The organism is Burkholderia sp. 10_S31 (genome assembly GCF_056930375.1).
Map to the genome: position 1 here is coordinate 686,055 of NZ_JBXOWK010000002.1, position 57,671 is coordinate 743,725.

At 63.8% G+C, this 57,671-nt stretch carries 41 protein-coding genes and 2 pseudogenes (2 of these 43 cut by a window edge); 17 read left to right on the forward strand and 26 right to left on the reverse strand.

Annotated features, from left to right (window positions below):
• The 4 genes from AC1Z3W_RS17745 to AC1Z3W_RS17760 all read left to right on the forward strand — a co-directional run.
• Nucleotides 1-2,850: the end of a Tc toxin subunit A-related protein gene (locus AC1Z3W_RS17745; protein WP_483508125.1), read on the forward strand. Its footprint begins 7,572 nt before the window's first position; only the last 2,850 of its 10,422 coding nucleotides appear in the window; its start codon lies beyond the left edge, outside the window; it ends in the stop codon at nucleotides 2,848-2,850.
• Complete coding sequence (locus AC1Z3W_RS17750; protein ID WP_124835554.1) at nucleotides 2,837-3,076, forward strand: hypothetical protein; 240 nt, start codon at nucleotides 2,837-2,839, stop codon at nucleotides 3,074-3,076. Before AC1Z3W_RS17745 ends, AC1Z3W_RS17750 begins: the two co-directional genes overlap by 14 nt.
• A gap of 542 nt (nucleotides 3,077-3,618) precedes the next feature.
• Nucleotides 3,619-3,933 carry a hypothetical protein gene (locus AC1Z3W_RS17755; protein ID WP_057926895.1) on the forward strand — a complete coding sequence of 105 codons (315 nt, stop codon included), beginning with the start codon at nucleotides 3,619-3,621 and terminating at the stop codon, nucleotides 3,931-3,933.
• Between the two features lie 660 nt (nucleotides 3,934-4,593).
• Nucleotides 4,594-5,964, forward strand: a complete 1,371-nt coding sequence (locus AC1Z3W_RS17760) for an MFS transporter (RefSeq protein WP_483508126.1) — start codon at nucleotides 4,594-4,596, stop codon at nucleotides 5,962-5,964.
• 382 nt (nucleotides 5,965-6,346) lie between these two features.
• On the opposite strand, the gene rpoD is transcribed toward AC1Z3W_RS17760, so the two are convergent.
• On the reverse strand, nucleotides 6,347-8,380 hold the full coding sequence (gene rpoD, locus AC1Z3W_RS17765; RefSeq protein WP_242431850.1) for an RNA polymerase sigma factor RpoD: 2,034 nt from the start codon (nucleotides 8,378-8,380) through the stop codon (nucleotides 6,347-6,349).
• 595 nt (nucleotides 8,381-8,975) lie between these two features.
• Here rpoD and AC1Z3W_RS17770 point away from each other — a divergent pair.
• Nucleotides 8,976-9,707: pseudogene (locus AC1Z3W_RS17770) on the forward strand (HipA domain-containing protein); the annotation flags it as partial.
• A 627-nt stretch (nucleotides 9,708-10,334) separates the two neighbouring features.
• Nucleotides 10,335-12,254 (forward strand): sensor histidine kinase, encoded by a 1,920-nt coding sequence (locus AC1Z3W_RS17775; RefSeq protein WP_483508127.1) that lies wholly within the window; start codon nucleotides 10,335-10,337, stop codon nucleotides 12,252-12,254.
• Here the strand turns inward: AC1Z3W_RS17775 and AC1Z3W_RS17780 are convergent.
• On the reverse strand, nucleotides 12,247-13,143 hold the full coding sequence (locus AC1Z3W_RS17780) for a GlxA family transcriptional regulator (protein WP_311771998.1): 897 nt from the start codon (nucleotides 13,141-13,143) through the stop codon (nucleotides 12,247-12,249). The genes AC1Z3W_RS17775 and AC1Z3W_RS17780 overlap by 8 nt on opposite strands.
• A 759-nt stretch (nucleotides 13,144-13,902) precedes the next feature.
• On the opposite strand from AC1Z3W_RS17780, the gene AC1Z3W_RS17785 reads away from it, so the two are divergent.
• Entirely contained in the window at nucleotides 13,903-14,979 is a 1,077-nt protein-coding gene (locus AC1Z3W_RS17785) for a helix-turn-helix domain-containing protein (RefSeq protein WP_483508128.1), read from the forward strand.
• A gap of 214 nt (nucleotides 14,980-15,193) precedes the next feature.
• Here AC1Z3W_RS17785 and AC1Z3W_RS17790 read toward each other — a convergent pair whose 3' ends face one another.
• Nucleotides 15,194-17,680: an AsmA family protein gene (locus tag AC1Z3W_RS17790; RefSeq protein ID WP_483508129.1), complete on the reverse strand. Its 2,487-nt coding sequence runs from the start codon at nucleotides 17,678-17,680 to the stop codon at nucleotides 15,194-15,196.
• A 395-nt stretch (nucleotides 17,681-18,075) separates the two neighbouring features.
• Between AC1Z3W_RS17790 and AC1Z3W_RS17795 the strand changes: the two genes are divergently transcribed.
• A complete protein-coding gene (locus tag AC1Z3W_RS17795) occupies nucleotides 18,076-19,878 on the forward strand; it encodes an alkaline phosphatase D family protein (protein WP_483508130.1) in 1,803 nt (600 codons plus the stop codon).
• A gap of 96 nt (nucleotides 19,879-19,974) precedes the next feature.
• On the opposite strand, the gene AC1Z3W_RS17800 is transcribed toward AC1Z3W_RS17795, so the two are convergent.
• The 5 genes from AC1Z3W_RS17800 to AC1Z3W_RS17820 all read right to left on the reverse strand — a co-directional run bounded on the left by AC1Z3W_RS17800 (nucleotide 19,975) and on the right by AC1Z3W_RS17820 (nucleotide 25,626).
• Nucleotides 19,975-20,121, reverse strand: a complete 147-nt coding sequence (locus tag AC1Z3W_RS17800; protein WP_082664756.1) for a DUF3096 domain-containing protein — start codon at nucleotides 20,119-20,121, stop codon at nucleotides 19,975-19,977.
• Between the two features lie 566 nt (nucleotides 20,122-20,687).
• Nucleotides 20,688-21,200, reverse strand: a complete 513-nt coding sequence (locus tag AC1Z3W_RS17805; RefSeq protein ID WP_057927302.1) for a low affinity iron permease family protein — start codon at nucleotides 21,198-21,200, stop codon at nucleotides 20,688-20,690.
• A gap of 945 nt (nucleotides 21,201-22,145) precedes the next feature.
• On the reverse strand, nucleotides 22,146-22,445 hold the full coding sequence (locus tag AC1Z3W_RS17810) for an H-NS histone family protein (protein ID WP_483508132.1): 300 nt from the start codon (nucleotides 22,443-22,445) through the stop codon (nucleotides 22,146-22,148).
• Nucleotides 22,446-22,873: 428 nt separating this feature from the next.
• The gene (locus tag AC1Z3W_RS17815) at nucleotides 22,874-23,887 is read right to left on the reverse strand and encodes a hypothetical protein (protein WP_057927306.1); all 1,014 of its coding nucleotides are present in this window, start codon (nucleotides 23,885-23,887) and stop codon (nucleotides 22,874-22,876) included.
• 137 nt (nucleotides 23,888-24,024) lie between these two features.
• The gene (locus tag AC1Z3W_RS17820) at nucleotides 24,025-25,626 is read right to left on the reverse strand and encodes a GMC oxidoreductase (RefSeq protein WP_483508133.1); all 1,602 of its coding nucleotides are present in this window, start codon (nucleotides 25,624-25,626) and stop codon (nucleotides 24,025-24,027) included.
• Between the two features lie 369 nt (nucleotides 25,627-25,995).
• Between AC1Z3W_RS17820 and AC1Z3W_RS17825 the strand changes: the two genes are divergently transcribed.
• Together AC1Z3W_RS17825 and AC1Z3W_RS17830 are read left to right on the forward strand one after the other, a co-directional pair.
• Complete coding sequence (locus tag AC1Z3W_RS17825; RefSeq protein WP_057927307.1) at nucleotides 25,996-26,256, forward strand: hypothetical protein; 261 nt, start codon at nucleotides 25,996-25,998, stop codon at nucleotides 26,254-26,256.
• A gap of 835 nt (nucleotides 26,257-27,091) precedes the next feature.
• On the forward strand, nucleotides 27,092-27,352 hold the full coding sequence (locus tag AC1Z3W_RS17830) for a hypothetical protein (RefSeq protein ID WP_057927308.1): 261 nt from the start codon (nucleotides 27,092-27,094) through the stop codon (nucleotides 27,350-27,352).
• Between the two features lie 171 nt (nucleotides 27,353-27,523).
• Here the strand turns inward: AC1Z3W_RS17830 and AC1Z3W_RS17835 are convergent, their stop codons facing one another.
• Both AC1Z3W_RS17835 and AC1Z3W_RS17840 read right to left on the reverse strand, forming a co-directional pair.
• Nucleotides 27,524-28,486 (reverse strand): NAD(P)/FAD-dependent oxidoreductase, encoded by a 963-nt coding sequence (locus AC1Z3W_RS17835; RefSeq protein WP_483508134.1) that lies wholly within the window; start codon nucleotides 28,484-28,486, stop codon nucleotides 27,524-27,526.
• A gap of 24 nt (nucleotides 28,487-28,510) precedes the next feature.
• The gene (locus tag AC1Z3W_RS17840) at nucleotides 28,511-30,859 is read right to left on the reverse strand and encodes a hypothetical protein (RefSeq protein WP_483508135.1); all 2,349 of its coding nucleotides are present in this window, start codon (nucleotides 30,857-30,859) and stop codon (nucleotides 28,511-28,513) included.
• Between the two features lie 281 nt (nucleotides 30,860-31,140).
• Between AC1Z3W_RS17840 and AC1Z3W_RS17845 the strand changes: the two genes are divergently transcribed.
• Complete coding sequence (locus tag AC1Z3W_RS17845; protein ID WP_057927311.1) at nucleotides 31,141-33,525, forward strand: molybdopterin cofactor-binding domain-containing protein; 2,385 nt, start codon at nucleotides 31,141-31,143, stop codon at nucleotides 33,523-33,525.
• Nucleotides 33,453-33,911: a (2Fe-2S)-binding protein gene (locus AC1Z3W_RS17850; protein WP_057927312.1), complete on the forward strand. Its 459-nt coding sequence runs from the start codon at nucleotides 33,453-33,455 to the stop codon at nucleotides 33,909-33,911. Before AC1Z3W_RS17845 ends, AC1Z3W_RS17850 begins: the two co-directional genes overlap by 73 nt.
• Nucleotides 33,912-33,937: 26 nt before the next feature.
• Here AC1Z3W_RS17850 and AC1Z3W_RS17855 read toward each other — a convergent pair whose 3' ends face one another.
• The gene (locus tag AC1Z3W_RS17855) at nucleotides 33,938-36,055 is read right to left on the reverse strand and encodes a serine/threonine protein kinase (RefSeq protein ID WP_483508136.1); all 2,118 of its coding nucleotides are present in this window, start codon (nucleotides 36,053-36,055) and stop codon (nucleotides 33,938-33,940) included.
• A gap of 448 nt (nucleotides 36,056-36,503) precedes the next feature.
• Between AC1Z3W_RS17855 and AC1Z3W_RS17860 the strand changes: the two genes are divergently transcribed.
• Entirely contained in the window at nucleotides 36,504-36,722 is a 219-nt protein-coding gene (locus AC1Z3W_RS17860) for a hypothetical protein (protein ID WP_057927314.1), read from the forward strand.
• Between the two features lie 30 nt (nucleotides 36,723-36,752).
• Here the strand turns inward: AC1Z3W_RS17860 and AC1Z3W_RS17865 are convergent, their stop codons facing one another.
• Both AC1Z3W_RS17865 and AC1Z3W_RS17870 read right to left on the reverse strand, forming a co-directional pair.
• Nucleotides 36,753-36,995 carry a hypothetical protein gene (locus tag AC1Z3W_RS17865; protein WP_057927315.1) on the reverse strand — a complete coding sequence of 81 codons (243 nt, stop codon included), beginning with the start codon at nucleotides 36,993-36,995 and terminating at the stop codon, nucleotides 36,753-36,755.
• Nucleotides 36,996-37,037: 42 nt separating this feature from the next.
• The gene (locus tag AC1Z3W_RS17870; protein ID WP_483508137.1) at nucleotides 37,038-37,583 is read right to left on the reverse strand and encodes a lecithin retinol acyltransferase family protein; all 546 of its coding nucleotides are present in this window, start codon (nucleotides 37,581-37,583) and stop codon (nucleotides 37,038-37,040) included.
• A gap of 481 nt (nucleotides 37,584-38,064) precedes the next feature.
• Between AC1Z3W_RS17870 and AC1Z3W_RS17875 the strand changes: the two genes are divergently transcribed.
• On the forward strand, nucleotides 38,065-38,349 hold the full coding sequence (locus AC1Z3W_RS17875) for a hypothetical protein (protein ID WP_057927317.1): 285 nt from the start codon (nucleotides 38,065-38,067) through the stop codon (nucleotides 38,347-38,349).
• 82 nt (nucleotides 38,350-38,431) lie between these two features.
• Nucleotides 38,432-39,202, forward strand: coding sequence for a PP2C family protein-serine/threonine phosphatase (locus tag AC1Z3W_RS17880; protein WP_483508138.1), 771 nt, complete (start codon nucleotides 38,432-38,434; stop codon nucleotides 39,200-39,202).
• 25 nt (nucleotides 39,203-39,227) lie between these two features.
• Here AC1Z3W_RS17880 and AC1Z3W_RS17885 read toward each other — a convergent pair whose 3' ends face one another.
• The 8 genes from AC1Z3W_RS17885 to AC1Z3W_RS17920 all read right to left on the reverse strand — a co-directional run bounded on the left by AC1Z3W_RS17885 (nucleotide 39,228) and on the right by AC1Z3W_RS17920 (nucleotide 50,665).
• On the reverse strand, nucleotides 39,228-40,556 hold the full coding sequence (locus AC1Z3W_RS17885; RefSeq protein WP_057927319.1) for a sigma-54 interaction domain-containing protein: 1,329 nt from the start codon (nucleotides 40,554-40,556) through the stop codon (nucleotides 39,228-39,230).
• Complete coding sequence (locus tag AC1Z3W_RS17890) at nucleotides 40,553-43,624, reverse strand: peptidase domain-containing ABC transporter (RefSeq protein WP_483508139.1); 3,072 nt, start codon at nucleotides 43,622-43,624, stop codon at nucleotides 40,553-40,555. Before AC1Z3W_RS17890 ends, AC1Z3W_RS17885 begins: the two co-directional genes overlap by 4 nt.
• A gap of 18 nt (nucleotides 43,625-43,642) precedes the next feature.
• Nucleotides 43,643-44,395: a peptidylprolyl isomerase gene (locus AC1Z3W_RS17895; RefSeq protein WP_175826340.1), complete on the reverse strand. Its 753-nt coding sequence runs from the start codon at nucleotides 44,393-44,395 to the stop codon at nucleotides 43,643-43,645.
• A gap of 100 nt (nucleotides 44,396-44,495) precedes the next feature.
• Entirely contained in the window at nucleotides 44,496-45,905 is a 1,410-nt protein-coding gene (locus tag AC1Z3W_RS17900; protein WP_057927322.1) for a beta-barrel domain-containing protein, read from the reverse strand.
• Nucleotides 45,883-47,751: an FHA domain-containing protein gene (locus tag AC1Z3W_RS17905; RefSeq protein WP_483508141.1), complete on the reverse strand. Its 1,869-nt coding sequence runs from the start codon at nucleotides 47,749-47,751 to the stop codon at nucleotides 45,883-45,885. Before AC1Z3W_RS17905 ends, AC1Z3W_RS17900 begins: the two co-directional genes overlap by 23 nt.
• A 191-nt stretch (nucleotides 47,752-47,942) precedes the next feature.
• The gene (locus AC1Z3W_RS17910; RefSeq protein ID WP_409364324.1) at nucleotides 47,943-49,508 is read right to left on the reverse strand and encodes an efflux transporter outer membrane subunit; all 1,566 of its coding nucleotides are present in this window, start codon (nucleotides 49,506-49,508) and stop codon (nucleotides 47,943-47,945) included.
• A 260-nt stretch (nucleotides 49,509-49,768) separates the two neighbouring features.
• Nucleotides 49,769-50,194 carry a DUF4399 domain-containing protein gene (locus tag AC1Z3W_RS17915; RefSeq protein ID WP_057927431.1) on the reverse strand — a complete coding sequence of 142 codons (426 nt, stop codon included), beginning with the start codon at nucleotides 50,192-50,194 and terminating at the stop codon, nucleotides 49,769-49,771.
• A 42-nt stretch (nucleotides 50,195-50,236) separates the two neighbouring features.
• Nucleotides 50,237-50,665, reverse strand: a complete 429-nt coding sequence (locus AC1Z3W_RS17920; protein WP_057927324.1) for a DUF4399 domain-containing protein — start codon at nucleotides 50,663-50,665, stop codon at nucleotides 50,237-50,239.
• Nucleotides 50,666-51,059: 394 nt separating this feature from the next.
• Here AC1Z3W_RS17920 and AC1Z3W_RS17925 point away from each other — a divergent pair.
• Together AC1Z3W_RS17925 and AC1Z3W_RS17930 are read left to right on the forward strand one after the other, a co-directional pair.
• Nucleotides 51,060-51,686: pseudogene (locus AC1Z3W_RS17925) on the forward strand (caspase family protein); the annotation flags it as partial.
• Complete coding sequence (locus AC1Z3W_RS17930) at nucleotides 51,687-52,922, forward strand: formylglycine-generating enzyme family protein (protein ID WP_483508332.1); 1,236 nt, start codon at nucleotides 51,687-51,689, stop codon at nucleotides 52,920-52,922. It abuts the pseudogene before it with no gap.
• A 299-nt stretch (nucleotides 52,923-53,221) separates the two neighbouring features.
• Here AC1Z3W_RS17930 and AC1Z3W_RS17935 read toward each other — a convergent pair whose 3' ends face one another.
• The 5 genes from AC1Z3W_RS17935 to AC1Z3W_RS17955 form a co-directional block, all read right to left on the reverse strand.
• Complete coding sequence (locus AC1Z3W_RS17935) at nucleotides 53,222-54,682, reverse strand: NAD-dependent succinate-semialdehyde dehydrogenase (protein WP_057927326.1); 1,461 nt, start codon at nucleotides 54,680-54,682, stop codon at nucleotides 53,222-53,224.
• A 194-nt stretch (nucleotides 54,683-54,876) separates the two neighbouring features.
• Nucleotides 54,877-55,584: a GntR family transcriptional regulator gene (locus AC1Z3W_RS17940; RefSeq protein ID WP_057927327.1), complete on the reverse strand. Its 708-nt coding sequence runs from the start codon at nucleotides 55,582-55,584 to the stop codon at nucleotides 54,877-54,879.
• Nucleotides 55,585-55,595: 11 nt separating this feature from the next.
• Nucleotides 55,596-56,702, reverse strand: a complete 1,107-nt coding sequence (locus AC1Z3W_RS17945) for an ABC transporter ATP-binding protein (RefSeq protein ID WP_057927328.1) — start codon at nucleotides 56,700-56,702, stop codon at nucleotides 55,596-55,598.
• A gap of 11 nt (nucleotides 56,703-56,713) precedes the next feature.
• Complete coding sequence (locus tag AC1Z3W_RS17950) at nucleotides 56,714-57,514, reverse strand: ABC transporter permease (RefSeq protein ID WP_057927329.1); 801 nt, start codon at nucleotides 57,512-57,514, stop codon at nucleotides 56,714-56,716.
• A gap of 1 nt (nucleotide 57,515) precedes the next feature.
• Nucleotides 57,516-57,671, reverse strand: the 3' portion of a protein-coding gene (locus tag AC1Z3W_RS17955) for an ABC transporter permease (RefSeq protein WP_057927330.1). The gene runs 729 nt beyond the window's last position; 156 of the gene's 885 nt are visible here — the last part of the coding sequence; the start codon falls outside the window, past its right edge; it ends in the stop codon at nucleotides 57,516-57,518.

Sequence of the window (57,671 nt, forward strand, 5' to 3'; positions counted from 1 at the left end):
TGGTACGAGTTCGTGCGTAATCCGCTGCAATCCGACAATATGTGGGTGCATTGCGGCACGGACAGCCGGCTGGGCGACGGCACCCTCGGAACGGTAGACGTGGCCGAGCGATCGGCCGACGTTGCGGTGGCGGAGCAGCCGCCGGCGACGCATTTGCCCTCGACCGACAGCGTGGATGTGCCCGGCCATGGACGTGCGCCACTCGACATGTGCTGCGACAGCACGAAGATCTCGGCACAGACGGCGCGCGATCGTGCGATCGTGCTCGCTTATGCGGAAACGCTCGTCGAATGGGCGCGCGCGCTGCTGCGGAAGAATTTGCGTGAGTCGGCGCAAGAGGCCAGGCTGATTCTCGACACCGCTTCGGCCATTCTCGGCCCCTGTCCACCGACCGTGCGCAATCCGTCAAGGCCAAACAAGGGGACCGTGGCGACGTTCGTGCCATTGAACCCGCCGCTCAATCCGCGGCTGATGCAGTTGTATTGCCATGTGCGGGACGGTCTTTCGCTCGTGCATCGTTGCCTGAGCGACAAGCGGCTGCACAACCCGGATGTGGCGGGCATGTGCGGTTCGCCGTACGGGGGACAGGATCCATGCTGCTGCGATCCGGCTCCCCACCGGCCGTGCGACGAACCCGTTTGTTGCGAGGACGGCGCCTGGTGTCACCCGCTCACGCAGTATCGCTTCGTCGTGTTGATGCAGAAAGCGCGAGAATGCGTGGGTCGTCTGCGCGAAATGGGCACGGCACTCCTGGGCGCATTCGAACGCGGCGACGGCGAGTATTTAGCGCAGATGCACGCGCGGCACGAGACAGAGCTGGCCGATATGACGGTCGATATCCGGCAGCAGCAATGGCGCGAGGCGGACTGGCAGGTGCAGGCGCTGCGCAAGGGCAAGGAAGTGCAGGAGACGAACCGCCGGTACACCAAGCGACTGATCGATGTCGGCTTGATCAATGGGGAGCTCGACTATCAGGACAATATGAACAACGAGATCGGGCTGCGCAGCACGGCAACCGAAATCGAGGCCGTGGCGGAGGCAATGGAGCTGATTCCAGACCTTTTCGTCGGCTTCCCATGCGAAGAAACCTGGCTTCCGCTCGGCACCAAGCTCGCCGGCATGTTCAAGACGATCGCTCGCATTACATACGAGATCGGCGAGATCGCCGGCCTCAATGCGCAGCTCGATCTGACGCAAGCAGGCTGGCAGCGCAGGCTTGACGAGTGGGTGCATCAGGTCGAGGTCCTCGATCTGGAAATCGAACAGATGGAAATCCAGATCCTCGCCGCGGAGAGAAAGGCCCACGAAACCTTGCTCGAATTGAATCTACACCAGCAGTCGCTCGAGCAATCGCGCGAAAGACTGAACCTCTTGCGCGACAAATTTACGAGTCACGAGCTATGGCTATACCTGCAGAAGGAAGGCATGGCCATGTACTGGCAAATGTATGAGCTGGCGCAGCATGTCGTGCGGCAGGCACAGCGGGCGTTCAATTTCGAGCTCGGTTTTACCGACCGCAATTACCTACCGTGCGAAAGCTGGAACGGCCTGCACGAAGGCTTGCTCGCGGGAGACAAACTGCAACTCGCGCTCGACCGGATGGAAAAGGAATATCTGCAATGCCATCAGCGCGAGTACGAGCTCACCAAGCACGTGTCGCTCGCGTTGCATTTTCCATTGCAGCTCTTGCAACTCAGACTGACCGGCTCCTGCGAAATCGAAATACCCGAGTGGATGTTCGACATGGACTATCCGGGGCAGTATATGCGGCGCCTCAAAAGTGTCAGCGTGACGATACCGTGTGTAACCGGACCCTATACGGGCGTGCATTGCAAGCTGACGCTCCTGCATAGCTGGACGCGTATCGACCCGTGTCTACCCTGCCCCGTGACGCATTGCTGTAATGACAAGCCGAAGGGCGCCTGCGGTTGCCGTCATCCGTTGCACGAGCATTACGAGGCGGGATGCTGCGATCCACGTGGCGCGAAGCTGTATGGTGCGCGCGAGGCGATTGCGACGTCGAGTGGCCGCAACGATGCGGGGTTGTTCGAATTGAATTTCCATGACGATCGGCATTTGCCATTCGAATATGCCGGCGCCGTCAGCTGCTGGCGCATCGAACTGCCGCAAGAAAGCAACTACTTCGATCTCGATACGGTAGCCGACACGATACTGCACCTGAACTATACGTCACGCGAGGGCGGCACGGCATTGCGCGATGCGGCTCGCGCGGCCATGCGGGAGAGGCTGCCCGGCAATGGATGGATCTATCTGGACGTGCATCGCGACTTTCCCGATGTGTGGGAGCAGTTGCGTCGCTCGCGCAGCGCGATGCAGGACGGCGTGCGGAGGAGCAGAGTTGCCGAGGAGCATCCGGGAGGCGTCATGACGCTGCCTATCTCGAGGAGGCTGTTTCCGTATCTGCCAGGCGATCCGTCGATCAAAGTCACCAAGGTCGCCTTGCTCTTCGACAGCAGTCATTGCTGCGAGCAGGAATGTCCGTGCATCAACGAGTGCCCCTGCGCGCATGAGGTGAAGCGCGGCAGCCACCTCGTCGAAGTGACCGTCGACCACCCAGACAGCGAATGTTCGCCGGACGAGCTCGAAATCGAATGCAAGAGCAGCGTCGATTGGCCGGGGCTGTACCACGGCAGCGGGGAGATTCGTATCGCTCCGCTGGACAACCGCAATCCGGGCCATACGATGACGTTAAACTTTGCCGATCGAATTTGCGGGCTGGAGCGGGTTTTCGTGCTGTGCCGTTACGAAGTCATCGAACGTTGTTGCGAGACCGTGCGGCCGAGTTCGTCTTTCGACGTTCATGAGGGAGGCTGCCATGACTGCGCGTAAGCCGACTGTGAAAATCCGAGAGGGGAAGGTAGAGCACCCCGCCCACGACGCCGCCGAAACGGACCGCCAGAAGAAAGGGAAGTACCAATTTGTCACGGGCGCGACGTTGGTGGCGCTTGAGGACCGGGTCAATCAGTTGATTGACGAACATCCAGATTTGACGCTGAAGCAAGTATTGTTTGCGCAGGGAACCGGGTTCGTGGCCGTGCTCGAGCGGCCGGCGTGAGACTCGCGTCATACCGCTCCTGTACGCCGCAATCGGTCGAAACAACCGAGCGTCCGATCGGCCTGTGAGCTGTCGCCTTACCCATTCGCGTTGTATCGCGCGTACCGATGAAGTTTTCGATCGGCTGTGGCCAGCCCGATTGGACAAAGATTCATGACTTAATTTCACATAATTATCATGAACAATCAAATGGGGTCGGTGTCGCAATTAGCTTCGCGGCAGCCGCGCATGCCGGTTTCCGGCTGCGTCGAGATAATTTGCCGTTGGGTGCAACCGCTTTCCGCGGCCGGAATTTGTGCAGCAGCCCGTTGCACAATTACCGTGGTCGCGCGGCAAGCTTGACGACACCCCGCAGCTGCCTTGGTGTGCGGGAAAGCCGCTCGAGCCTGGCTTTGGACGCGCGATCGGCGGCTCGCGCAGTTGGCGGAACAATTCGGGGTTCTCTACTTATCGCCTGATCTGCATTGAGCGAAGTCAGTGCCTATTCCAACTCACGTTCCGTAGCAGCGTTAGAATAGCGCCCCTTCTCATGGGAGACAAAAATGTCCTGGTTCGTTTATGAAGTGCCCGAATATCACGAAGACGCTGCGCGCATCGAGCCCTTTAGCGACCTGCGTAGCCGCGTGCTGAAAGTCGGTGACCCGGCCATGGCCGACGAACTGGAAAGCGTTCGCGAGAACGCCGCGGCGGCAGCGGACACGCCCGAGCGTCCCCTGCGCACTCCGGAAAATCCGCATGTCTTTCCGATTCCTTACGCCGAGTCGATGATTCTGGTCGGATTCATCTTCGATCTGAAACGCGAATTCCGGCAACTGGTCGTGTCACCCGTGGAAATGCCCTGGCTGAAAGACGCGTAAAAGGTGGTCGGAACGTAAGGTAGCCACCCTCACCTGCACGAGGCGGACGCCGGTCGACTGCACTGCTCAACTGCTCAACGCGATAACGCAATCTGCCGATCTGAGCTTGGTATCGCAGTCACACCATTGTGACAAGAAAGATTACATCCTGCCGATGATCGCTTTTTCGTTGCAAGAGCAAAGTTGAAATTATGCCGTAGTCCTATGGTTTGAGCGCATGCTGGCGGCGACTTGGGCCGCCTGAGCGCACCATGGGCCATCCTGGAACGATCATCATGAGCATGCGGGAGCTGGATCGTCCGAAGGTCGTGGAAGCTGCAATCGGCGTAGCGAGCAGATCGCACGTCGTGTTGCGCATGCAGATTGGCGAGTCCGACCTCGTGCACTGACGGGCGCACAGTGCGAGCCGGAACGGCGTCAGGTGCGGTCATCGGACGTTCCGCGATAGTCCAGTTCGCCATATGCGTGGTTCGGTTCGAACATCACGCCAACCTCATCGCTTCCGCGGCGAATAGCAATCAAATATCATATTATGATACATAAGGATCGCTGACTGAAAGACCCGGACGCCGTGGAAGCCATTCGCAGCTCGCGCTTGCCGGAACCTGTCGCGGGGCGTAAGGTTGATTTCTCTATCGCCCTTTTCCGGGAGATATCAAAATGGCTGCCATGCAATCCGCGGCCACGCCCCTCTCCGACGAGGAAGCCCGGCGCCAGTTGCACCGCGCCGTCATCGCCAGCACGATTGGCACCACGATCGAATGGTATGACTTCTTCCTCTACAGCACGGTCACCGGCCTGGTCTTCGCAAAGCTGTATTTCCCGCAATCCCACCCACTCGTCGGCACGCTGCAAGCGTTCCTGATCTATGCCGTCGGCTTTGTCGCACGGCCGGTCGGCGCGGCGATCTTCGGCCATTACGGCGACCGCATCGGACGCAAGGCCACACTGATCGTGACCCTGTTGCTGATGGGGCTCGCCACGTTCGCCGTGGCCTTCGTTCCGACCTACGCCGCGATCGGCATCTGGGGCGCCGTTATCCTCACGGTACTGCGCTTCATCCAGGGCGTCGGCGTGGGTGGCGAATGGGGCGGCTCGGTCCTGATGTCGATGGAGTGGGCGCGCACCAATACGCATCGCGGTTTCGTCGCGTCGTGGCCGCAGTTCGGCGTGCCTGCGGGATTGTTCCTCGCCAACCTTGCCGTGCTCGCCATGAGCTGGTTTTCCGGCAGCGCTTTCCTCGCGTGGGGCTGGCGCGTGCCGTTTTTCCTCAGCATCGTGCTGGTTGCGATCGGACTCTATATCCGCCTGAATATTCTCGAGACGCCGATCTTCGCGAAGCTGCTGGCCGAGCGTCGGATCGAGAAGACGCCGATGCTCGAGGTGCTGCGCAAGCAGCCGAAGGATATCGTGCTGTCGGCGTTTGCGCGGATGGCCGAACAGGCGCCGTTCTATATCTATACGGCGTTCGTGTTCACTTACGGGATCACGGCGCTGGGCGTCACGCGCGAACTGCTACTGGCGGCGGTGCTGTTCGCATCGGTGGTCGAGTTCTTCACCATTCCGCTATTCGGGCACGTGTCGGATCTGATCGGGCGGCGGAAGATGTACATGATCGGTGCGGCTGCCGCCGGCGTGTTCGGATTCGTGTACTTCGCGATGGTCGATAGCCGGAATCCGGTATGGATCTTCGCGGCCATCGTGTTGTCGCTGGTCCCGCATTCGATGATGTATGGACCGCAGGCTGCATTGATTGCCGAGTCATTCACAGGGCGGTTGCGGTATAGCGGCGCGTCGATGGGTTATCAGCTCGCTTCGGTCATTGCCGGTGGCCCGGCGCCGCTGATCGCAACGGCACTCTTCGCCTACTACCACTCGGGGTATGCGATCGCGGCGTACGTGCTGGTGTGTGCGGTGCTGAGCGTGGTCGCCGCATCGAAGCTCGGGGACTATACGAACAAGGATATTTCGCGGGAATACGACGACGCTCGGGGTTTGGGGGATCATGGGCACGCGCCGCCGGTGACTTGACGAATTCGCCAGCTCAGGCAGGCGATGACGACCGCAGCCGCGATCCCATAACGTCCCGGGCGCAAGACGGACGTTGCTTGCGGGAGCATCGGGGCTCCTTTGGCGGACCATCATGCGTGGCCGTCTACGGCCCGCGCTAGCGGGTCAGCGAATCGACGCTCAATACGATCCGGGCCGCGCACGGCACCGGCTCCGAGATACGGTCGATGGCCGCGGGCGGCGAAATTGCCGCGGCCATCGGGCCGCCGATGTCGATTCCAGTTGTGTGCGGGAGAACGGTTGAAAACCAGACAGCCGCTTGTGACAGGACAACGATCAGGCCGACGTGTGATCGCTGCAAGTCTGGAGCCGGGCGTCGAAGGGTTACCACGCCCGGCTTGCCTCAGCGCTCAAGAAAGGGCCTGAGCTTGTCCGCACGGCTGGGATGCATCAGCTTGCGCATCGCCTTGCTCTCGATCTGACGGATCCGCTCGCGAGTCACGTCGAACTGCTTGCCGACCTCTTCAAGCGTGTGATCGGAGTTGGTGTCGAGCCCGAATCGCATCCGCAAAACCTTGGCCTCGCGCGGCGACAACCCGTTGAGTGCCTCGTCGATCGCCGCGCGCATGTTCGCGTGAATCGCCGCCTCAGCCGGTGAACTCGCCGAGACATCCTCGATCATGTCGCCGAGCGTTGCATCGGCATCGTCACCCACCGGAGTTTCGAGCGAGACAGGTTGCTTGGCGATCTTGAGGATACCGAGCACCTTCTCCTCGGACATCTCCATGCGCTTTGCCAGCACTGCGGGATGCGCTTCCTGCCCTGTCTGTTGCAAGATTTCGCGCGATATCCGGTTCAGCTTGTTGATCGTCTCGATCATGTGGACCGGCACGCGAATGGTCCGCGCTTGGTCGGCGAGCGCACGCGTGACAGCCTGCCGGACCCACCAGGTCGCGTAGGTCGAGAACTTCCAGCCGCGCCGGTATTCGAACTTGTCCACGGCCTTCATCAGGCCGATATTGCCCTCCTGGATCAAATCCAGGAACTGCATGCCGCGGTTCACGTATTTCTTGGCGATTGAAATGACAAGACGAAGGTTCGCCTCGATCATCTCGCGCTTGGCCTGCCGCATCTTCAGTTCCGCGGCACTCATCTTGCGGTTGATCTGCTTGAGCTGCTGGAGCGGCAACGAGACTCGCGATTCGATGTCGACGAGTTTCTGCTGCGCCGCCTGAATCGCCGGCTGATGTCGCTCGAGCGCCGCGCCAAACTGCTGCGAGGTCGCCGCCGTGCGGTTCGTCCATTCAAGATCGGTCTCGTGGCCCGGGAACGATTCGACAAACGCGTCGCGCGGCATGCCGCAACGGTCGACAGCAATCGACAGGATGCTGCGCTCGATCGCGCGAACCTCAGTCACTTGCCCATGCACGATGGCGCACAGGCGGTCGATGGTCTTGGCCGTAAAGCGGATCGGCGCGAGTTCACGCTGGATCGCCGTGCGCACTTGCACAGCCGCTGCGGAACGGGCATCGCCAGTGACAGACACATCCGGCAACTGTTCGAACAGTGCACGCACTCGCGCGAAAATCACGAGACTGTCGTTCGTGAGTTCTTCGAGGCGTGCCGCGTTCACCTTCTCCGAATCCCCGGCGTCCGTTTCGACGTCGTCTTCGTCCGAATCATCGTCGGCGGCGAGTGCTTCCACCTCCTCTTCCTGGGACTCCGGCGTCATTTCGCTTTCATCGGCGTCGACACTGATGCCATCGACCAGTTCGTCGATGCGCAGTTCGCCGGCAACGATGCGGTCGACATCGGCAAGAATCGTGGACACGATCGACGGACACGCGGCAATCGCTTGAATCATGTCCTGCAGACCATCTTCGATCCGTTTCGCGACCTCGATTTCACCGGCGCGGGTCAGCAGTTCGCTGGCCCCCATCTCACGCATGTACATCCGAACCGGATCCGTGGTGCGGCCGAATTCGGAATCGACGGTCGATAACGCAGCTTCCGCCTCCTCGTCCGCCTGATCGTCGGATGCCACGGCCGGCGCAGCGTCGGTGAGCAGCAGCGCTTCGGCATCCGGCGCTTGTTCGTACACGGCAACGCCCATGTCGCTGAACGTGCTGACGATGGTGTCCATCGCCGCCGTTTGGGCAAAGTTGTCGGGCAGGTGATCGTTGATGTCCGCGTGGGTGAGATAGCCGCGCTCGCGACCGAGCGCGATCAACGCGCGCATCTGGTGCTGGCGCTCCTCATTCTGGCGTGCCAGGGACGCGGTGTCCGTCGGTGTCAGGGCCTGGGCCTGGGCCTTTCCCTTCGACACACGGCGGCCGGCTTTTGCCGTAGCTGTGATTTCAGGGGATGTGGAATCGTTCCGATCAGGAATTGCCAATACATGCTCCTCGACAGATGAGCCGACGATCGTCGCGAGCATGACGCCAGAATGGGTTGCCTGCCGGGATGCGAACGGAATCGTGTACGCACAGGTAGTCGAGGCCGGGACGCCTCGCGCGAAATCCGTATGCGCAGCTTGTGGGGGCGTGAATGATACCGGAATATCTTGTGCAGCACAACACGGGGTTCCTTGGATTTCCATAGACTTTACCGGTGTAGCCCGCGCTAGCTGCGACATGGGGGGTAGCAGTCGGCTCCATAACAATGCACATATAAATCAAGAGTTTGCTGATTGCCTCGCAGGAGGTGTATCGCGGAGAGCGGCAAGCACGCCATTTGTCCGCGGATGGCGGGCAGCATGGGCCCGACCCTGCCTCGTAGTACCGCCCGTCATGCCGCCCACCCCGGGGGTCGCATTGCGCTTGAGCGCAAAGAACGACTCCCGAAGGGCGTAATCGTCCGAATCGTGCAAAAAATAGCGCTTTGGCCGAGAAGACTCTTATCTATCAATGAGTTGCACGATTCCCGTTGTGCGTCGAACGATGTACCGTTGCGGAGCCTTTCGGGTGTGGCGCTGGGGGCTGTCACCGCCAGCGTTCGCACGATTCGGACGATTACCCCATGAAACTCGCGAGAAGATGGCGCTCGACGTGCCCGACGTGCATTTCCTGCGCGCGCCGTCGGCATGCTACGTGATCGACCGGCTCGACCGCGACGTCGCGTCGACGCCGGCCGGGCGCGTGCATACGATCGACGCGATGCAGCTGCTCAACTACGACCGCGGCTTCAAGTACCAGCGGGCGAACGCGCAGGAGCTCGCCCGCGCGATCGAGCGCACCAGTACGCGCGCGCTGGCGCGCTTGTCGGTGTTCCGCTGGACCGTGTTCAACGTGGTGGTCGGCAACGCCGACGCGCACCTGAAGAACCTGTCGTTCTTCGTCGACGCGCGCGGCTACCGGCTCGCGCCGTTCTACGACATCGTCAGCACGGTTGTGTATCACACGCCAACGCACCGGCCCGACCATCGCGGCGATCACTGGCCGCACTGCGAACTGACGATGCCGCTCGGCACCGCGACGCGGTTTGTCGATATCGATGTGGCTGCGCTGGTCGCGTTCGGCCAGGCGCTCGGACTCAGGGAAAAGGCGGCCGCGAGCAAGCTGCAGCGCTTTCTCGAGCTGCTCGATCGCCACGTCGCGCAGACGCTCGATGAAGTGAGGACAATCGCGCCCCCGGACGCCGGGGAGATGCGGCGGCTGAATTCGATCGCGGCAATGCCGGTCAGCGCGCGCCTCGAGAAGGATGCGGGCGAGGTACGGCGCATTCCACGGTGCATCAGTGCGGGGGATTTTCCGATGATGCAATAATGTTTGATTTATTTTGTTTTAGATTCGCAATACTGTGTTGCGATTCACTCTGATATACACGGAATCCCAATGAATTGAAATTTTTCTGCTCTAGCTGTTTCCGACGAGACCGTCGCCGAACATCGCGAAACGCATCGGCACGTGGCATTTCAGGGGACGACAGCCCACATTCCGTGCCCTTCGGCACGTGCGGTAGCGTAACGCGCTTGTCGTCGCTCCGATACCCTCCGGCCGAATCCTGGTCGAGCGCACCTGAGAGAACGATGCCGAACGGTCAGTGCCGTCATCCCGAGATCCCCCACCCGTGGCACACCCGAACCGAATGCCCCGATCTCCCGGACCCTCTCCAGTCGACGCTCGACAGTGAGGCGAGCATTCTTGTAGATGTTCGCCCGCACATCGTATTCAATATCATCCACAGTTAATTACACGCCCCGAATCGCCATTATGCGAACTTTATAACTCAATCTCCCCAGCATCACGATCTCCGCATCCTCACCCGGCACCGACATGAAAAATACAATATGCATTATTACTATGCAGTCCATAGTGCATTCCATGCATTGATGCCTTGCTTTATATCTGACATTCTCGAAGCCTGTCGACGGCGCATGGGATGTAATTGAAATGAATGGATTTCGCTTTAAAAATGAAAAAGGCCGCGCATGCAATACAGTCGACCCGGATCTTGCGGCTCCTGGCGGTTCGAAAACGGGAGCTTCGGTTGTTTCATCAGACAAAAACCGCCCCACTAGCCCGGACGGGCTTGAGATCATCAGCCTGATTGATGCTCTTCAGACGCCCGCATGCTATTTCGACGGGAACGGGGAAGTCGTGAGCATCAACGACGCATGGCTTGCGTACGCGGATCACCCGGTCGGAACCATGCATCGAGTCCAATGGGTAGAGTTGATCCACGCAGAGCACCGATACACTGCTCTATCGACACTTCGGGCGGCACACCCGGACTCGGACCATACAGCGCTGGAGTGTCGACTGGTGGGTTCCCGCGGCATCAACCAATGGTTCATCGTCAATCTTCATCGTGTTGGCGCCGGGTGGCTTTGCACGTGTACGAACATCCATGACCTGAAGGTCAAGGAAGGCGAACTGAAGAATCGCGCATCGATACAATCAGACATGCTTAATGTCAGCATAGATTGCATCAAACTGATTTCGCCAACAGGAAATTTGCTGCATATGAATCGCTCCGGATGCCTGGCATTAGGCGTCGATGAAGACTCTGGATTCGGTATGCCGTGGCTGCCGTTGTTACCCGAAGACGTCTGGCACGAGGGAAATATCGCGCTGGATTCCGCCAGGAGCGGCGTATTCGGCAGATTTTCCGGGCGAAGCGAGCTCCCGGGACGCGACATTCAATATTGGGACAATATGCTGACGCCAATATTGGACGCCGACGGAAAGACAACCGCCATTCTATGTGTTTCGAGAGACGTCACGCGCGAGCGCCTCGCGCTCGATCTACTTCGGCGTAACGAGGAGAGGCTCGCCATCGCGACTCGTGTCGGAGGACTGGGAATCTGGGACTACGACATCGCGTCGGACACACTGCAATGCGACGAGAACTGGTATCGAATCATGGGGCGTGCTCCGGACAATCCGATTACCTCGATTGACCAGTTTCGCCCCTTTATTCACCAGGACGACGTCGACAAGGTCGTTCAAGTCACACAGACCGCGAAAGAGTTCATTTCATCCGGCAAAGACTATCGGTTCGAGTATCGCATCGTTCAGCCCAATGGTGAAATCCGGTGGATTCAGTCCACGGTCTATCCGCAGAATGAAAAGGGAATCACCAAACGAACCATCGGGTTCGTGCTCGACGTAACGGAGATTCGTGTGGCGGAGCGTCGCCGAGAGGCATGGCTGCACTTCGTTTCCCACGACATGCGTTCGCCTCAATCGTCGATTCTTGCGTTGATCGAGCTTCATCGAACCGCCGAACCACACACCGCCACACGGAACCTGCTCGATCGTATTGCCACGTATGCGCACCGAACGCTGGCGTTGGCCGACGACTTCGTTCTGCTGGCACGCGCCGAGGCGCCGACCTGGTCCCTGGTGGAAACGGATGTCGGCAGCGTGGTGCTCGATGCGATAGACGAATTGTGGGCACTGGCCCAGACGCGAAGCGTCCGGCTCGACGCGGACATCGGGGACGAGGTCTGCGTCGCGCATGTGGAACCCTTCCTGCTGGTACGTGCGGTTGTCAATCTCGTCAACAATGCGATCAAATTCAGTCCGACGAACGCCACGGTAACCGTACGTCTGTCCTGCGTTGAACACGGCTATGCCATCTCGGTTTCCGACCACGGCCCCGGCATTTCTGCCGACGCTCAGCAACGCCTGTTCGAACCATTTCAACGCTTTCAGGCCGGGCCTTCTCGTTGCCCGCCGGGCGCGGGCCTCGGGCTGGCTTTTGTGAAGACGATTGCCAAGCGATATGGCGGCAGCATCGAGTTGCACACTCACCCGGGTAAAGGCTGTACATTCATTTTGACGTTGCCAAAAACGTCGCTCACGTGATGCTAGTGGTCGCTTCGTTACGCGCGCGGTATTCGGTCGGCGTTGTCGACAGGTATTTCCGGAACAGCCTCGCCAGTTGCGCGCCACTGTCGATGCCACAGCGACGCGCGACCTTGTCGACAGGCAAACTCGACTCCACCAGCATCTTGCAACTCATGTTCAGGCGCGCGCGCTGCAGATAGTCGGATGGCGTCATGCCGATCTCGCTCTTGAACCTTCTCAGGAAATTGCGCTCGCTCATGGCTGCGACTTGTGCCGCGTCGTCGATCAAGACAGGCCTGTCGACGTTCGCCTCCAGCCAACGCGCGGATGCCGTGATCTGCTCGCTCACGTGTGGCGCCATGCTCACCGCAATGGGCAAACCGAACGGTGTAGGCGCCGGTGCCGCCAGAGATCCGGACACATGCCTCGGGAGGACTTCACCCAAGTCGTTTTCGACAACTCGCAACGCCATGCGCACGGCGTCAGGCTCGTCGCTCGGCGACCCGGTAGCGTATATGTTTGGAGATTCGTTGGCCGCACGAAATCTGCTCGAAAGACCCGCCGCATCCAGAAGATGCTTTCCTTCAGCGATCGGATAAACGCCTTCGCAATACGGATGGTTGAGGCGCAGCCAATCGATCAGCCGCTTGTCCCGACAAGCCAGATGTGCGGCTGCTCCGCCGGCGATGAACACGATGTGCTTGCCGTCCACGCGCCGCCGCGAATCGATCCTTTCCGTCCAGACGAAGACCAATGAAGAGGTGGCAATGCGGCCGCCAGCGGCGGAGACCAACGCTACCTCGTAGCGCGCCTCGCCGGAAGGACAAGATGCAGTCAGCGCACTTGCCTGATGAAAAATCTCGATGATCGCCGCGACATCGTGCAGCGCAAATCCATTGGATAGCACAATGTCAACTCGCGTCGGTGCCCGCGCAGCGGGCTTCCGCGAGCAGGGCAGTATGGCGTGCTCTAATTTCACGGTTATTCCCAAGGATGTCGTTGACCGGCAGAGGCCCGCGCCGGGTTCTGCAACTCGGACCCGTTGACGCAAGCTATCCGGGCGACCCTCGGCAACGATCAAGTGGCAGAATGGAGCAGCCCGTGGCCGCCTGAAACGGGCAAACACCCATGTACGGACGGCCCCGAGAATTCTAGGAGGGACGGTCGGGGCGGCTTGACACTCCGTCTCAAAAATGCGGAACATCACGCGTGTTCGAAAATTTGTGCATAAAGACGTCCCGATCGATGTATGGCTTACTTCGGCATAAATGCATCGATCATCGGCACGGATACGCACGCTGAATTGAAATCTTGAAAGTCGTGCCGTTCCAGGCGGAATGGGCGGTCAGCCAGACACAGTGCGATCCGCACTTTCAGCCGAGCAGGGCCTCGTCGAATTGTCGGCAAAACGAGCGATTCGGCCCGGCATGGCGCATGAGGTGGAACCGCAATTCGCAAACGATTGCTGTCACGAGTCGACCTGTTCGAGAGCGCGTGGAGTGTCCAGGTACTGAAACGATCGAGTTGGCTGAAGCCGTCCTCGGTGCGCTACGGCAAAGTACGTACTGTATGCTTGACATGCCACACTAGCGCGTTCTGAGCGGGCCATTGGCTCAATACAAAGTTCGGCCGCGCGGGACGGATCAAAACCGGATGAAAATCAGCAATGAGCGCTGCATTGAACGACGACCCGCTACACACTGCGATACCGCTAGGCCGCTTGTTGTTGCCGCCGGAGCCGCCGACCCTCGCGCCTGGCATCGCGCACAGCAATTTCAGCGTTCAAGGCGACGCCCGTCGAAGCTTCCTGGCCTGGCAGGAGCGCATGAGTCCTGTCTACGACATTTGGCCTTCGTCAAAGCAAGCTGAGGAGACGTTCGATGCATCGCTGTCCCGTTACACAATCGACAATCTGAGCATCTTCGACTTTCGCACGGGGCCGAACCTGGCCGTGCGATCATTGGGTCGGGTTTCGACCGAGAGCGTTCGCGACATCACGTTCAGCATATTCCTTGAAGGGCCATCGGCCGAGTTCCTGGGCGGCAAACCACGGTCCGACGTGCCGCAATTTCCAAGTATCCTCGCGCTGGACATGGATCAGCCGTGCACAATCCGGAGTTTTCAAGGTCGGATACTTCTCCTATTTGTGCCGCGCGCTTTGGTGGAAAGGTCATTCCCTGATGCAGCCTCCCTGCATGGCCGCTGGATTCACGCCATCACCCCTCTCACGCGCATACTGATCGAGCATGTGGTGGCGCTCAGGAGAGAAATCGTCGGCCTGAGCAAGAAGGAGGCGCATCAGTCCTTTCTCACCGCTGTAGAGCTGATCGTTGCAGCTTTCAGCCGTCAAGCGGGCCTTGCCGGTAACGCTCGCGCAGCGGTACGCGCTGCTATTTGTGGGCAAGTACGGCGGCATGTAGAGACAAATCTGCATGATCCGAATTTATCGCCTGACAGCGTGCTGGCGTCGCTCCATCTCTCACGCGCCAGCGTATATCGCATATTTGAGCATGAAGGTGGCCTGGCCGCCTATATCCGCAACCGCAGGCTGAGAATGGCGGCCGATGAGCTGGTGCGCTTTCCGCATATGGAGGTGCAGGACGTAGCCTCGGGGTTGGGTTTCAATGATGCGTCGAGCTTTACGCGCGCATTTCGTCGCGCTTTCGACATCGCGCCACGAGAATTGCACGAGTACGCACCGTTGCTCCAGCGCGGAAGTACAAAACGGGAGCGCTTCACATAGGGGCAGTGGTGAACCGGTTGGATCGCGGGCTGCGATCGGGGCCTCGACATCATGGGGCCGTGTCATACACATGTGTTCCGGCACACTCATGAACACGCCTCAAGGTGGCAACGGATTTTCTGAATGACCAAGCGACGCCATACTTTCTTCGAAAGTAACGAAGAATCGGGGGATGCCGAATGAAAGCACGGATCGCCCCTTGTACAAAACAGCGTTAGCGATCATGAGAAGAGGCCTGGTTCGCTCGCTCCGGGTGCTTGTGCTCAGCACCAGTCGGCGCGGAAGCTGCCGAAGCTGCAGAATCAACCGACAGCTTGTTCATATACGCCGGCGCAGCCTTCGTCTTCTGTCGAACGCCCGGCGGCGGCGCCGTCGGGCGCTGCTCCATGCTGGCCAGCATCTGCTGGCACGGCAACGGGCGATTGCGGCCCGGCTGCAGCAACGCGAGCAGACTCGCGAGCGGATTCAGCAAGCCCAGCCCGATCGCCGCCCCGCCACGCGCGATCAGTGCCCCGGCCTTGACCCCGACGTGCGGTTGCTTGAAGGATCCGGTGACATACAATGGCGAGCGTAGCGATATCACCCGGAATCCCTTGGTATGCGGATGGATCGTCAGATTCATGGTCTCGTCCCGCAGGTTCACGTTACCGTCCATTCCGATCACCGCGTCATCGGTGTCGAGCGCGAACACGCGCGAGTCGAGCACGCCATTGGTGGCCACGAAGTCGGCCACTCCGCAGTTGATCTTTACGTCACGTGTGCCGAACAATTTCTCGTACACCACGTTTGCCACGTTCAGCCCGGCGGCTTCCATCAGCAGGAGACTCACCGTGCCGTCGGTGACCAATGTCTTCACTTCCCCGTTGGAAGTCGCTGCGAGTGCCGCCGGCGAATTGCCGGTGGCCGATAACGCGGCATCGCCGTTGACCTCGCCGAGCGCTGTTTGCATCACCGAGAATGTCGGGAACAGTTGCCTGAGTTTCAGATGTCGCGCCTGCAGCGAGAACCGCCCCTTGAGCGGCATGCCGCTGCCGTCCAGGTGGATGTTCGAAGCAAGCGTACCGCCCGCGACACCAAAGTTCAGCGGGTTGAGCGTCAGCACACCGTCATGCATGACGACGTGGGTCGACAGGTCGGTGATCGGCAAACTCGAGGTCTTGACGATGCGCCGCCCGGTAAATCGAACGTCGGCGTCGATCTTCTTCCAGCGATCCGTGCGAAATGCCTCGACCGGCAACGCCTTGTTCGCGGGCTGCGCGACGGCGGCGCCCCGCCGCGCCTTGCTGGCATTCGTGTCGGCGCCGATGAGTGGCGCAAGGTCGGAGAACTGCAGCAGTTTTGACACCAGCGTACCGGACAGGAGCGGCCTCGGTTCGCGCGAAACGTACACCAACGTGCCGTTGAGATCGCTGCCACCGACGCGTCCCGTGAAGTCCTCGTACTTGAAGACGTCGCCGGACGCCCGGAACTGGCCGACCAGCCGGCCGTCGGTCGCATAAGGAGAGGTTTCGGGTAATGTGATGCCCGTGACTTCATACAGTTGGGCCATGCTGGTGCCCGCGAGCCACAGTCGAAGATCAACCGCAGCCAGGTGAGACGGATCAGTCAGCGTGCCAACGAGCGCCAGGTGCGTATGGCCAAAGCGCACATCGGCCTGAACCGGAAACGGGCGTTGCGTGCCCTGCACCTCCAGCAAATTGCCGATCTTGCCAGTGCCGACGACATCCCCCTTCTTGTAGGTCCCCTTGACGGTCCAGCCAATCATGTAAGGGCCGACGCTGGCAGATGCCGCGGCCGCTGCGCCGGCCGATGCGCTCGTTGTCGCCGAGGCCGTTGTGCCCGATGCGGTAGCTGCGGGTGCGTTCGACGCCGCCGGTGGGCCTGATACAGGCGGGGCTATTGTAGTGCCGGATTTCGTTGCTTCGGCATGCGAAGCAGCGGCCAACGCTTGCGAAGCCGCTGCCGATGCGCGGGACGCCGCCTCGGCACCCGACGCAGGAACCGTCGGTTGCGCCGAACCGGCGTGCGCCTGGGCCGCAAGCTTCTTTTGACCTGCCGGCCCGACAGCCTGTGCCGATTCGCGGTGCGCCAACGCCTCCTGCTGCTTCACCACCGCACCGAACGGGATCGGCTGGCCAAGCGTGTCGATCACGGCGCTCAGATCGAATTGCTTTTGCTGGTCGTAGTAGCCGAGATTGCCTCGGGCAAACGCGATCTCATGCAAGTCGAGCGTCCATTGGCCCCGATGCGCGAGCTTCCTGAGCTTGAACGTCCAGTTGTCTCGCCCGTCCCTGAGGCGTTCGAGGTCGACGGTTGGATTGACCAGATCGATTGCCGGAATCACGATGTGGCGTGCCATCAGCGGCAGAGCCTCGACTTCGAAGCTGATCGCGTCCAGCGTGACGAAATACTTCGTGCGCGCCCAATCGGGATTGGAGATCGTGACATGGTGTGCGCTGAATCGTGGCCATGGCACCCATGCGCGCCAGCCCTGCTCGCTCATGGGCCGACGCCACCCGACACGCAGATCGCCGTTGATGGCGAACGGCCGTCCGATCGCGTCCGACACCTTGTCATCGACCCAAGGCCGGGCTCGATTCCAGTCGAACGTCACAATGAAGATGATCAGCGCCGCAAGCGCCAGAGTGACGATAACGGAAAGCCACGCGGCCGCCTTGCCGACGGTGTGGCCGATATGCATTGCTCACTCCCCGAGTTTGCTGATCGGTATCGGGCAATTCGTGTTCCTGAATGCGCTTCAAATGGGCATGTCCGATGATATCGACACGTAATCGCGTTCGGCCTGACGAGAGCGTGCGCGAGCAGTGGAAAGATGCCGCGCGATCCGATTGCCGGACCATCCGCCATACGCGCAGGAATTTCGAGGGATTGCAGATAAGGAGGGCTCCGCCAGGCAGCGTGCGTGAATTCGAAATGGGGTTCTCACGACTTTTCAGGAGTGAATCTTCGCAGTAATGTCCCGAACGACTGCTCCATCTGCTCGCGCTGTCTGGCGGTGGCACGCTCGTTGCGCGAGAGAAGCGGACGCTTGCTGCGGTGCTTCCCGCATCCACGGTATGTCGATCGGGAGAATCAATGGATCGTCGCCATTTCCTCAAGTCGTCGGCCTTTTTTACCATTGCGGCTGCCACCGCCACGCTCGACGCTCCCCCGACGGTCCTGCCGGTCAGTGCCGTGCGCAAGAATCTCTATCGATTCCCGCAAGGTGTCGCAAGCGGTGATCCGCGCGATCGCTCCATCGTGTTCTGGACGCGATGCGTGCCGGTATCTCGGGACGCCCGGCACCCAGCAAAAGGCGTCGCGCGCGCGGTACCGCTACGACTCGAAGTATCGACGCTGCCGGATTTCTCGACGCTCGTCGCCAGCGTCCCGCTGAGGGCGCTGTCCACCTACGACTTCACCGTGCGCGCGAAGGTGACGGCGCTCTCGCCGAAGACCACCTACCACTACAGGTTCGTCGCCGGCGACGACGTCAGCATGACGGGTGTCGCACGCACGGCGCCAGAGGCAAACGAGGCCAACGAACGGGTTCGCTTCGCGTGGCTCACCTGCCAGGACTGGAGCGTCAACCACTGGCAAGCGATGACGTTGCTGGCCGCAGAACGCGATCTCGATTTCGTCGTGCACGTGGGCGACTACATCTATGAAACGGTCGAGACCTCTCCCCCCGGCCGTGCCGAGCCGGCGCATCCTCCGCTGCGCTTGCCCGACGGCAAGCTGCTCGCGGACGGCCGCGCGTATGCCGACACGCTCGAAGACTACCGGACGCTCTACCGCACCTATCGTGCCGATCCGCGCCTCCAGACGCTGCACCAGCGCCTGCCGATGATCGCGATCTGGGACGACCACGAATTTTCCGACGACTGCTGGCAGGATCATCAGGTCTACACCAACGAGGAGCGGCAGGAAACCCGCCGGCGGCACAGCGCCAGTCGCGCGTGGGCGGAGTACATGCCGGTGGATTGGAGCGATGTGCGCTTCGAGCCGGACAATCCGTCGTACACGAACATTCGCATCTACCGCGATTTTCGTTTCGGCATGCTGATGCACCTGGTGATGACGGACGAGCGGCTGTATCGCGACGACCATGTCGTGAGCGAGGCAGCCGTCGCGCGCACGCGCGGGCACGACCCGGTACATGGGGACGATGCAGCCGGCTCGCGCTACTTCGTCAAGCAGGACGTGCTGCAACGTGACGAGGCGCGCGATACCAAGCAGCTTGGTCGCCCGCCGTCGATGCTGGGTCCGGAACAGACACAATGGTGGAAAGCCACGATGAAGGGCTCGCCGGCAACCTGGAAGGTGTGGGGCAACGAGGTGATGTTGAACCGGCTGTGGCTCCTGATGCCGGGCGCGCCCAAGACACCGGCGGCCCGCCTCGTGGTCGATTGCGACGCCTGGGACGGCTATCCCGCGCACAAGCACGAACTGCTCGCTTACTTGAGGGAGCACGGGATCCATAACGTCGTCGCGATCACCGGGGATCTGCATGCATTTCAGTGCGGCGTCGTGCGGGACGATCCCGATCCCTCGACGGGGGTACCCGTGCTCGTCGATTTCGTCTGCGCCGGCATCAGCAGCGCATCCTTCTATTCGTACCTGAAAGTCGCATGGAACGGTACACCGCTAGCGTCGATCGCGGCCACCCCCGCCAAACTCGACAACTTCCTGATGGCGAACAACCCCGATCTGTGCCACGCCGACCACGACGCGCAGGGTTATGCGTCGGCCACCGTCACGCCGGAACATTTTTCCGTCACGTTCAACAAAGTGAAGCCATTGGACCTGGACGGAGCCGCGCCCGCGGACGCACTGCTTGGCCGCACGCGATTGACCGTGCCCAACGGCTCAGTCGAGGTACGCGTCGAACCCATCTAGACTCCGATGCGCGCGTGGGTTCGTTGTATCGTGCCTTCCCGCACATTCAAGTGCGGGCCCCTGCCAGTCATGCACAGCGCCGCTCCAGGCCGCTCGTCAGTGGATATGTCCGCTGAAAAGCCCGAGCAATCCTATGACGATCAGGTAGATCGCAACGATGTAATTCAGCAAGCGCGGCACCACCAGAATAAGAATTCCAGCGATCAGCGAGACCAACGGGCTCAAATTCGAAAATACGTGCATGGCGTTGCTCCCTTGACAATAGATCGCGAAATCGCTGAGTGGAGCGCCTCTCCCGAAACACCGGAAACAACGTCGCTTAAAAGCACGTTCGCTGCCAATTGACATCCAGTTACCCGCCGGGACATGCGCTTGAGCCGAAGCATGCCGACGATCTCGGAGCACCAGGCAAACACTCTACCGGCGGCCGCGGACCGTACCGCATGAACTTGTTCTTCGTAGCCGCCGCGCTCTTTCAACGCTGCACGCGATTCCCCGCATGTACGGGAGATCTTTACCGACGCAGGCGACCTGAACCACGGACGTTCGTCGGTGCAGCGTTCGCTGCGTATCGGAGCGATTTCCGTGCCCGGGTTAGCGCGTGCGGCCGGGCACGCCGGGCACGACGTGAATGCGCGAGCGCGTCATGCACGCGCTCGGCGACCTGCGGCGCGCCACCCGCAGACGTCGCATGGCTACCTCTCACGAAGCGACGCCGCGACAGAAATGACAAGCAGTTGAAAAATCGTCCGCGCGTCCTCGTGCCGGTCGCGCAGCGGCGTTGGCGTGCGCCCGCTCCGGCACACCCGTCACGCGTCGGGCGGATTGTCGACGGGCGCGCGCTCGCGATCGTCACCCGGTTCGTCTTCCCGCGCGGCCACCCGCTTCGCCATTTCGAGGTAGGTCTGCGCCATCGCGCGCAACTCTTCTTCCGATGCGTCCTCAATCCCGATCAGCCGGTCGCTCGCCGCGTGCGTGACGGCCACGAGTTCGTCCAGTTTCAGATGCAGCGCTACGCTGTCGCGGTTCTGGTTGCGTTGCAGCAGGAATACCATCAGGAACGTGATGATCGTCGTTCCGGTATTGATCACGAGTTGCCACGCGTCGGAATAGTGGAAAACCGGCCCGGTGACGAGCCACAGCACGGTGATGGCCACTGCACTGCCGAATGCGACCGGCGAGCCGGCCCACACTGTCACGTGCGACGCGAAGCGCTCGAAGAGGCGGGTAACGGGGTGCCGCGCCGTGTTCGCGCGCGGATAGGCGACGGTTCGGTCATCCCGGTCCGCTCTGACTCGAGGTCGATCGTTCGATTCGTGCATGACGCCTCCAGGAAACACGTGTCGATCCCGGCGCGCGCGCAGTCCGGCCGCCAGTTGCGGCACGGGGTTCGGTCCCGTATGCGGGCGCCGCGTACGAGCGAGCATGCCGCGTGCCCGGCGGCGCCCGCTCACGGCGTCATGCAGTGCGCGCCTTCTGCCAGCGTTTCATCAGCGCGGCCTCGTCACGCTGTGCGGCAAGGCCTGCGTCGACGAATCGGGAACGGTTACGGTGCCCACTGGATGCAGCAGCCCCACTTCGCCGAGCGTGCCGACGAGCCTGGCCAAACGCGCGGCCGGCAGGCAACCCGGCAAGCCTCGGCACGACGGCGAGCACGCCTGCGTCCAACCGCGCGCGTACGCACCAGCAACTGACGTTTGGTCAGTCCCGCCACGCACTCGCGGACGAAGCAGGTGCAGGCGTCGGTACCGGCTCGGGAGGGAATGTTGGTGACAACGCGAAGGCCCACAGTCTCAGGACGTCCGTCATTCACGGCCTTCTACAACAACGACAATTGGCCCGGCATGCTTGCAGCGCCTGTCTGGTCGCCCTCATTGTCAGGCCGGCCCGGCCGGGCTGCGGACCGAGCATTCCCGCTTGGCGCCACATTCCCGTCGTCCTGCCGATTCTTTCGCGCCCACTCGGCGCCAAGCACATCGGTTGAGAAAACAACCCCCGGTGCAATCTGAACAAGCTCGCTCATCTGCGGCTCTTCCTAGGCGGACTGAACATCGAAGTGCGCTGCGGCGTAGCGCGCACTGCAATTCCACACTTCAACGCCACTACGGGTGAAGGTGGCCCATCCATCCTCCACGATCATCTCGGCGTCCGGAAATACGTCGCCGTGCCCCATCGCGCGGGCAGCAAAGACCGTGCGCTCACGACACGTCGCCCGGTACTTCCCATCGGGTAGCGTTGACGGCGTCGAACTCAACGATCTGCTCCCTTCACTGCTCGATCAAAAACCGATTGCGGTTCTTCGCGCCTGCGATCCATTGCGGCGCCCTGCCGCGCCCGCTCCACGTTGCACCCGTTTTCGGATCGCGATACTTCGGTGCGACCGGCGCAGCGACGGTGCCGGATGGAGCGGGACGGCGTCGCCCAAAAAGCTGATCGGGCGTGATGCCATATTCGGCAATCTGTTCACGCATCGTCGTGATGATGCTTTCCAGTTCGGCGAGCCGCGCTTCTTCCGCTTGCTGCGCCAGCGCTTCTGCCTGCGCTTTAAGTTCGAGGTAGGTAGCCATGGATATGAAAGGATTCCTTGAAAAATTGGCAAGTAGACGAAAAGCCCCTTGGTCGGGTCGAAAGATCGTCGACTCCACCATCAACATTATGGTAGCGAGAGCGATGATAATCGATAGTGTTATCTCCGTGCGTGCCGACGGTGGCGCACCGTGATTTGATCTCTATACCGAGGGCGTGCTGTTCACAGCTTCATCAGCCGATGTCGACAATATGCTTTAATCGGATTTACATAATCATAAGAGCAAAGTTGTCATGTCGCACCTGGTCAAAGTTAAAACTTCATAATCCAAGTGTTTTATCGCATGCTGGAAGCGGTTTGGACCGCCGCGTCCTTTGCGTTGTCGAGCTGAAACCACGGCAATTGTGCAGCAGGCTGCTGCACAAATCGACTCTCCAAACGGAATGGGTCTACGCGCAAGAACGAGCCCTAGAAATTGCGCGCCAGGCCGACCATGAACATGTCCTGATCCTTGTCATTACCCGTTGCGACACGATTGAAGCGCAAGCTCGCCGCCCAATCGTTCGTGACCTGATAGGTCACCTGCGCGCTGAGCAACGCATTGAGTCTCGTTTTGCTCGAGGCCTCATCCCGATCATGCGAGAGATACGGACCGACACCTGCCGAAAGCGTCCATTTGCTCCTGATCGGCGCGACGTACCAGAATTGCGCTGCCACACCTCGTCGGCCGGCGACGCCGTTATTGCCTTCGTAGATGAAGCTCGCCGAATAGGCCCACGCATTGCCGAGCGGCCGCTTGACTTCGACCATATACCCCTTTTCGATCGGCACTTGGGGACGGTTCGTCTGCGACGTCCCGGCCCAAACACTAACCTGCGTCTTGCCGTCCGACAACGCCGGGCCAGGATCGCCGCCAAAATCCGAGCCGATGCCGAAGAGCACCGCGTCGGAATTGAATCCGCCAATCATCTGGACGTGGTTGTACTGCACCTTGAGGAAGAAGCGGTTGGGAATGACGTAATACCGCACCGCTGCCGACGCACGCACGCCCCATCGCTTTTCATTGCGCACCTGGTTGTCGACATGTGTCGTGTCCATGCTGAAATATGGCCCCGCCGACAATTCGAGCGCCAGGCGATTGCCGACCGGCCAACGAAACGAACCCAGGGCGGCGAAGCCGTCACGGTGGTGATCCAGCGGATGCCCCTCGTTCACATACGCGAGGTAGACCGAGAGGTAGTCATTCAGGACGTCGCCGAAGCCGACTTCGTAGGCACGCCAATGCATATCGCCACCCTCGGTCGAGCGTCCGTCGCCATATACCGCGTAGACGTCGATCGTTCTTTCCGATGGCTTGAACCCAGCAGGTACACTCGAAGCACTATCCTCGGCGTACGCGTGGCCTGGGCCGGCCAGAATTGCCAGACCGGCGATCGAGCTTGTGAGGACGAAGCGCGAATAGATGCGACGGCACTGCCCCATTTGGACACCCCCTCACCTTGGTAACCGCGATTTCTTGGACAAGCTGACAGCGATTATAGGCGGCCTCGGGTAACAGGGACCAACCCACTCACTTCTCCGGCCGTAGCCTCGACGAGGGGCTCGCCGATCCGGAACACCTACGCCGAACCGTGGCCGAGCAACACGGCGACATTGCGCTCGGCCAGCGCAGCGATCGTGCGCGACGGATTCAGCCCAAGCGCACGCGGGATCGTCGCACCGTCCATCACATAGAGCCCGTCGTAACCGAATACCTTTCCGTCCGCGTTCACCACGCCATCCGCGTGCGTGAGCCCCATGTTGCAACCGCCGAGCGGATGCGGGGTGATCAGCTTGTGGAAGTTGCTCCACGTCGGCGGGACGAAGGGTTCGCCGCCCGAGGCAACCGACAGGCGCCGGTGCGTATCGACCATCGCATCGACGACAGCCTCGGATCGCGTGTACGACCAGTCGAGCCGCAACTCGCGTCGCCATGGCGCAAACCAGCAGCGCCCGAGACGCATGCGCCCGTCCCCCGGATCGATCGCCTGGCCGAACCAGGGCATCATGTTCTCGACCGGGTCATCGCAATCGAAATGACGCGCGAAGGTCCGCCAGAACGTGCGCATCACCCCACCATGAGCGCGCTGCAGGTGGCGACGCACGAAGTCATGCGCGAGATTGGGCACGCCGCCGTCCTCCACGAACAGAGGCTGACCATTGGCGGCAGCCCGGTCGAGAAGGTCGATCGCAGCGGAAATGGTGACGCCGTGCGACGGCGAGATCTTCCTGTGCCTGTAGAGGGCCGGAGTGACGAAATCGCCGTTGAAAGCCCAGCCCCAGCCGAGCCTCGGCGACAGATTCGGCAGCGTGCGATGCTCGTCGCGACAGCGGAGCAGCAACTCGGTACTGCCGATCGATCCGGCGCTGACGATCACGATAGCCGCCGTCGCGGTTCCGGGCATGAAACGCCCCGCGGCGGAATCGATGACGTTGAAATGCACGCGCCATCCCTGGCCGAGCGGCTCGAGCTTCTGCACGACGTGCAGCGGAAGGATTTTTGTGCCATGGCGCTCGGCCACGGCCAGATAGTTGAGGTCGAGCGTGTTCTTCGCCGACACCTGGCATCCGATGTCGCAATTGCCGCAGTGGACGCACGTGCCCTGCGATACGCCATGCACGTTGACGTACCTGACCGAATGCCGGTCGTCGCGCGCGCCGGGCAAGGACGGATCGTAGGTCGGCGAAAACGACACGGCGAGCGGCAACTTGCGATACCGATCGCCCCAACCGCAGGCGTCGGCAGCGTCGCGCAACAAGCGGGTGCGTTCGCTGATCTGGTTGTCGGGCACCTCCTGGACCGACAGCATCCAGCCCACGCGCTGATAATAGGGCTTGAGCGCCTCGTACGTGATCTCCGGCGGCCAGCCCTGCTCGAAGGCGTCGGGTTTGGCCTCGACCGAGACGTTGGCGTAGATCAGCGACCCGCCGCCCACGCCCGCGGCGGCCACCACCGACATGTTGGAAAAGACCCGCAGGTCGGCCCAGCCATGGAATCGTTGCGGGTTCTGCTGACGCCACAGCCACGGGTCGGTCTCGTCGCGCGGATACGTGTTCGGCGTCCAGCGGCGACCCCGCTCCAGCACCAGCACCCGCCTTCCCGCCTCCGCGGCGCGACAGGCGGCCACCGCTCCGCCGAAGCCGCTCCCGACAACGATGACATCGTATTCAAACGCGCTCATGACGACGTTCTCCTGACGCAGGTGCGTCACAGTTCCGATGCGAAACCCCTGAAGAATCCTCCAATCCCCGAAGGCATCTCGATGCCAAACGGGGCGAAATCGATGCGGCCCGTCAGACCGCTTTCGTGTTGGCTGAAGTGAAACAGCCGCAAGCAAAATCGTTTGGAAAAACCCGACATCGTGATTCGTCAATCTTGCGCGTCGAGCCCGGTGAAACACCGCCACCCAGATGAAATTTCTTGTGTTTTCAATAGCTTAACCCCCCTCATACACGCATGATTCGCGACTGGCACGCCCTATGCATTTGTAGCAGCGAGCGCAACGAAAAGTGCTCTCTTCCAAACCGCAGCAAACTCAAGGAGATTTATCATGTCCGCACTGATGATCAACGACCTGTCCCGCGCCCACGAACTCAGCCGCAAGGAAATGGCTTCCGTCAGCGGTGGTAGCGTGTTCCAGAACTTCGGCGTCAACAACATCGCTTCCGGCAGCGGATTCTCGTTCGCCAGCCCGAACACCATCACGGCCCCGGTTACCCAGGTCGATGCATCGACCCACCTGGATCTCACCAGCGTGACCAACTCGATCAACAACCTTGGCGGCCTGGTTGTCGGGAAGCTGGGCCTGTAAGGCTCGCGATGCTCCCTCGCAGTGGTGGCCGTATTCGATAGCGTCGTACCGAAGCGCTCCAGCCCGCCGCGGGGTTGTCCTCGCGGCACTCAAAGCCCGCCAGGCCGTGTCCGTTGGCGGGCTTCGTTGCATGATAAAAACGCAGCCGGCATGAACCGGCAGATTTGCTGACGCCCCGTCAGCAGCACCGCCCTCTCCCATCAGCAGCCGGGACGATCCCGACGCGCTTTTGACCTCCATCCCCTGCACGCGGATCCGCCTCACCTCGTCGAGGTTGATGGCGCCGCGGCGCCAGTCACGGAACGGCGTGGTCGCATCGATGCGTCGTTGGCCCTCGGCGCGGCTTTTCCGATGCGTCTCGCCGTCCGTCAGGAACACATCGAATTCAGTTATGCGAAGCACATGACCGATTGCGGGCGCCCGTCGGTACACCATCGCGCCGACGTTCGCCGACGGCAAGCGCGCGTCGCTCAACTGCCGGGTGCCGCGCGCGATCGCGTGCGCGTTGACGACTTTTTCGTGCAGACGCTTCCCCCCGCTGCTGCATAGGGATACCCGAGACGCGAATCGCAAGCGCCACGCGCCGTTTCATGTTGGCCGAGACAAAACAGCCGCCACGGAAATCGTTTGGAAAAACCCGACATCGTGATTCCTCGATTTTGCTCGCCGCGCCCGGCGAAGCGTCGGATGCCAGATGAAATTTCTTTTGTTTTCATGAGGTTAAGCGCCCGCCATGCACGCATGATTCAAGGCTGGCACGCCCCGTGCATTTATAGCTGCGAGCGCAACGAAACGTGCTCTCTTCCAAACCGCAGCAAACCCAAGGAGATTTACCATGTCCGCACTGATGATCAACGACCTGTCCCGCGCCCACGAACTCAGCCGCAAGGAAATGGCTTCCGTCAGCGGCGGTAGCGTGTTCCAGAATGCCGGTATCAACAACATCGCTACCGGCAGTGGATTCTCGTTCGCCAGCCCCAACACCATCACGGCTCCGGTTACCCAGGTCGATGCATCGACCCACCAGGATCTCACCAGCGTGACCAACACGATCAACAACCTGGGCGGCCAGGTCATCGCGAAGCTGGGCCTGTAAGTTTCGCCATGCTTCCTTGCAGTGTTAGCCGTATTCGATAGTGTCGTGCCGCACTACCGAAGTGCTCCAGTCCGCCGCAGGTTCATCCTCGCGGTGTTTCAAGCCCGCCAGGCTCCGTCTCCTGGCGGGCTTTTTTGCATCGACGAAAGCGCAACCGGCATGCATGAAGCGTCAGTTGCCGAGCGGCAGGCAGTCCGATCGGCGAACGGTGTCGCGCCATCCGATATCCAGCCCCGCACGCGTATAACTCTGTGCCAGCACGGCTCTGTCGTGCTCGTAGCTTCGTGTCACCCAATCGCAGTACAGCGCCGCCAGCAAACTTGCCCGATCGGGATGACGTGAAACTTCGACGGCCATTGCGCCCGCGCGCAGGCCGGAAGCGATGGCAAAACGCAAACCATCGCCTGTCGCGGGATCGAGATAGCCCGCCGCATCGCCGCACACGATATAGCCCGGTCCCGCAGCCTGTCGCACGCGATGCCAGCGCCTGCACTCGCACCACACCGGTCCGACGGGTGTCGTGTTCGCCGGCCACGTGATTTCGCCGTCGCGCAGCGTCGATAGCGACGTCCAGATCTGAAACGCGGACGTCGCTCTCATCCATAGCCAGCCGCCATGCGCGATCTTCCAGTATGTGTCGACGTGCGCCCCATGCGCACGCGCGTAGCCGCGGCGAAGCCAGAACCGCGACGAGTCGGTCGCCACGTCGAGCCGAATCGCGCGACGCAGCCATCCGTTGATGCCGGTCGCATCGATCACGATGCTTGCGCCGATCTCGCCGTCGCCGTGCGCGATGCCAACGACCGCGCCGTGTTCGACAAGCGCGACAAGTCCACCGGCGGGCGCTCGCGAATAGCGAACGCCCGCAGCGAGCGCTTCGGCACGCAAGCCGTCGTCAAGGCGACTGCGGATGACCGAACGTCCCCGCTGCGAATCGGCCCGGCCCTCGAGCCATACATGTGGTTGACGGGCCAGACTCGGCGCCATGCGATCCAGCAGCGTGAGCGCGGCGCCGGACACGCATTCCGGCGCCGCGCGCGAACGCCCGCGGCCCAGCATCCACACGTTGCCGCCGGCTCCCGCCGCAGCGATCGCCGCCGCGCATCCGGCAGGCCCGTCGCCGACGACGACCACGTCAAACGCATTCATCGCGCGCCCTCAGTAAAGCCCGAGCGCGTCGGGCCCCGGTGCGCAGCGCAGCACGTGCCCGATTACCCGGGCCTCGGTCGCGTCGCAACGGATCGCCTCACCGTAGCGCACGCGCAGTCGTCCCGGTGTGTGCTGTGTCGGCGCCGCACCATCAGCGGCAGGACGCACGAAAAGAAAGCGATAGCGTCCGGCAACGCCCGGTTCGTGCGCATCGTCGGCTTCGCCAAGTGCCCGTGCGGATACCAGCCACAGCTTCGTATGCGAAGGCGTTTGTCCGTTGTCGCATGCCGCGACGGCATGGCGCAATGCACTGATGCGCCGAATCAGCTCGGCCGAATCGACATGCTCGAATGCGCCGTACAGCATCTCGCCATGCAACGCGTTGGCGACGTAATCCGAGCGTTCGATATCCGCGTAATCCACGTTGCCGTCGGGTGTCAGGTACGGGCCGTATTCGCCGTCCCATCCGCGCCGCGTATTCGACTCGTCGCCACGCGTGACCAGCGGATGGCACGGATGCAAGCCGAGCTCATGGTCGAGCATGGGGATGGCGGTGGGCGCATCGGCCCGATTGAAGGTTCTGGACGCATCCGGACTCACGGCAGGCCAGAAGCTGTTGGAGGCCGCGCACAGCTTGATATCCTCGGCGAACGGGCTGCCCAACCCGAAGGTTGCGAGGAAGATGCCCCGCCGGTTACCCGCATAGGTGACGTCCCAGCCGGGCGCAAAGACACCCGACGACGCGTCCGACAGAAACGAAGTCATGCGCGGCGCATGCACTTCCCTGTCCCCCCGGCGCGTTGCGCGTGCCGCCAGGCTGAACGCGACGGCGACCGTCCCGTCGCTCGGCGAAAATGCCTGCGTGTTGCTGAACGGATCGACATGGTCGGGATTGGCCGGGAGACGCTCGGCGCTGAGCGATATCGGCGAGCCGCTTCTGAACTGCGACTTCGGATCGATCCGCCGGTCCTTGAACCAGCGCTGCAATTCCGCCTGGTCGGCGTACGGATAGAAGTCCGGCGCGGCAACGATCGAATAGGCCGGGAGCACCGCGCGTTCGGCCAGCTCGGCGATGCGGATCGTCACGACCCCTTCGGTGCAGTGATCCAGAAACAGCTGCGCGCGGTAACCGCCTTTGCCGACCTCCCCGAGAAATGCCAGCCGGTCGACGGGATGTGCGCGCATATCCGTGTAGGTGCCGTCCTCGCGCGATTTGTGCCGGATGTTGATGAACTCCGGGGCATTGCGAGGTTCGGGAAAGCGCAGCCAACCGGGCGCGAAATGCGGAAAATAGTGCTGCCGCACCTCGTCGATGGCGGCCAGCACCAGCTTCCACAGGTTCGTGATGATTCTCATCGTCGTGAAGCGCCGGTTGGCGAGCGGCACCAGTCGCCATCGAGCCGGCACGCCAAAACCGTGCACCCCGAAGTTGGCCGCGGTCACGGGCTCGATCAGGGGCCGCGCGGCCGGCATCAACAGCACGGCCGCGCCCGAACGCTTCAGCGCGACTGCCGGTGCGATCGAACCGGCAGGCGGTACCTCGCAGGGGTCCTGACAGCGGATCGCATACGGCGCGCCGACCAGATCGCCCGATGGCGATGGCCGCACGCCCCAGCGCGCCTCGACAGCCCGCTTCAGCTTCTCGCCGACATGGCGGTGGCCATATTGCAATGTCAACCGCAGTCCGGGCAGGCATTCATCGGGAAACAGCTTGCGTACGGGTTCGATGAAGGTGCGCTGAGGGTCGCCCGCTCGCCTGCCCTCGATCAGGGCGAGCCTGTCGGGACCGGTGACCCTGCGGACGAGAAACGCGCCATAGCGCGCCGGCATCACGCGGACATGCTCGATCGCGTCCGGCACATGCGGCACGAAGCTTCGGGTCTGCCCGTCGTAGCACGCGTCGGTGTCGCCGTTGCGTGCTATGCCGAGTCGCGAGAACACGAAGTCCGCATGCTGCTGATGTCCGGTGCGGCGCGCCGGCCGGTACTGGTAAGCCAGCACCGCGATGTCCAGCGTCTGCCAGTCGGGCGGCAACGGCGCCAGCGAAGCGATGTAGTTCTCCAGCAAATCGAGTGCTTCGAGACGTACGCCGGCGTCCGGCGACGGGCACTCGGACAGCGCAAGCATGTGATAGATCAGGCTGCGCGCGGGGTCGCCGGGCTCGATCGCCCGCGTGGCGTCCGGGCAGAGATCGCAAATGCGGGGATCGTCCCAGTCGATCGGCAACGGCCGGCTCAGTCGGTTCGCCGTCTCCCCGGGCGTGCCCGAATCGGCCAGGTCGAGACCATGACGCTTGAACGCTTCTCGCCACGGAGCCGGCAGATCGAGCAGCAACGCGTGAACCTCATCGACAAGCATCAACGACCTCCGGCGGGTGGTGCGTTCGAAGCGATCGGCACGATGCGCTTCGCGTCCCGGAAGCCATGCATGTCGCTCCGGCCGCGGCAAGCCGCGTCTTCAGCGCTTGTTTCAAACGAACATCACATTCGGGTTCTCAGTTGCCGATATCAGTGACTAATATAGGTGATTGCAGCAGCAATGAAATGTCGGATTGTGTTTGAAACATTAAATTGTCGAGGCGCGTGGCGTGATTCGCCGAATGCGCCGCGACTCGATCAACACATGTCGGCGGCCACATCATGTTGAAGCGCAGAACCTTCGTGTTGGGCAGTGCGGGCGCGGCGGGCATGCTGGTGGTCGGCTGGGCCTGGTGGCGTCCCGACGACCGGCAATCCGTACCCGCGCAGCTGGAGACATCACGCGTCGATGTGCCGCTCAACGGCTGGGTGATGATCAGTTCCGCTAATGACGTGACGATCGTCATGAGCAAATCCGAAATGGGCCAGGGGATACATACCGGCGCGGCCATGTTGCTGGCGGAAGAGCTCGATGCAGACTGGTCGCGGGTTCGCACCGTCATGTCTCCACTCGACACGATCTACAAGGACCGTGAATCCCTCGCCGACGGCCTTCCGTTTCGTCCCGATGATGCGAGCCTGCTCGCTCGCGGCGCGGCGGCACTGGCGCGCCATGGAGCACGTTATCTGGGTTCGATGGTAACGGGGGGATCGACGGGCATGATCGATCTGTGGGGGCCCATGCGCGAGGCGGGTGCCACGGCCCGCGTCATGTTGTGCAGCGCTGCGGCGAAGCTTTGGCACGTGCCCGTCGCGGAATGCGAGACGCATGCCGGCGTGGTGCGGCATCGGTCGGGACGCTCGGCGACATACGGTGAACTTGTCCAGCTCGCGCGGGACGTGCCGCGCCCGACACATGTCGACCTGAAGGACCCGAAGACGTTCACGCTGGTCGGGAAACGGCTGGGTCGCATCGAGGCGCACTCGAAGCTCGACGGCAGCGCGCGCTATGGCATCGATGTGCTTCCGGACAAGCTCCTGTATGCGAGCGTCACGATGTGTCCGACACTCGGCGGAAAGGCGCTGGATTTCGACAAGTCCGGGGTCGCCAGCCTGAAGGCCGTGACCGGCATCTTCAGGATCGAGCCATACAACGGCGGAACGGGAGGCGTTGCCGTCATTGCCGACAATCCCTTCATCGCAATGCGGACGTTGTGCCAGTTGTCGGTCACATGGGATCACGGGCCGGCTGCCAGCGTGAATACCGAGGAGGTCCGCACGGCGTTGACGCACGCCCTCGACGGCGACGCGGGCCGCCACGTGTTCTACGCCACCGGCGACGCCGATGCGGCGCTGGGCCGTACCAAGCCGTTCGTCGCGCAGTACGAAGTGCCCTACCTGGCTCACGGGCCGCTGGAACCGATGAATTGCACGGTGCTGGTCGAGAACGACTCGGCAACGATCTGGTGCGGCACGCAGGTCCCCATGATGGCACGCAAGGCAGTCGCGGCGCTGCTGGGCCTGGACGAAGACAAGGTGGTCGTCAACCAGCAATTGATCGGCGGCGCATTCGGCCGGCGGCTCGAGGTCGACTTCATCACGCAGGCCGCCGCCATCGCGCTCCATGCGAAGGGGCGGCCGGTACAGACGATCTGGTCGCGCCCGCAGGACATGACGCACGACTTCTACCGCCCGGCCTGTGTGGCGAGATACAGCGGCGCCATCGATGCGAGCGGCAGGCTGGTCGCATGGAAAGGCATGTCGGCGAGCCAGTCGATCAGCGCGCAGGCGATGCCTCGCACTTTCGGCATGCCGAGCCTCGCCGCGAAATGGTTGCCCGACGCCACCACGGCAGAAGGCGCATTCGACCTGCCCTATGAATGCGAGAACATCCTGGTCCAGCACCATACGGTGACGCTCCCGGTTCCCGTTGGCTACTGGCGCTCCGTCGGGCACTCGCATCAGGCCTTCTTCGTCGAGAGCTTCATCGACGAGATGGCCGTGCTGGCACGGAAGGACCCGATCCAGTTCCGCCTCGACATGCTCAGGCAGCCGGCGCACCAGCGCCATGCGGCCGTGTTGCGGGCGCTCGTCGCGCTGTCCGGCTGGCGTTCGCCGCTGGCATGGCGTGACAAGACCGGCGCGCGGCGCGCACGCGGCGTGGCGATGCACGCATCGTTCGGTAGCGTGGTCGCGCAAGTCGCCGAAGTCCGGCAGGAAGGTGACGGCTTTCGCGTGACGCGCGTGGTCTGCGTGATCGACTGCGGGCTGGCCGTGAATCCGAACCTGGTCGAGCAGCAAATGGAAAGCGGGATCATCTTCGGATTGTCGGCCGCGCTCGAGCAGGCGATCACGATCCAGAACGGGCAAGTCGCGCAGCATTATTTCGACAGCTATCCGCTCGTCAACATGGAGACCTGTCCCGAGATCGTCACGCAGGTCCTGGCAGGCGGGACCGAGCCGCACGGCGTCGGCGAAGCGGGCACGCCGCCGATCGCAGCGGCCGTGGCGAATGCGTTGTATTCGCTCACGGGCGTGCGTCATCGCACCCTGCCGCTCATCAAGCCGAGCCCACCCGACCAAGGAGACGACCGATGGTGTCAGTCCGTATCAACGGGGAAACCGCTCACCTCGATTCCGAGCCCGCCACCCCGCTGCTCTGGGTGATTCGCTGCGAACGGAAGCTGACCGGCACGAAGTTCGGCTGTGGCGTCGGGGTCTGCGGTGCATGCACGGTGCTGCTCGACGACCAGGCCGTGCCTGCCTGCCAGCTCCCGGTCGGGACGCTGAACGGCGCGCGCATCACGACCGTCGAAGGGTTGGACAGCGTTGAAGCGCGCGCACTGAAGGACGCGTGGATCGCCGTCGACGTCGTGCAATGCGGCTATTGTCAAAGCGCACAGCTGATCGCCGCCACGGCCCTGCTCATGCGCTGCCCGCGCCCCGACGACAACCAGATCAACGAGGCCATGAAGAAGATCGCGTGCCGGTGCGGCACGTTTCCCCGCATCCGCAAGGCCATCCACCAGGCGGCGGAATCGCTGGTCCGCTGACCGGGGCGAACCGGCAACAGGCTCGATCAGCTACCCTTGGCACGCGTCGTGATCTGGACGAAGTCGGCGGCAATGCGTCCTTCGCCGTACTTGGCCTCGAACAGCTTCAATTGCCGATCGATTGCCGCGAGATAGGCTGTGCGCGGCTCGGATGGCGGACGTGCCCCGTCGAACAGCGGCGCGGGCGTGACGAGGAGCACGATCATCTCGGTCCCGAAAGGCTTGCCGATCACCCACTCGCCCATGCTGCCGATTGTCGCGGCGTAATTCGGCGGCGCCTGGTTGTCGCGTTCGCGGCTGCTTGGCACGAGATGCACGACGCTCCCGTTCAGCACGTAGTAGTCGACGTTCACATACGAATCGTAACCGGGTGTCGTGATGTCGATGACCAGCGGGTTGCCTTCCGCAAGATGCGCATCGGGCGCTCGCGTGCGGATCGACGCGGCGTGTGATGACGAAGCCCGATTCGATCGCCAGTACGGGGCAAACGCGCTCACGACCTCGCAATTGTGCGCATCGACCGGACGCACGTCGAGATTGGCCGTCTGCCCGCCCGCCAAACTGCTCAGTGCGGTTCGCACGCGCCCGATACCGACACCGGCCTCCGCATAACCGCGCACCTGCAGCACGTGATCCTGCACCGAGGCATCCAGCGCCGAACACGGTATGCGCGACAGCGCAGCCATCACGGATGCCAGCGAGATCGCCGGTGCCGGTGCCGGTGCCGGTGCCGGTGCCGGCACGCTGGCCGCAGCGGGCACGGCGTTCGCGGTGGCCGAAGGCGTGCTGCCGGCCGTGGCGCCCGCCGTCGCGCCATTCTCTCCGCCGGCAGACGCGTGCGCGACCGTGTCCGCGGCGGGGCGCCCTTCGCCGCTGCGCGACAGCGCCTGGTAGCCGTACCAGAGCACGGCGATCGCCGCCACCGTACAAGCGCCCACGGCAGCCCCAACGCGTGCGCCCGATGACCACGCAGGGCGCTTGAACACGCCCATACCCTCCAGGAACAGGTTGACGCTCGGCGTGCGCGTCGCGCGGTCGAACGACAACGCGGCGCTCAAGGTTCGCCATTGCGTGCGATCGAGACCGGGCTGGCGCTCGGGCCGCAAGTGGTCGTGACGCGCCTGGGTGGCGGACAGCCGATTGAACGGATGGTGTCCGGTCAGCAATTCGTAGGTCACGCAGGCGAGCGCGTAGACATCGTCGCGCGGATCCGGCTCGAGATGCTCGAACATCTCCGGGCTCGCGTAGGCCGGCGTGATGCCGCCCAGGCTCGCCGGATCGAACACGGTCACGTCGGGATCCTCGTCGCGCCGCTGGAAGGCGCGTGCGATCCCGAAGTCGATCACCTTCACTTCGCCCCGGTCGGTGAGGAACACGTTGGCGGGCTTGAAATCGCAGTGGACAAAGCCGCGTTCATGCGCGTAGGCCAACGCCTGGCCCATGCCGGCGATAATCGGCAACGCGGTATCGAGCGGCATGCCCTTGAAGTCCGGCGCGCGCAGCACCTTGCTGAGCGGGCGGCCGGACAGATACTCCATCGTGAGGTAGACGAGCGGACCGTCCCGATCGAAATCGTAGACGGTGACGATGTTGCGATGAGCGAGTGTCTGCGCCTTGCGGGCTTCGCGCTGAAGCGCGATCAGCGAAGTCGGCTGGCCGCGGAACTGCACGTTGAGCACCTTGATCGCGATGTGCGGCTTGCGATCCGAGGCCTCCAGCTTGCGGAGGTCGAGCGCCTTGTACACGGTACCCATCCCGCCGACGCCGAGGCACTCCTCCAGCACGAAGCGCCCGTTCAGCGTATCGCCGATGCCTTTCACGCGCTCGCCGTCGACGGACATTGCGCCGCTCGACTGCCCGGACGGGGTGTCCGGACGCGCCTCGGGCCGAAGCACGCTCTCCTGGATCCGGGTTGCGTCGCCCGCGGCTGCCGTTCTGTCACGACACCGTTCGATGCGCTTCAGCACTTCCGCATAGATATCGTCTGACAGTGGCTGCGTGGTTTGCGTCTCGTCGAGTACTTCGCGCAACCGTGCGCAATCGACCTGATCGGTCGCCAGCACCCGGTCGATCTCCGACAAGAACGCGTCCTGCGACAGCGTCCCGCTCTGGAATGTATGAATCAGCTGCGCAAAGCTCATCATTCGTATGCCGTCAACTCAGCTTCAGCTTGCCGACCCGCTTCGGCGCCTCGCGGCGCCGCCAGGGCAAGGACTGTCCATGACGTACCCAAGCGGCGCGACGTATCGGTGATGCACCGGACACCGCCGAACACGAGATCGCCGCCACGCCATCGTCAGACGAATTCGACTGCGCGCCGCACCGGCCGCCGGCCTTCTGACAGGATGTCTAACAAATCATACTAGTCTGCGGTAACGCCCTGTGCAATCGGTGCCGGAACTAGAATTCGGGCAGATCCATGGCGAACCGGCTTCAGGCTTTCGCCGTCCGCGCCGCCTGCACGACCTCGTTCATTTTCCAGGCTGCGCGGCCGTGCGGCGGAACCTATACTGGACAGATTCAAGGTACGTCGGCACATCGCATGATGCTGCATGACTACCCTTTCTCCCATCCGATTTTGCGGAGCAAACCATGGGCGTGCTCGTCATCAACGATCTTCCTGAAAGCGTCGACCTCGACAGACAGGCGATGGCCGCCATCACCGGCGGTGCGATGGTCCGTGCGCATCAGACGATGCTCGCGCCGCAAGCTTTCCCTTATCTGCACACCGACGCCCGCGGTTCTGCGTCGGCGCGTGCCCCTGCGGCCGAAGCAGCGGCGCGCCCGGCGCGTCCGACGCTGCTGCGCTGACGGACACACCACTCGACCTGGCGCGCACGGTCAGACCGCGCGCGCCGTCATCGCGGGCCGCCGATCGGCCGGCGGGAACACCCACCACGAGCCGTCGTCGTGACGAAAGAAGAAGATCGCGATCGTGCGAGCCGGATGCACGGCCTCGACGCAGACAAAGCGCCGCCGTTGCGCAGGCATGCGGCTGAAGCGCACGATGCGCGCCGGCACGCGCGCGCTCGGCGCGAGCCACTTGTCGACCTGCATGCGCAGCGAAGATTCGATCCCGTTCATTTGAGCCTCCTCGTGGCGATGTCGTACGCATCGGGACGTCGCTCATGCGGCGGCGATGGCGGCTGCGGCGCACCGTCCGTCCGCACGCCGCGCCGCGAGCATTGCGCGGCAGATCGACAGCGCGAACCGGAATGCCGTCCGCGGATGCATGACGCACGTGCGAACCTGCTCGCTGTGGCCCGTGCCTTCCAGGCACCACGTGCAGAAGTGCTCGCAGTTGTTCGTCAGCAGGCGGTAGCGGTTTTCGCCGAGACGGGAACGCGCGCGCAGCACCACGGCGCGCCCCGCATAGGCCGCGCACGGATGCGGCACGACGCGAACCGCGTGACCGTCGGCGAAGCGCTCGAACGTGACCTCTTCGATCGGGCCGCGATGCAGCGTCGTGCAAAGCCCCGCGTAGTGGACGACGCGCCCGTCGCCGACGTAGATGCCGTGGTGGCTGTAGCCGGCGCGATCGGAAACCAGGTGCGCGCCGGGCGTCAGTGCCTGGACGCCGCCGGGCAGCGAAGCCGCATGCGCGCTTGCATCCGCAGCGCCAGCCGCCGTGCGGGACACAGCGCTGTTCACTGGTTGAAGGTCGCGTTCCATGACTGGCTCCGTCTGCAGGTTGGCGGCCGCCCGTGTTGTTCAACGGTTAGCCGGTTGCCAACTAACCTGCATCAAGCGTGCCAATCGCCCGGCGCCCGTCGCGCAATGCTCGACGGGAAGCGCGCTGCGAACCCGGCGCCGCACTGTCGCCCAACGACCAACCCTTTGCCGGAGATTTCGTTGGCGCGACAGCACCAGTTGGCGCGCCGGACAGCCGTTTGCGCCTGCCGCGGCATGTGTCGGTTTCGCGGCCACGTTCGTGCGCGCAACTGTTGGCTTGCGTGCAACCATTGCAGGACAACGCCGCGACGCACTAGCATGCAAGCAACGCGTGTCGATGACGCCTTGCCTTGCCGCGTGCGGCGCTCACCGGATCGACGCACGCGAGCGGATCGACGCACGCGGGTGGTGTCACGCATGGCACGAGGTTTGCACGTATCGGTTACCCATTCCGGCGGCAAGCCCCATTCGGAGACGCATCATGACCACGCTCGCAATTACCGACCTTCACATGCAGCGCGACATCGACCGCAAGACGATGTCGTTCATCCGCGGCGCGGGCGCGCCGTGGGTATTTGGCTGGATCCAGCCCTACGCGCCGCCCGCTCCGGCGTTCGGGCCGGTCGTCAACCTCTATCAGACGTACAACACGTTCTACGCGAACCAGGTCCTCAACCAGATTCAGAACGTCGACGTCACGAACTCGGCGCCCGGCTCGAACATCGTGGTCGGGGTGGGTGCAGACGGCAGGAACCGGCTCGTCTAGCCTGTTCACGCCGACCGGCAATACACGTTCGCGAGCCCGTTATCGGCATGAACAGGCCTTGGACGAAAGGGAGTGGCGCCCCGTGAGCGCAGAACTGCAATGGACTTCGGCGTCACGCACTGACGTGGGCCTGGTTCGCGAGATCAACGAAGACGATTGCCTTGCGTTGCCGCACCGTGGCCTGTGGGCCGTCGCGGACGGCATGGGCGGGCATTCGGCCGGCGACCTCGCGAGCCGGATGATCGTGCAGGCGCTGGAACGGCTGGCCGCCCCGGCCACGCTGGCGGACTTCATCGAGGCGGCGCGCACCGCGCTCGATGCCGTCAATGCCCGCTTGCGTGAATCGGCCGCCCAGCGCGGCGTACGCATGATCGGCAGCACGGTGGCGGTGCTGCTGGCGAGCGGCCGTCAATGCGGCTGGCTGTGGGCCGGAGACAGCCGGATCTATCTGTACCGCGACGCGCACCTGACGCAGCTCACGCTCGACCACAGCCACGTCGCGGAGCTGCAGGCGCAGGGCCACCTGAGCGCCGAGCAGGTGCGGCATCACCCGTCACAGCACGTGATCACGCGCGCGGTCGGCGCCGCCGAGCGGTTGCATCTCGACGAACGACGCATCGACATATGCGACGGCGACATGTTTCTGCTGTGCAGCGACGGGCTGAGCAATGAGCTGGACGAAGCCGACATCTCGGCCGCCCTCGCCTGCGGCGATTGCGCGCGTGCAACGGACGTGCTCGTCGAACTCGCGTTGCGCGCGGGCGGCCGGGACAACGTCACCGCCGTCGTGATCCGCGCCGACGATCCCGATGCGTCGGACCGGACGCTCGCCAATCCTTCCGTGCAACGCTGAACGATCGAGCGGACGCGCGTGACGCTCACGCGTCCTTGTCAGGTGTCGCGCCGTCCTGATGACGGAACGCTTTCGAACGGATACCGTGCTTCTTGAGCAGCATCTGCAGGTGCGACCGGTTCATCTCGCAGCGGCGCGCCAGTTCGGCCACGGTTCCGCCGGTCTCCTGCAACCCGCGTTCGAGAAATGCCCGCTCCGCCTCGTCGCTTGCGGCACGCTTCGCGTCGCTGAGCGACATCGGCCGGCCCGACGTGCCGTCATCCGTCGCACGAACGGCGCTCGACACGGTTTTCGGACGGATGTCCTCGGGCAAATGCTCGATATCCGCGACCTCGCCGGCCAGACACGACAGACGGTAGACGAGGTTGCGCAGCTCGCGAATGTTGCCCGGATACGCGTAAGTCAGCAGGAAGTCGCGCAGCTTCGGCGTCGTCTTGATGGGCCTGCGCTTCAGTGCCCCCGCGGCCTCGTCGCCGAAGTAGGCGAGCAGCAGCGGAATTTCGTCGCGACGTTCGCGCAGCGCCGGCAACGTCAGATGAATGACGCTCAGGCGATAGAACAGGTCCTCGCGAAAGAGCCCCTGCTCGCTCAATTGCCGCAGATTCTTGTTGGTGGCGGCGACGATGCGCGTATCGACGCTGATCGGCTCGTCCGAACCGACGCGCTGGATTTCGTGCGACTCCAGTACGCGCAGCAGCTTGACCTGGCCCGACAGCGGCAATTCGCCGATTTCGTCGAGGAAGATCGTGCCGGTGTGCGCACTCTCGAACTTGCCCTTGCGATCGTTCGACGCGCCGGTAAACGCGCCGCGCCGATGGCCGAACAGCTCCGATTCGAGCAGGTTGTCGGGAATCGCGCCGCAGTTCACCGAGATATAGGGCCGGTCGGCGCGCGCCCCGTTCGCGTGGATGACCTTCGCCATCAGTTCCTTGCCGGTCCCGCTCTCGCCGTCGATCAGCACCGGCAGATCGGTCGGTGCGGCCTTTTCGGCGATCTCGAGCGCGGCGAGCAACTTCGGATTGTCGCCAAAGATGCCTTCGAAGATGAAACTGCGCTCGATCAGCGCCTGTCTGCGTCGCTGCACCGCGGGTGCGGGCGCCTCCGGCGTATCGGGAGAATCGGAAGCATCAGGCGTCTGCGGCGCGGCCACGGCGGCCTCGACGAAGCGCTCCTTGCGCGACATCTGCATGACCTCGTCGCGCAGCACGTTCGCCTGATTGAGCAGCTTCTCGATGTCGGCACGCTCGAGCTTGGGCGCCCAGCGCAGCATCGAGCGCAGGATCTCGATCTTCTCGAGCAGGCCGGCATACGAGATCGCGGAGTTGCCGAATCCGTGCGGGTCGAAGAGTTTCATGCGGCACCCAGCTGTTTCTGCACGAGCTGGTAATACATGCCCTGGCGCGCGACCAGCTCGTCGTGCGAGCCCTGTTCGACGATCGCGCCTTCGTACAGGACGAGGATCTTGTCGGCCCGCATGATGGTGCTGAGCCGGTGCGCGATGATCACCGCCGTGCGCCCTTGCAGGATTTCGTGCATGTTCGCGAGAATGTTGCTCTCCGACTGCGTGTCGAGCGACGAGGTCGCCTCGTCGAACACGAGCAGGCGCGGGTCGTGATACAGCGCGCGCGCGATGCAGAGCCGCTGGATCTGGCCGCCCGACAGGCCCACGCCGCGCTCGCCCACCACCTGCTCGTAGCCGAGCGGCAATTTGCTGATGAAGGCATGCGCGTCGGCCATCCGTGCGACCTCCTCCATGCGGCGCCAGTCGGGGCTCGTGTCGCCACATGCGATGTTCTCGGCAATCGATCCGGAAAAGACCAGGTTGGACTGCATCACGTAACCGATCTGCGCACGGTAGCAAGCCTTGTCGATCGCGCTCATGTCGTACCCGTCGACCGCGATCTTGCCGTCCGTGGGCGCATAGAATCCCACGAGCAGCTTCGCCAGCGTGGTTTTCCCGGAACCGCTGCGCCCGACGATGGCCACCATCTCGCCGCGCTTGATCGTGCAGTTGATGTTCTCGAGCACGTAAGGCGTTTCGTTGCCGCCATAGCGGAAATACACGCCGTCGAAGCTGATGTCGCCCTGCAGGTCGGGCAGCAGCACGCGTGAGGCCAGCTCGGACGGCTGCTGCTCGGGCTCGATGTCGAGGACGTCGCCGAGCCGCTCCATCGCCACCGCCGCGTCGTTCATCAGGCTCCACATGCCGACGAGTCCCATCAGCGGCGCCAGCACGCTGCCCATGAACGCATTGAAGGCGATCAGCTGCCCGATGCTGAGCTCATGCGCGAGCACGAGGTTCGCACCGACCCACAGGATCACGATGGTGGTCGCCGCATTGAGCAGCTGGCTGCACAGCGCCACCAGGATATTGAATGCCTGCGCACGGTACTGGACGTCGAGCGCCTTCGCATACTTGCGCTCCCACTTCAGCCGTACCGACCGCTCGATGCCCATGCCCTTCACGGTTTCGACACCGCCGAGCGTCTCCATCAGCAGCGACTTCGCATCGGTGGACGCGGCAAACACCTCGCGCGCATAGCCTTTCAACTTGGGGGTCGCGAGCGCCGTGAGCGCCATGATCGGGATCACGAAGGCGATCAGCACCAGCGTCATCTTCACGTTGTATAGAAACATGATCGTGAAGTAGATGAATATCATCAGGAGATTGAGCGCGGTGGTAACGGTGGACTCCGTCAGGAACGCGCGGATCGTCTGGTTTTCCTGGAAGCGGGCGAACACGTCCCCGCTCTTGCGGCGCGCGAAAAACGAATAAGGCAGCGACATCGTGTGTTTATAGAACTGCGACATCATCGCGAAGTCGAGACTGCGCACCATGAAGTTGGAAAGATGCGCGCGGATCGTGGTCATCAACTGGGTAAACACGTGCGAGATGACGAGCCCGGCAATCAACAGGTGCAGCAGGCTGACGTTCTGGTGCACGACGACCCCATCGAGGATGCTCTGGATGATGAGCGGCGGTATGACGCCCAGCACCTGGATCACGAACGTCGCCAGGAACAGATGCGCGAGGATCTTCCGGTAAGGGCGCAGATAGCCGATGAAGCGCACCCATGGCGAACGTGACTCGGCCGACGCCGCGGCCGGCCCGTTCGCGGTAAACAGCAGGCACGTGCCGCTCCAGCCGCGCTCGAACGCCTCGACGCTCAGCTTCCTGAAGCCGAGCGCCGGATCGGCGATCCGCACCCACGACTTCGACACGCCGTACACGACGACGTAGTGGTATCCCTCCCAGTGCACGATGAACGGCAGCTCGAACCCGAGCAGCGCCTCGTACGTGCACTGCACGCCGCGCGTCGCGAAGCCGACCGCCTCGCCGGTGCGCGCGAGACTGTCGAGCGTCGCGCCCTGCGTCGTCACGTTCGCGAGATCGCGCAGCTTGCCGAGCGTCATCGCGACGCCGTAGTGACGACAGATCATCGCGAGGCACGCCGCCCCGCAATCCATTTCCTCCGCCTGCTCGACCAGCACGAAACGCTTGATCATGCGCTCGCCGAACGCGGCGTCGGCGCCGATATCGATCTGCAGCGGGTGGCGGCGCCGTTCGGCAAGCTTCTTCTGCCGCTTCAGTTCCTGATCGCCGAAGCGGATGCGCTCCTCGAGCACCTCGCGCAACTTCGGGTTGCGCTCGAGCATGAAGTGCACGGTCTTTTCCGGAATGACGAGCAGGCGCGCATCGGTGACGGCGGTGACGGTCGCCGCCTGCTCCTGCCGCAGCAGGCACGCGCGCTCGCCGAAGATCTCGCCCGCGCCGAGCGTCGCGAGCGGATAGTCGTTGCCGTCCTCGTGGCACGAGACGCTCACCTCGCCCTGGCGCACGACATACAGCCGGAGATCGCCGCCCGGCCCCTGCCGGACGATCTCCTTGCCGGCCGCCACGCGCTTCACGCCGACGCTCGACACGTATTCCTCGAGTTCGGCGCGCGTCAGCTTGCCGCGCAGGTCGAACAGCCGCGTCACGAAACCGCCCGCCGAGCTGATCGCGACATAGCTCGTCACGAACGACTGCGCGGCGGGATTGTCGCGCAGGATCGGCTCGATCGCGCTGCGCGGGATGCACAGCACCTCGGTCCTCGTCGATGCGCGCACCGACACCTCGTGCCAGTAGTCGCGCAGCATCGCCATTTCACCGAACACCTCGCGTTCCTTGCGCACGCCGACGCTGGTTTCCTTGCCGCGCTCGTCGGCGATCAGGCGCACGGACCCGAAGCGCAGCACGTACAGGCCCTCGGCCGGTTCACCGCGATTGCAGACGGTGTCGCCGAACGCGTAGGTGCGCACCTGCGCATGGGCGGCCATGCGGTCGAGTTCGTCGTGCGAGAAGAGCGACAGCGGCTCCACCGACGCGAGAAACTCCGCGAGCGACGGGGTGCTGGCCGGGGCGGGGGCTTGTGCGTCCATCGATGCGATTCTCCGTGATCAGCGTGCCTCGATGATGTGTTCCTGCGCGCGCTCGGCGAGCCACTCCTCGCGCAGCAGGCGGCGCACCTCCGACGCGACGTCGGCGTCGAGCGCGGCCGGGTGTTTCGCGGTCACCGAGAAGATTTCGAAGAACGAGCCGTCGGGCGCCGCGAACGGGCCGAGCAGGTCGCCCACGCGCGCGTTGAACACCTTGGCCTCGATATCCGTCTTCAGCGAGCCGCGCAGCACCTTGCCGATCACGCCGCCCCGCTCGCTCGTGTCGGCGATCGAATGCTCGCGCGCCATGTCGCCGAAGCAGCTCGGGTCGTCCTCCAGGATCGCCATCATTTCGCGTGCCTTGCCTTCCGAATCCAGCACGATGTGGCTGACCTCGATGCTGTCGAATTTCGGCGAATTGAGCTTGAAGTACGCTTCGATGGCCGCATCGCTGCACACCTTGTCGAGCGTCTTTTCCTGGTACAGCGTGTCGGTGATGAATCGCTCGAACTCGTCGAGACTGACGCCGAACACGTCCAGGTAGCGGTTCATGTCCGCGGCGCGGTGCAGGCCGTGCACGCGGCGAAACTGGTCGGCACGCTCCTGGATCTCCTCCGGCGTCACCTGCATGCCCATCTTCCTCGCCGCGATCACCGTCAGCCGGTCGCGAACCTGCTGTTCGACGAGGCCCTCGAACTGCCCGGTGAGCTTCAGCACGCGGATGAAATCGTCGGTGCCGATCACCTCGTCGTCGATACGCACTATTGCCGTCATCTCGTTCCCCTTGATCCCTGTCAGCGGCGATCGCCCTGATTCACCGCCGATGCCTCGCATTACCGCTTGCCTGCGCGCCCCAGCGCCGCGGCAGTCCCCATCAGCCCGCGATCTGCCTGAACGGGTCCAGCGCGAACCCGATCACGCGGCGCTCGCGCACGACGATTTCCGCCGTGGCCGTCATCCCGTAGCGCAGCGGGTATTTCGTGCCGGCAATCGTGTACGCGTTGCGCACCAGCGCCACGCGGCCCTCGTAGACGGGTTCCTTGGTCTGCGCCTGCGGCTTCGTCGCCGGCGAGATGTATTCGAGCGTGCCGTCGATCACGCCGTAGCGCTGATACGGAAACGCATTGAACTTCAGCTTCACGGGCAAGCCTTCATGAAGAAAGGCGCGGTCCTGCTCCGCGATCGCGACCTTCACCACCGGCCGCGCATCGGACGGCGCGATGCTGCCGAGCGGCGTGTTGGCGAGAATCTTGTCGCCGGGCTGCGTCGTGGTCACATCGGTGATCACGCCGGAGACGGGCGCCAGCACGAGCAGAAAATTGTCCTTGTCGATGTTCTCGAAGCGGATCCGCGCGGCGGCATCCGCCGCGAGGCGCGCCGTCTGCACCTGCAGACGCAGCTTCTCTTCGGTGTTCGCGATGTCGCGCACGGTCGCGTCGTACTGGATGCGCAGCCCGGCCAGCGTCTCGCCGCTGCCTTCGAGTTGCGCCTTCGCCTGCGCGAAATCGTGGCTCTGCTGCGCCTCGAGCTGCGTGAGGCGCGCCTGCGCGACGCGGTAGCTGTCCTGGGCCTGCAGGTAGACACTGCGCTTCTGTTCCACCTGGCTCTGCGACACGCCGCCGCCGCCCGGCAGCGCGAACAGGCGCGCGTACTTGTCCTGTTCGTCCTTCGCGAGATCGAGCGCGTGACGAGCGTTGTCGATATTGCTGCGCGCTTCGTCGATCTGCGCACGCTGCGATTGCGCGAGCTTGCTGGTGCCTTCGGCAATGCGGTTCTGGTGCAGGTGCTCTTCGACCTCGATCTGTTGCTTCAGTGCGTCGGCCTTGCGCTCCATCAGCTGCTTCTTGTCCGGAAACTGCTTCCATTCGCGCTCCGCGTCGTCGAGCTTGAGGCGCGCATCGAGCGCGTTGGTCGCCGCCTCGATCGCGCCGCGCGCGTTGATCCGGCCGATCACGTCGTTCTTTTCGACCGGCTGGCCTTCGGCGATATAGATGTCCACCAGCTCGCCGTCGACGGGCGCGTAAATGCGGCGCACCTCGGACTCCGGCGCGAGCGCACCCTGCGCGGTCACGATCACGTCGGCGCGGCCGACGAACGACCACAGCAGCGCGCACACGACGAGCCCGACCATCGCGATGATGGTCGCCTGCGTGAGCCGCCATGGCCGCGCCGTCAGGATCGCTATGCCTTCGACGCTGTGATCCTCCAGCGCCTCGCCCAGCGAGCGCGGCGGCTCAGGCGGCGTTGCCTGCCGCGCGCGCTTAAGGAGACTGTCGAGCTTCACCGTGCCCTCCCGACGAAGCAAGCCGTTCCAGCGTCGCGACATGTGCCGCGAATTGCGGCGTCGCGAAGCGGAACTGCTTGAGGCGATCCAGTACGGCCGGTCCGTGCCCGGCCCGCGCGTCGCTTTCGAACTGCAGGTACTGCTGCAGATCGGCCCGTACGGCGTCGAGGCCGCCGAGGCGCGGATAGCGCTGCTCCGCATCGGCGAGCAGCGCCGGAAGACCGTCGAGCCGGTCTTCGTCGAGCGCCGACGCGATCGCGCGCTGCAGCCGCTCGAGCGCGGCCACATAGACGGAGTTGTCGCTCTGCAGCCGGCGCAACTGACTGAGTGCGTCGGAATACAGCGCGCCGAACGCGGGAACGTATGACGAAATCCGGTCGAGCAGCCGCTGATGCGCACCCGGGTCGTCGTTCCAGCGGCCGGTCAATGCCTTGATCGGCGCTTCGTCGCGGTAGATGCGGATCGGCGCGTCCGCCCCGCCGCGACCGGCAACGAACGCCTGCAGCTCGCCGATCCACGCCACTTCGTCGATGAGCGGCCGTGCGTCGGCGTTATGACGGGCCAGCGTGCGCATGTCCTGCACGACGGCACGGGCGCGATCGAAGGCGCGCGCGTTCATGGCGGCGATCCAGTCCGGTACTTTCGACCGAACGAGTGCCTCGGTACCCAGCGCGAGGAACGCCGGGTCATCCGGATGGCTCGCGAGATGGCGATCGGCGAGCTGCGCGGCCTGCGCGGTGTCGCCGCGCGCGAGCAGCGCGTGCATCTCGCGCAGCGGCGCGTCCTGGAAATACAGCGTCGCGAGCAGCAGGACGACCGCCGCGAGCAGCCCGCCGCTCCACCAGCCGAGCCGGTGCAGGTTGACGTGCCCGCTGCCGCCGAACGCCTCGCTCAGCTCCGACAGGAAGACTTCGATCCTGCCACGCCGGCGGCGCGCGTCATGCGCGGTTTCGACGGCGCCATGCGCGGCATGCGGGTTGATCTCGTCGTCCTGCTGAACGGCCGGAACCGTGCAGAAGATGTCGAGGAACGAATGCGCGGTATCGACGAAGGTCGTCCGGTCAGGGTCCGCGGCGGCCGCATTCGCCGCGGCTCCGGGCGACGACGTGGCCGTCACGGTGGAGTCCGGCCCCGGCTCTCGCTGCACCGCGACGCGATAGACGAAATGATCGCCGCCGAACGCGAGCATCGCGCCGTCGCCGAGCGGCGCCGCATGCTCGTCGAGGCGCCGGCCGTCGACGAACGTGCCGTTCGTGCTGCCGAGGTCTTCCACGAAGACCTCGCCGTCCTGCACGTAGATGTGCGCATGACGTCGCGACAGATAGTTGACCTGATGCGGATACGCGCTCCGGTAGCAGGCGAACGTGTCGTCGGTCTTGCTGACGAGGAACGGGAAGGCGGTAATGATGACCGGTTGCAGGCCGAGATCGCCGCGCTCCGGCGCCAGCGTGACGACGGCCGGCCGCGCCGGTTGATGCGTCGCGCGCGGCACGAACGCGACGCGATACGCCAGCGCGCCGGCGAATCGCAGTTCGTCGCCGTCGCGCAGCAGGTGCGGCTTGTCGCCGACATCGACTCCGTTGACGGCCGTACCGTTCTTGCTGCCGAGATCGGCGACATAGGCCGCGCCACCTTCGAAGAAAATGCGCGCATGCCGGCGGGACAGGTCGGCCACCCGCTCGGGGGGCGCGGACGCGAACGGCGTGTTGGTCCGCCCGACGGCGAACAGCGCCTTGTCGATCCGAATCTCGCTCAGTTCAGGATGGGAAACCGGCTTGAGCACGATGTCGAACTGCCGGTCGAGCGCGGCCTGTTTCTCGGCAATCGAAGCGACGTCTGGAACCATGATTCGCCCAACGATCGACATGCGCCCGCCAATGGGCATGCGGCGCAGAAAACGCGACGCGCTTTCGAACCACCCGTGTGAAGCCGCGCCGCCAACGCACGTGGCGGCACGATCGTGAAAAAAGTTTAGGCGACGGATGGCGGTAGTCAATCGGCTGGCACCGATCGCGCGGTGGCGCAAAGCTGGCGTGTTCATTGCATCGCTTGCCGGACCGGCTCGCTGCTTGCATTCGAGATTTCGACCGCGCGCCAGCCGCCGCCGATCGCCTTGTAGAGCGTGACCGTGTCGCTCAGAATCTGCTGATGATTCGCGAGCAGCGCGAGTTCGGCGGATGCCACCGCGCGTTCCGATTCGAGCACCTCGAGCTGCGAGACGAGCCCTTCCTTGAGCTGCGCCTCGACCTGGGCGGCGACGGTGCGCAGACGCGCGCTCTGCTGCTGAAGCTGCACGCGCTGCTGCTTGTGCGCGTCGAGATCGACGAGCGCGTTTTCCACTTCCTTGAACGCGGTGAACACGGTCTGCCGGTACTGCTGCTCGGCGACCTTCGTCTGCGCGTCGGTCGTCTTGATGTGCGCGCGCACGCCCGGGTCGAACATCGGCAGGTTGATGCTCGGCAGGAAGCTGAACGTGAATGCCTTGAAGAGATCCGACAGCGCAAACGCCGCGGTGCCGCCACGCCCCGTCAGGCTGATCGACGGCAGTTGCGCCAGTTTCGCCGCGCCCACTTCGTCATACGATTCGAGCACGCGATACTGCGCGGCGACGACATCCGGCCGGCGCGCGAGCAGTTGCGCGGGCAGCCCCATCGGCACGTCCGGCAGCTTGACGCGCTGCCGGAGATGGCCGGCGGGCATCCTGAATTCGCCGGCCGGCACGCCCAGCAGCGTCGCGAGCGCGTTCTCGGCCGTGTCGCGCGATCGGTGCAGCTCGATCAGCTGGTTCGCCAGCCCGTTGATCTCCGCGCTCTGCCGCAGTACTTCCGTCTGCGGCGCGACGCCGTTCGCGAACATCGACTGGTAGATCGCGAGGATCTGCCGGTTCTTGTCGAGCGTGCGCTGCTCCTGTTCGATCTGGTCGTCGAACTGGAGGATTTCGAAATAGGTGCTCGACACGTCGGCGACGAGCGTCAGGTAGCCCGCGCGCCAGTCGGCCTCGGTCGCGTGATATTCGGCCTTCTGCGCCTGCACGCCCTTCTCGACCTTGCCCCAGATGTCGATTTCCCAGTTCACCTGGCTGCCGAGGTTGTAGGTTCTCGACGGCGATTGATGCGTGTTCTTCTCGAAGTCCATGCCCGCGCCGAGGTCCGCGCTCGGCAGCGCGCCCGCCTGGACTTCGCCGACCTGCGCGCCGGCCACGCCAATGCGAGCCGCCAGCACCTTGATATCGACGTTGCCTGCGATGGCCTTGTCGATGAGCGCGTCGAGATAGGGATCGTCGAAGCTCTTCCACCATTCGGAATTGACCGTGTCCGACGCCGATACAGGCCCGTGCGCGTGCGCCCACGTGGTCTTTGCCGGCATCTCCGGGCGTTGGTAGACGGGCATGTTCAGGTCCATGCAGCCGGACAGCAACGCCGCGCATGTTCCGGCGGATCCGGCGACGCGGGCCAGCGAACGCAGGAGACCGCGGCAGTTGCGCGAGGCAGTCGGCGACGGGTGGGTGTTCACGATCGACTCCTTCGGATGAACGCGGCGACGATGCGGGATCGGGTGGATGTGTTGGTGTTCGTGTTGCAGCGTGGCACGCTCGCGTCTCATAACGCATGGGGCGTGCCAGCCGCTCGCGGGATCGGCGGAAATCTTGCCGGATGGCTTGCCGACGCGGGTCCGGGGGGCGAAGACGGAGGGTGGAGCGACGTGTGCGCGGCGCACGGATCACGGATGCGTGATGGGTCGTCGCCGACAGTTACGGCTCGGGATGTCGGGAATGCACAGACACTCGCAGTCGCGCGATGAGCGACAACGTTCGTGCCCGAAGCTCGCGCGCAGGCCACGCGAGCGTGGATCGGCGCGCGACGTCACTTCACGTAGATCGTGATTTTCTTCGAGTAGATCGGGGGATTTTGCGGCACGTGATTGGCGTCGCCCATCAAGAGCTGCAGCGTGTGCTTGCCCGGAGGAAGCTCCAGCGTGGTTTCGGTCTCGCCCGCGCCGAAATGCAGGTGATTCCGGTCGGACGGAATCGGCTGGTCCATCGGCGGCAGGTCCGTATCGACCAGCAGGTGATGGTGGCCCGTGTTCGGAAACTGCACATGCGACGGCGCGACACCCATGTCGCGCAAGCCGAACCACACCCGGAACGGCCGTCCGGCCGGCAGCACCTGGCCATCGTTGGGCCAGCCGATGTAGACGATGGCCTTCGGGGGATGCGTGCTGGTCTCTGCGGTCGCCGCCCCCGTCCATAGCAGCGTCACGGCAACGGCGAAGAGAATGAGCTTGTTCATGGCGGCAATTCCCGGTTCGTGCGGCAGGCGCGGCATGGCGCGCTACTTCACCGTGATCGTGATCTTCTTCGAGTACACCGGCGGATCGTGCGGCACGTGGTCGTGGTCCCCCATCAGCAGCTGCAGCGTGTGCTTGCCGGGTGGAAGCTCGATGCGCGCCTCGGTTTCACCGGCGCCGAAATGGAAGTGATTCCGATCCGACGGTATCGGCTGGTCCAGCGGCGGGAGATCGGTATCGATGAGCAGATGATGATGGCCCACGTTGGGCCGCTCGATGCCTTTCGGGCAGATGCCCATGTTGCGCAAGCCCATGCGCACCCAGAACTTGCCGCCGGTGATCGTTGCACCGTCCGACGGCCAGATGATGTATGCCTCGGCGCCGGGCGGCGAAGGCGTACGCCCGCCGGCGAACGCGATCCTCGGCACCAGGACGGTGGCGGCCAAAGCCAACAACGTAGCCCTTCTTCGCATCGTATTGCTCCTCGCGTTGGTGGTGGCGCGCGGCGTCGGACAGTGGAGCGTGTCTATCAGCTTAGGTCGTAATCGACGGGAAGACACATAACGATGTCGAACGGTGACGGGCCCACCTCGATGCGTGTACGCGTATGTCTGTTTTTTGCAAAACCCGCGGGTGGATCCGGTGATCGCCGCCGAGCGCACGTGCTATCTTGAATGTGTCCTGGCCGTGCCCGCCGCAAGCCGGCATTGCGCTCGCCGCGACCGGACACCCGGCAACGGCTGCGCTCCGCCTTCGGCACCTCGTCCGACGGCGCACCCTGGGGGGCTGAATATGTGGCGAATACTCTTGCCCGCATGCCTGCTTGCGTCGATCTCGGTGGCATCGAGCACCTGCTCCGGCGAGGACATGCATCCTTCTGCAGCACCGCCGGCAGCTTCCGCGCGCGCCGGGTCGATCGAGCCGCCTCGCGTCGCGCTCGTGATCGGCAACGGCGCCTATCGCGGCCATCCGCTCGCCAATCCCGTCCGTGACGCCGATGCGATGGGCGATGCGCTCCAGGCGCTCGGCTTCGACGTCATCACGTTGCGCAATGCGACCCGGCAGCAAATGCTCGACGGGCTTGCCGCGTTCGAGCGCCACATCGCGGCGAGCGGCACCGGGCTGGTGTATTTTGCGGGCCACGGCGCCAGCGTGGGCGGAACGACATGGCTCGCGCCGGTCGATGCCGACGTCGGTTCTCCGGCCGGCCTGTCGCGAACGGGTATCGACCTGCACACCGTGTTCGATGCGACGTCGCGGCCGCACGGCGACCGCATTGATCTGATCATTCTGGATTCCTGCCTGATCGCGCCCCCCGGTGCCGGCAGCGTGGCGGCCCGCAAGCCACCGCCGCATACGCTCGTCGCCTACGCGGCAGCGCCTGGCGAAGGCGCGGCCGACGGTGCAACGCATGGTGTCTACACGGCGGCGCTGCTGCAGACGCTCGCGTCGCCGGGGCTCGACATCGCCCAGATCTTCGACCGTGCTGGCGCGATGGTCGACAGCGCCACCGGGCATCGGCAGATTCCCTGGGTCGCGTCTTCCCTTTCCGATGCGGCAGCGACGTTTGCGCTCACCGGGGCGCGTCGTGCGGGAACCGGCGCGGTGCATGCCGGCGGCATGGAGCAACGATCCGAGGTGTTGGCCGACATCGGCGTCGTAGCGCTCGATAGCCGGGGCGTGATGCCGAAGGACAGCACCGAACAGTACGAAATTACGTTTTGGGAATCGATCAAGGACAGCAAGGAGGCGGGCGATTACGAGGCCTATCTGAAGACCTACCCGAACGGGCGCTTCGCGCAATTGGCGCAGGCCCGTCTCGCACGATTGCGCGCGGCCGCGCCCAAGGCCCCTGCCGCGTCCGCCCCCGCTCCCGTTCCGGCGCCGGCTCCTGCGCCGCGCGCATCGACCTCAGCGCAGCCTGCGCACGCGCCTGGCTCACCGCCGAAAGCACCGCCTCCCGCTGCAGTGGCGGCCCCACCGGCCCCCCCGCAGAAAGGTGGCGCGACGGCCGCCAATGAAATCCGGGATTGCGCTGCATGCCCGGCCATGCTGACGGTGAGTCCAGGGACATTCGCAATGGGCAGCAATTCGGGCGATCCGTCGGAAAAACCGTCGCATCGCGTGACGCTCGATCATTCTTTCGCGCTTGCGAAGTATGTGGTGACTGTCGCGCAATGGAACGCGTGCCGCGACGCGGGCGCCTGTCCGCGCCTGCCCAGCGACAGCAATACGGTCGCGAACGCGCCTGCGCGCGACCTGAGTTGGGACGATGCGCAGCTGTACGTGAAGTGGCTGTCGAAAGTAAGCGGCAAGTCTTACCGGCTGCCGACCGAGGCTGAATGGGAATTCGCGGCGCGTGGCGGCACCGCAACGCGCTACTGGTGGGGCAACGAGATGCGGCCGGGCAACGCAAACTGCAAGGACTGCGGTTCACCTTGGCATGCCGATGCGCCGGATAACGTCGGCTCGTTCGCGGCCAATTCCCTCGGCTTCTACGACATGGCTGGCGGCGTGTGGGAATGGGTCAGCGATTGCTGGCACAGCTCGTACAAGAATGCGCCCGCCGACGGCCGCTCGTGGGACGAGCCGAACTGCCAGGTGCGCGTCATCCGCGGCGGCTCGTGGCGGGATGGTGCGGCCTACATGCCGGTCTCGACACGCTTCAAGTACGACAGCAGCGTCCGTTTTTCGGCAAACGGGTTTCGCGTGGCCCGGGACGTGAAGTAGATCGATATCGATCCGGCCGGGAAATTGCACGGAAATCACGGCCCTCGACACCACCTCTCCAGGCCGCGGGGGCAGTGTCGCAGTGTCGGCATGCGCCCCCGTCCTCTCACCCGATTCTTCGGAGAACGATCCTTCCGCTTCCTACCTGATGGATCGTGCCCGCGCAGCGCCTCCCGGATTTCGTTCCGTGACTGCCGGTAGCCCACCAGCACCGCCGTACCCGCGCCGTACGGCCCGCGCCCCGGCGCCAGCTTGACCATCATGCCGGCGTGGCCCCTCTCAGGCGAACGAACCGACGATCAAACCGCCATGCACAGGTACTTGATGACGAGGTAATCATCGATGCCGTAGTGCGACCCTTCGCGGCCGAGCCCCGACTGCTTCACGCCGCCGAACGGCGCGACCTCGTTCGAAATGAGGCCCGTATTGATGCCGACCATCCCGTATTCGAGCTGCTCGGCCACCCGCCAGACACGCCCGATGTCGCGGCTGTAGAAGTACGCGGCGAGCCCGAACTCGGTGTCGTTGGCGAGTGTCACCACCTCGTCGTCGCTCGAGAAGCGGAATAGCGGCGCGAGCGGCCCGAACGTCTCCTCTCTCGCCACATCCATCTGCGCGGTGGCATTCAGCAGCACCGTAGGCTCGAAGAAGCCGTGCCCGAGCGCATGCCGCTTGCCGCCCGTGGCGAGCGTCGCACCCTTGCCGACGGCGTCCGCGATATGCGCTTCGACCTTGCCGACCGCCGCATCGTTGATCAGCGGCCCGAGCGTCACGCCGCCTTCGGTGCCGTGTCCCACCTTCAGGCCTTGCACCGCCGCCACCAGCTTCTCGGCGAACGCGTCGTACACCCGGTCGTGCACGTAGAAACGATTGGTGCACACGCAGGTCTGGCCGTTGTTGCGATACTTCGAAGCAATCGCACCTTCGACGGCGGCATCGAGATCGGCATCGTCGAACACGATGAACGGTGCGTTCCCGCCGAGTTCGAGCGTCACCTTCTTCACGGTGGGCGCGCTTTGCGCCATCAGCAGCCGCCCCACGCCGGTCGAACCGGTAAACGACAGCTTGCGCACGATCGGGCTACCCGTCATCGCGCCGCCGATCGCCTTCGGGTCGCCGGTGACGATGTTGAGCACGCCGTTCGGCACCCCGGCGCGCTCGGCAAGCACCGCCAGCGCGAGCGCCGAGAACGGCGTCGCCTCGGCCGGCTTCACGACGATCGGGCAGCCGGCCGCGAGCGCCGGCCCGACCTTGCGCGTGATCATCGCGTTCGGGAAATTCCACGGCGTGATCGCCGCGCACACGCCCACGGGCTCCTTGACGACCACGAGCCGTTTGTCCGACGCGGGCGTCGCGAGCGTGTCGCCGGCCACGCGCTTGCCCTCTTCGGCGAACCATTCGATGAACGAGGCCCCGTAGACGATTTCTCCCTTCGCCTCGGCAAGCGGCTTGCCCTGCTCGGCCGTGAGGATCAGCGCGAGATCGTCGGCATGCTCGATCATGAGCGCGTACCAGCGACGCAGGATGCGCGCGCGCTCCTTCGCCGTCGTTGCCCGCCACGCCGGCCATGCCGCATTCGCGGCGTCGATCGCGCGCGACGTCTCTGCCGCGCCCATCAGCGGAACGCTGCCAAGCGTTGCGCCCGTTGCCGGGTCGAGCACGTCCAATTGCCCGCCCGAGTCGGCCTCGCACCATTGCCCGTCGATATAAGCCTGATGACGCAGGAGCGCCGGATCCTTCAACAGCGTTTTCAATTCCACGTTCGTTCCTTCCGGGATAAAAATGCATCAGGCGGCCCGGTGACAACCCGGGCCGCGAATACCGAAAATTTCAAATGGCGGCCGGCAGCGAAGCCGCAATGCGCAGGCGTCCACGTCTCGCTCTTCGCTGTCCTGCTTCTCATTTCGCAATGCCAAGCAGCGTCGACAAGAACGCCGCCGCGAAGCAAGACGCACTACCCCGCCTGACGCCACGACGCACTTTCGTGGCCATGAGCCAGCAGCTTGCGCGCGATCTCCGCCACCCGGTGCACGTGTGCGATGGCGGCCTCGCGCGCCGCCGCGCCGTTGCCCGTCGCGATGCCCGCGAGAATCTCGCGCATTTCCTCGACCGCCTGGTGGCCGCGATCGTCGGAAGCGATCGTCAGCGCGCGCAATCGATTGATCCGCGCGATCAGCGTCTGCACGATCTCCCACGCGACGTGCTTTTCCCCGGCGCTGAACATGCGTTCATAGAATGCCGACGTGAGCGCCTTCACCGCCGCATGATCCTGTACGTCGAACGCTTGCTGGATCTGGTCGATGCACGCGGCCAGAGCGGCGACGAGCGGCTCGTCGGCATGCTGCGCGCAGGCCATCGCCGCCTCGCCTTCCAGCAGCGCACGTATTTCGTAGATCTCGGCCGCCGTGTCGAAATCGAGGATCGCGACGATCGGCCCCTGGTTCGGGATCGACGCGACCAGCCCTTCCGTTTCCAGATGCCGCAGGACCTCGCGCACGACGGTTCGGCTCACGCCCAGGATCTCGCATAGCGAGCGCTCGACCAGCCGCTCGCCCGGCTGGAAGTGCGCATCCAAGATCGCGTTGCGCATTTTCTCGAGCGCGAGCTCGCGCAGCGTGGCGGTGGGCCGCTGGACTTTCAGGGACGGCAGTGCGGGACTCATGGCGGCCGCCGTCAGGCTTGCGCGAACAGGCGCACGTCGCGCGCGTCCCAGTCGACGAGCGCCTGCGCACCGATCACGATGCCGTTGTCGTGCCGGTGTGCGGCCGGCATGCGGATCGAGATTTCCTGCTGCCACGGCGTCGCCACCGCGTAGTGCATCGCATCGCCGAGATAGGTGACGTCGCGCACGGTCACCGGCAGGCCTGCCGTGCCGCTCGATCCATGCGAACCGCTGGCGCGCTGCAGCGAGCTGATGCGCATCTGTTCCGGGCGGATCATCAGCGCGCCTTCGTCGCCGGCGGCAAGCGTCGGATGGAACATGTCGGACGTCGTCTCGAGGCCGTTGGGAAACACGCCGCCCATGCGGCCATCGCCGTGCTTCGTCACCTTGACCGGCAGAAAATTCGAATTGCCGATGAAGCTCGCGACGAAGCGCGACGCCGGGTTCGCATAGAGCTCCTCGCCGGTGCCGACCTGCTCGATGCGGCCCTGGTTGAACACGGCGATGCGGTCCGACAGGCGCAGCGCCTCCTCCTGGTCGTGCGTGACGTACAGGATCGTCACACCCGTTTCCTGGTGAATGCGGCGCAGCTCCAGCTGGATTTCCTCGCGCAGCTTCTTGTCGAGCGCGGAGAGCGGCTCGTCCATCAGCAGCACCGGCGGATCGTAGGCGAGCGCACGCGCGATGGCGACGCGCTGCTGCTGCCCGCCGGAGAGCTGTGCGGGCATCCGGTCGCGGCACTCGGACAGATGCACGAGTTTCAGCATCTGCTCCACTTTCGCGCGGATTTCGGCTTCTGGCCGGCGGCGCACCCGCAGCGGGAACGCGACGTTCTCGCCCACGGTGAGATGCGGGAACAGCGTATAGCGCTGAAACACCATCCCGATGTTGCGCTGGTTCGGCGCGACCGACAGCAGCGACTTGCCGTCGAGCAGCACGCGGCCGTCGGTCGGCTCCTGAAAGCCCGCGACGATATAGAGCGTGGTGCTCTTGCCCGAACCCGACGGTCCGAGGAAGGTCATGAATTCGCCCTTGCGTACGTCGAGCGACACCTGGTCGATCGCGACGACATCGTCGTAGGTCTTGCGCAGGCGCTGGATTTGCAGGAATGCAGTCATGGCGTGTTACCTCAGTTAGCGCGTGCGCGGCGCACGACGGCGCCCGCCAGCATCAATACGGTCGTCAGTCCGACGAGCAGCGACGACGCGGCCGCGACGACGGGTGTCAGGTCCTGCCGCAGCGTCGCCCAGATCCGCACCGGCAGCGTTTGCAGCGTCGGGCTCGACATGAAGATCGACACCACGACTTCGTCCCACGACGCGAGGAACGCGAAGATCGCCGCGGCGAACAGGCCGAGCCGGATCGCGGGAAGCGTGACGCGCAGCTTCACCGTGAGCGGCGACGCGCCGCAGATCAGCGCCGCATCTTCCAGCGCCGTGTCGAAGCTCACGAGCGAGTTGCTGATCGAAATGATCGAGAACGGCAACGCGATGATCAGGTGGCCGATCACGAAGCCGGTCATCGTGCCGTTCAGGCCGATGCGCAAAAAGAATGCATAGAGCGCGACGGCGAGCACGACGACGGGCAGCACCATCGGCGTGAGGAAGAAGCCCCGCACGGCCTCGCGGCCGCGAAACCTGCCGCGCACGAGCGCCAGTGACGCGAGGAACCCGATCGCGACGGACAGCGCCGTGACGATCACCGCCAGCTTCGCGCTGGTCAGCAGCGAGTCGATCCAGCCCGCATCGGTGAACAGCTGCCGGTACCATTCGAGCGTCCAGCCCGGCGGCGGAAAGATGAGCCACTGCGAATCGCCGAACGACAGCGCGACGATGAAGAAGATCGGCAACAGCAGGAACAGTGCAACGGCCGCGCCCACGGCCACGAGGATCCAGCGCAGCGCGCCCAGGCGATCGAAATCGAGCAACATGTCAGCGGCCTCCGGTGGTGGCGCGCGCGCTGCCGGTGAAGCGCAGCTGCAACGCATAGAGCGCGAGCGTCACGGCAAGCAGCACGAAGGCCGCGGCGCCGGCGAGGCCCCAGTTCAGCAGTTCCTGCACGAGCTGCGCGATCAGTTCCGCGAGCAT

Excerpts from the sequence above, each read along its gene's own strand:
- AC1Z3W_RS17750 (WP_124835554.1), top strand. The coding sequence starts at position 2,837 with ATGACTGCGCGTAAGCCGACTGTGAAAATCCGAGAGGGGAAGGTAGAG.
- AC1Z3W_RS17755 (WP_057926895.1), top strand. The coding sequence starts at position 3,619 with ATGTCCTGGTTCGTTTATGAAGTGCCCGAATATCACGAAGACGCTGCG.
- AC1Z3W_RS17760 (WP_483508126.1), top strand. The coding sequence starts at position 4,594 with ATGGCTGCCATGCAATCCGCGGCCACGCCCCTCTCCGACGAGGAAGCC.
- rpoD (WP_242431850.1), bottom strand. The coding sequence starts at position 8,380 with ATGCTCGCGACGATCGTCGGCTCATCTGTCGAGGAGCATGTATTGGCA.
- AC1Z3W_RS17775 (WP_483508127.1), top strand. The coding sequence starts at position 10,335 with ATGAATGGATTTCGCTTTAAAAATGAAAAAGGCCGCGCATGCAATACA.
- AC1Z3W_RS17785 (WP_483508128.1), top strand. The coding sequence starts at position 13,903 with ATGAGCGCTGCATTGAACGACGACCCGCTACACACTGCGATACCGCTA.
- AC1Z3W_RS17790 (WP_483508129.1), bottom strand. The coding sequence starts at position 17,680 with ATGCATATCGGCCACACCGTCGGCAAGGCGGCCGCGTGGCTTTCCGTT.
- AC1Z3W_RS17795 (WP_483508130.1), top strand. The coding sequence starts at position 18,076 with ATGGATCGTCGCCATTTCCTCAAGTCGTCGGCCTTTTTTACCATTGCG.
- AC1Z3W_RS17800 (WP_082664756.1), bottom strand. The coding sequence starts at position 20,121 with ATGCACGTATTTTCGAATTTGAGCCCGTTGGTCTCGCTGATCGCTGGA.
- AC1Z3W_RS17805 (WP_057927302.1), bottom strand. The coding sequence starts at position 21,200 with ATGCACGAATCGAACGATCGACCTCGAGTCAGAGCGGACCGGGATGAC.
- AC1Z3W_RS17810 (WP_483508132.1), bottom strand. The coding sequence starts at position 22,445 with ATGGCTACCTACCTCGAACTTAAAGCGCAGGCAGAAGCGCTGGCGCAG.
- AC1Z3W_RS17815 (WP_057927306.1), bottom strand. The coding sequence starts at position 23,887 with ATGGGGCAGTGCCGTCGCATCTATTCGCGCTTCGTCCTCACAAGCTCG.
- AC1Z3W_RS17820 (WP_483508133.1), bottom strand. The coding sequence starts at position 25,626 with ATGAGCGCGTTTGAATACGATGTCATCGTTGTCGGGAGCGGCTTCGGC.
- AC1Z3W_RS17825 (WP_057927307.1), top strand. The coding sequence starts at position 25,996 with ATGTCCGCACTGATGATCAACGACCTGTCCCGCGCCCACGAACTCAGC.
- AC1Z3W_RS17830 (WP_057927308.1), top strand. The coding sequence starts at position 27,092 with ATGTCCGCACTGATGATCAACGACCTGTCCCGCGCCCACGAACTCAGC.
- AC1Z3W_RS17840 (WP_483508135.1), bottom strand. The coding sequence starts at position 30,859 with ATGCTTGTCGATGAGGTTCACGCGTTGCTGCTCGATCTGCCGGCTCCG.
- AC1Z3W_RS17845 (WP_057927311.1), top strand. The coding sequence starts at position 31,141 with ATGTTGAAGCGCAGAACCTTCGTGTTGGGCAGTGCGGGCGCGGCGGGC.
- AC1Z3W_RS17850 (WP_057927312.1), top strand. The coding sequence starts at position 33,453 with ATGGTGTCAGTCCGTATCAACGGGGAAACCGCTCACCTCGATTCCGAG.
- AC1Z3W_RS17855 (WP_483508136.1), bottom strand. The coding sequence starts at position 36,055 with ATGATGAGCTTTGCGCAGCTGATTCATACATTCCAGAGCGGGACGCTG.
- AC1Z3W_RS17860 (WP_057927314.1), top strand. The coding sequence starts at position 36,504 with ATGGGCGTGCTCGTCATCAACGATCTTCCTGAAAGCGTCGACCTCGAC.
- AC1Z3W_RS17865 (WP_057927315.1), bottom strand. The coding sequence starts at position 36,995 with ATGAACGGGATCGAATCTTCGCTGCGCATGCAGGTCGACAAGTGGCTC.
- AC1Z3W_RS17870 (WP_483508137.1), bottom strand. The coding sequence starts at position 37,583 with ATGGAACGCGACCTTCAACCAGTGAACAGCGCTGTGTCCCGCACGGCG.
- AC1Z3W_RS17875 (WP_057927317.1), top strand. The coding sequence starts at position 38,065 with ATGACCACGCTCGCAATTACCGACCTTCACATGCAGCGCGACATCGAC.
- AC1Z3W_RS17885 (WP_057927319.1), bottom strand. The coding sequence starts at position 40,556 with ATGAAACTCTTCGACCCGCACGGATTCGGCAACTCCGCGATCTCGTAT.
- AC1Z3W_RS17890 (WP_483508139.1), bottom strand. The coding sequence starts at position 43,624 with ATGGACGCACAAGCCCCCGCCCCGGCCAGCACCCCGTCGCTCGCGGAG.
- AC1Z3W_RS17895 (WP_175826340.1), bottom strand. The coding sequence starts at position 44,395 with ATGACGGCAATAGTGCGTATCGACGACGAGGTGATCGGCACCGACGAT.
- AC1Z3W_RS17905 (WP_483508141.1), bottom strand. The coding sequence starts at position 47,751 with ATGGTTCCAGACGTCGCTTCGATTGCCGAGAAACAGGCCGCGCTCGAC.
- AC1Z3W_RS17910 (WP_409364324.1), bottom strand. The coding sequence starts at position 49,508 with ATGAGACGCGAGCGTGCCACGCTGCAACACGAACACCAACACATCCAC.
- AC1Z3W_RS17915 (WP_057927431.1), bottom strand. The coding sequence starts at position 50,194 with ATGAACAAGCTCATTCTCTTCGCCGTTGCCGTGACGCTGCTATGGACG.
- AC1Z3W_RS17920 (WP_057927324.1), bottom strand. The coding sequence starts at position 50,665 with ATGCGAAGAAGGGCTACGTTGTTGGCTTTGGCCGCCACCGTCCTGGTG.
- AC1Z3W_RS17930 (WP_483508332.1), top strand. The coding sequence starts at position 51,687 with ATGGTCGACAGCGCCACCGGGCATCGGCAGATTCCCTGGGTCGCGTCT.
- AC1Z3W_RS17940 (WP_057927327.1), bottom strand. The coding sequence starts at position 55,584 with ATGAGTCCCGCACTGCCGTCCCTGAAAGTCCAGCGGCCCACCGCCACG.
- AC1Z3W_RS17945 (WP_057927328.1), bottom strand. The coding sequence starts at position 56,702 with ATGACTGCATTCCTGCAAATCCAGCGCCTGCGCAAGACCTACGACGAT.
- AC1Z3W_RS17950 (WP_057927329.1), bottom strand. The coding sequence starts at position 57,514 with ATGTTGCTCGATTTCGATCGCCTGGGCGCGCTGCGCTGGATCCTCGTG.